Here is a 57,671-nt window from a genome sequence, read left to right on the forward strand (position 1 = left end):
TTCAACGGCCAAATTTATAGTAGCAATCGGAGTTTTAAACTCATGCGTCATATTATTGATAAAGTCCGATTTAATCTCTGAAATCTGCTTCTGTTTTATCAACTGATAGATGGCACTGGAATAGGCTACCACGATGACCAAGGTAAACGTCAAGGACAAAATTGCCATTCCAAGAATGGACTGTATAAGGAACCTTTTCTTTTTGGGAAAGGTCAGCAAGAGAGAAAAATTGGTATTCCCTTCACTATCCTTAAATAAAGGGGCCTTGTAAAGTGTGGTCTCCGTGAACTTGAATTTTTTGGATTTCACTTTGGTCGGCAGGCCTTTGCTATAGACCCCGTATTCGTAGTCTATATCTATGCCCCTATTTTTCAGTTCCCTCCCAAGAAAAAGTTCTATTTCCTGTTTCGATACGCGTTTATGGATGGACCTTGATTTGGCCTGTTCCCGAAATACATCATCCAATGCAGCTTTATCAATAGAGGAGAGTCCACCGATTTTCTCGAGCTTTTGTACCGGTGTCAAGGAATATTGCCTGCCGTCCAGACCAAAATCTTCTTTGTATATCTCTGTTGTTCTGGTGCTGGTAATATTTCTAAATGTTGTGGTGTCCAAGCCTATATCAAAGAACGTAGATGCCATATTGTAATCCTCCTCCAAAATACCATGGGTATAAAACCGTATTTCATTGGAATTGATATCACGATCAAAAAAGAAAAAATTCTTAAGATGGGTAGCCTTTGGCTTTCCAATACTATCCTTAAGCTTGTAAAACTCGTTAAGATAATCCTGTACCTCCCGCTTTTCAATATTCTCTACAACCCTACTCAAAATTTGGTTGATTGTGTTTGAAAATTGTTCTTCCTTGTCCGCGACCGACTTATTTATCCAATAACTCTGAACAAAGATGATTCCTATTAGGGAAAGGCTCATTAAGACTACCAAAAGACCAAATAACCTCTTATTCATTTATAAACAAAATTAGAAATTTAACATTTAGCGAATTGCACGTTTAACCTAACCTTAACAAAAATGTTAAAATTTCGCGCTTAAGCCCTTATTTTAAGTAATTTATGGTGAATTCGGAAAACTTCCCTTTCCGTTTCTTCCAGTCCAATGTTTTCAATTATGAAGTCTGAAAGCTTCTCTTTTTCACTATCTGGCAATTGATTATCTATACGAGACATTACCGCTTCGGCCGTGGCCCCGTCCCTATCAACAACCCTTTGTATTCTGATATCCTTTGGTGAGGTGACTAAGATTATTTTATCATAAAATTTGTCGGCCCCATTTTCGAATATAATGGCAGCTTCTTGTATTACATAGGGTGCATTCTGGCGTTTGCACCAACTTTTAAAATGACGTCTCACCGCAGGATGGACAATATTATTGAGACCCTGCAATAATTTCTTGTCCTTGAACACAATTTTGGCGATATACTCCTTATTTGGCTTCCCTTCCAAATAACTCTCCTTGCCCAGTAATGCTTCAATTTCGTTTTTAATCTTTTTTGAACTGGCCATTAGGTTCTTGGCCTCAGCATCCGAATTATAAATGGGCACCCCCAATTTTTGGAACATGGATCCCACGGTGGATTTACCACTGCCAATACCCCCTGTCAAGCCTACGATTATCATTGTCTCTTGAGTATAAATTCCACTTTATTCTCCCTTAGCTGCACCACATTCACACTATCTGGCTTTTTGGTCAATTTCAGGTCCAAAACATTTTCATTTTTATCCCTTAGACTGGAATAGTCGGCAGTAACCACAAAATCTGACTCCGCCAATTCCTTAATGGCACTTAAACGCCCCCTGCACAAAACCGAAACAATTTCTGGAAAAGTTCTTATCCCCACCCCTTCAGGCACATTGACAACCTCTACCGGAACCTTAAAAACCTTTTCCGAAAATTTAAATATTTTGGCAGATAGGGTTACGTTATGATGGGAGTATTTGGTATTCTTTAGATTAGGCGGAAGATTTAATTTTAATTTCTCCGAAATATCATTGGTCGTATGTGGCAGCACCAAGGTTTGGGTAGCAATTCCTGTCAAAGTATCAATCTCCGATTTAGGCCCCATTACGGTTATGGAATCGGGCAACAAAGTATAATTGTTATCCATTAGATAATTCTGTTCCAGATCAATAGTCACTTTAGGAAGTACCGGTAACTTTTTTTTGTATAGCCTTTGAAAATTAAAAAACAATGTATCCCTATCCATGTCCTCAACCCTTATAAATTTAGAAAGTTGATTTTCTATTTGACTTCTATAGGTTGATGGGGAAACAAAATATTTGGGACCTTTTTTTTCCAATTGGGATAGGTCAACCACTACAGTTTTGTTTTTGAAACCGAACATCAAAAATTGAAACCCACTGGCCCTAAGCCTAACCTTAATGTTTCTTTTGGAAACGCTATTTAGCAATAAGCTGTCCGGGGTACTACCATAATAAATATCAAAGGTGGCATTATTGGTATATTGTTCTCCCAAATTACTAATAAACCAAGCGAGGCCTGAACATAATAGAAAGACCAGAAAAAGTTTGACCTTTCTTTTATTGAGCCCTTTTTTAATTATATCTATCAATTTATTACAGAGTTTTAAAGAAAAGCTTAGGAAATAACTCCTCCGGTTTCTTATTGCTTAACGCTATTAGAATCGAATTTTTAAAAAATCCGAAACCGTATCCTACAAACTGGATGACCACAGCTATCAATGAAAGCGCAGCCACCTTAAAATTTTTATTGACTACCAAAGAATGCACAAAAAGTAAACCAAAATATAAGGCGTAAATAGATATTGGCCATAAGATCCCTAAAAACAATAAGACAATAGCCCCAACAAATCCGAAAGAGAACAAAGTTGGGAACCAATAAGTGATTTTGGCACTGTGCGGATGCCAATGATTTAAAATGGGCCTTACCATTCCAAATTTCTTGACCTGGGTATAAAATTTATTCCAATCTATTCGCCGCTTATGATAAACAAAGGCATCTTCTATCAATTTGGTTTCAAATCCCGCTTCCCATATTCTAAAGGTAAGGTCCGGATCTTCTCCTGGGTGTATATTCCCATATCCATGGGTTTTTTCAAACGCTGCTTTAGATATTCCCATATTAAAGCTCCTTGGTTGAAATTTACCTACCGCCCTTTTATTTCCCCTTATTCCTCCTGTGGTAAACACAGAGGTCATGGCATAATTAATAGCCTTCTGTACATTCGTAAAGGATGAATGTGCTGCATCGGGGCCCCCATAACAATCCACATAATTGTTTGTCAAGGATTGCTCCACCACCGATAAATATTGGCTCGGAATTATACAATCGGAATCCAGCACTATAAAATAATTGCCGCGGGCGCGATTCATTCCATAATTTCGGGAATCACCAGGACCGGAGTTTGTCTTCTTTAAATAGGTAATGGACAATTTATCTTTGTACTTATCCACAATATCCTCCGAACTTTCGGACGAACCATCTTCTACGACAACCACCTCAAAAGATTTATCGTAGTCCTGCAATGAAAGGCTTTCCAGCAATTCATTGATCTCATTGGGTCTGTTGTAAACCGGCACTATAAAAGAAAAGAATAAATCCATTGAGATTTGGTATAAATTAAAGACTTGAAACAAACTTATGGGCCTGCCTTCAGCCTTACTGGAACTGTATTAAGCTATTTTGAATATTATGTAACCAAAGTATTGAGCCATTAATAAATGGTTATCCAAAAAGACATCCTACCGAAATACTTAGCGTACTATTCGGAAAATCTATCAATTACTTCCTGACTAACACCCGTATTGGAAAAACCACCGTCGTGGAACAAATTCTGCATGGTAACCTTTTTGGTCAAATCAGAGAACAAGGTTACGGTATAGTCTGCGCAATCCTGGGCAGTTGCATTTCCCAAAGGAGACATCTTATCGGCATAGGAAATGAAACTGTTAAACCCTTTAACTCCCTGTCCCGCAGTTGTGGCCGTAGGGGATTGGGATATGGTATTAACCCTAACCTTCTTCTCCTTGCCAAAAAAGTATCCAAAACTACGGGCAACCGATTCCAGATAGGCCTTATTGTCGGCCATATCATTGTAGTCTGGAAAGGTTCGCTGAGCGGCCATATACGTCAAAGCTACGATGCTGCCCCATTCGTTCATAGCATCGGCCTTGTAAAGGCTCTGCATTACTTTGTGAAAAGAAAGGGCGGATACATCCCAGCCTTTGGTGGTAAAATCATATTTCTCATCCGTATAGGCCCTACCTTTACGTACGTTGACAGACATCCCTATGGCGTGCAGTACAAAATCTATCTTCCCTCCTAGAATCTCCATTGATTGTGTCACCAAATTATCCAAGTCCTCTTCGCTTGTGGCATCGGCAGGAACAATCTTGGAACCGGTCTCTTTTGCAAGTTCGTCTATCTGTCCCATGCGCATAGCTATGGGGGCATTGGTAAGAACAAAAGTTCCTCCTTCCGCATGTATGGTTTCAGCAGTTTTCCAAGCTATGGAATTAACATCGAGTGCGCCAAAAATAATTCCCTTCTTTCCTTTTAGTAAATTAAACGACATAGTCTATTTTCTTTGTGAATTTTTGATCGTCAAAGATATTAAAAATTAGTGGGTAGACCGCAGAAAGAACAAGCTAGTAAAACTGGAAATCCTATTATTGGGACATCATATTATAAGTGCTCCAGGCACAAAGGATTGATGCACTTATGGATTAAAATGTCTACAAACAACACAAATTGGAAATCTAGATTCCATATCCATTAAGCCAATAGTTAATCCAGTAACTGCCTGGCATGCGCCAAAGCCGAATCGGACAAGGTTTTCCCTCCCAACATTTCTGCCAGCTCTACAACCCTTTCTTCCGAAGATAGCCTTTTCATTTTGGTATTGGTCCCCATTAGTTCTTCCTCCTTGTACACCTTAAAATGATGAACCCCTTTGGCCGCCACCTGTGGTAAATGGGTAATGGAAAATATCTGCATAGTATTGCTCATATCTTTCATAATATCCCCCATTTTATTGGAAATCTCCCCGGATACTCCTGTATCTATCTCATCGAACATCATGGTAGGCAGTTGTTCGTATCTGGCCAAAATTGCCTTAATGGTCAACATAATCCTAGAGAGTTCACCGCCAGAGGCCACCTTCTTAAGATCACCATAGGCAGACCCCTTGTTCGCAGAAAACAAAAAGCTAAGATCGTCCTTTCCAGTGGGCTTAAACTCTTTGGATGGCGAAATATCGATTTTAAAGGTTGCACTTGCCATCCCTAAGTCGATCAAAGTTTCCTCCAGTTGCTCTTTAAGCTTGGGAATAACCAACTTTCTTCTCTTGCTTATATTGGAGGCTTCGGTGTTCAGCGCAGTTTCCAATTGATGTAATTCTTTCTTTTTACGGTCTATATCGGCACCAACATTCTCGGTTGCACTTACCTTCTCATCCAAGGCATTCCTTATTTCCAACAATTCCGGAATAGTTTGGACCTTATGTTTCTTTAGAAGATCATAAAGCAATTGAAGTTTGGCATTTACCTGCTCCAACAGTTGCGGATCCGCCTCTACCTTATCATTTAGAATATTGAGTTCGGTGGAAATATCATCCAACTCAATAAACACGGACTTTATACGCTCATTTATATCCGAATATTGGTGACCAAAACTGGCCAATTTATTGGATACCTGTTTCAGCTCCGCAAGTAGGTTTACCAGCCCAATCTGCTCGTCATTTAAGAGCTGCTGCCCATGGGACAATTGCTCCAGAATAATTTCCACATTGTTAAGCTGTTCGTACTGTTCCTCCAATTCTTCCAATATCCCCTCTTTTAAGGGAGCTGAAATTAATTCCTGCAACAAAAAACTGTTATACTCGTGTTCCTTGGTAGCGCTATTCTGAAAATCTACAAGTTTTTGTAGTTCCTTTTGTGTGGATTGATATAAAAATAATTTTGAAGAATAGGCTGATATCACCTGTCCATTATCGGCCAGGGCATCTATTACCTTCAGTTGAAAGTCATTATCTGCAAGTCGTAATGTTTGATGCTGTGAATGCACATCTATCAATTGATCTCCCAATTGGGACAAAATATCCAAGGTAACCGGGGAGTCATTGATAAAGGCCCGGGATTTACCGCTGGGCAAAATCTCCCTTCTAATAATAGTCTTTGCCTCGTAATCCAGGTCGTTTTCCAAGAAAAATGATTCCAAACCGTATTTGGAAATTTCAAATTCTGCCTCTACGATGCATTTGTCCTCCTTCTCCCTTAAGGAGGAAAGGTCCGCTCTTTTACCCAATACCAAGGACAACCCACCTAATAAAATGGATTTACCGGCACCCGTTTCACCTGTTATTACCGTAAAACCATTGGTAAACTTAACGTTTAAATGGTCTATTAATGCGTAATTCTTTATGGAAAGATTTGTTAGCAAAGTTTATTATCTAAGATTGCCGTAAAGATAATTTATATTGCTTTGGAAAAAAATGTGTGGTAAAAAATTTCTATTTACAAAATCCAGATGTGGGACCAGATTACATTGTACTTAGGAATCCGATCAAAATTTTATTTCACTCCAAGTGGACGAATAAAGCGGGGCTATTTTGTTCAAGGTTTGTTTAAGCTGCACTATATCCACCTTGGGACCATCGGAAAATACGTTTTGAATTTCTTCGGACTTGGCATCAAAAAAAGTTTGAATCAAAAAAGCATTGGGATGCCTACCGCCCAAGGTCTCCAGTAAACGCATGGTGCCGGCAACTACTTGCTTTCCTGTGCTATTATTATCCGCCAGGACATCCAATCCTTTTCTATGGTAATTGTACATTGCAATTCTGTACTCTCTGTAGGAATTGGACAAAAGGTTGTCCACCAACTCGAACCTACTTCTCTGCCCAGATGTCTGCGTCCATCCTGAATAACCAGCACTTTGGGCCAAAGTCACGACTTGTTGCGCCTTTTTATAAAAATCGCTACCCCCTTCCAAAGAAAAAGTGTCCGCATCCAAACCAAGAATAATGTAGGTATAGTAAGATATTACCCCTACCAAATTGGAAGTTATATTGTTTTCATTTAAGATCAACGGCTGAAACTCTATATAATCAAAACTAAGCTGATTATCCTTGTAATTGAAAATAGGGCTCTCATAGGAGGTGTTAAAAACAGGCCTTGACGATTGAATCTGAATGTTCCCTTTAAATCTACTGGATTCATACTCCGTAATGGTTATGAACATCTGGGCGTTCACCCTTTCATTTTCTATGTAGACCCGATTGGACCACCTGTTCTTATTTACAAAATCATTTAAGGAACGCTCTAGGGTCTTGAAAATTTGTTGATTCGTCTGCCCTACCTGGTCCGAATTTATAGTAACCACACAATTCAATTCCTGAGCTCCCAAGCCTATAGAAGTTATAAAACAAATTAGGGCTAAAAATAGATTACGCATGGATCCTGTTCTTTATTTCATTTAAAATATCCAAAGCCACCTCTGCCTTGGCTTTTAACTCAAACGTTTTAATATCCAAATTCTTATCTATGAACGATATTTTATTGGTCAATTTTCCAAAACCTGCACCACTATCGTTCAATGAATTTAAGACAATGGCATCCAAGTTTTTCCGTTTTAATTTTCCTATGGCGTTTTCAACCTCATTTTCAGTTTCCAGCGCAAAACCAACCAGAAACTGCTCCTTCTTCATTTCTCCCAAGTAAAAAAGGATGTCCTTGTTCTTAACCAATGTAATGGTAAATTCCTCGGACGTTTTCTTTATTTTCTGATCTGCCACTAATTTAGGTCTGTAATCGGCTACCGCCGCGGCGCATATAACGATATCCATATCCGGGTACAAAGACACAGTTGCCTTATACATTTCATCGGCCGAAGTTACTTTAACAACTTCTATATGGGAATGTTGCGCGGTTAAATGGGACGGCCCGGATACCAAATATACCTTTGCCCCGAGCTTGGCGGCATTTTTTGCCAACTCGTAGCCCATTAGGCCCGATGAGTGATTTCCGATAAACCTAACCGGATCAATGGCCTCATAGGTGGGGCCAGCCGTTATCAACACTTTCTTGCCACTGAGCGGTAGCCCTTTGCCAAGGTGATCCTTGAGAAAATCGACAATATCCTCGGGTTCGGCCATGCGTCCCTCCCCTATTAATCCGCTGGCCAACTCACCTGAAGTGGCCGGAATCATAATATTCCCAAAGGACAATAGCTTTTTAAAGGTCGCTGTAGTGGAAGGATGTTTATACATATCCAAGTCCATTGCCGGAGCAAAGTAAACAGGACATTTTGCCGACAAATAAGTGGCCATCAACAAATTATCGCAGGTACCATTGGCCATTTTGGACAAGGTATTGGCCGTGGCCGGAGCAATAAGAACCATATCTGCCCAAAGTCCCAATTCTACATGATTGTTCCAGGAAACAGTACCGTCCTCCTCATCTACAAATGAAGATAGCACGGCATTCTTGGACAAGGTAGCCAAGGTTAAGGGGGTAACAAAAGAGCTGGCGCTTTCCGTTAAAACAACTTTAACGTTAGCGCCAGCTTTAATAAGTAAACGAACTAAAAAGGTGGTTTTATAAGCAGCTATACCCCCAGTAATGCCTAAAAGTATATTCTTACCGCCCAACATCCTTTAAGCGTCTTTCTCTGTATTCCTGTGATAAATTTTATCATCCAACCACTCTTTTACAGCCAATGCATGTGGCTTGGGCAATTTTTCGTAGAATTTAGAAACCTCGATCTGTTCCTTATTTTCGAAAACTTCCTCCAAACTATCACTGTAGGTGGCAAACTCTTCCAACTTCTCCAGAAGCTCCTTTTTAATTTCAGAATTAATCTGAACAGCTCTTTTGGCAGCTATGGAAATAGCCTCATAGATATTCCCTGTCTTGGCATCGAAATCATTTTTATTGATCGTCACCGTGGAAACAGGAGCCTTCGAGTTTTTTAAATCGTTCATATTCATATCAAATCGTATTTTATTTGGAATAAATTTCTAATTCTTTTTCAACTTTTTCCAAGGTCTTATTGGCATCCTTAAGATACTTGGACTCAGGAAAATATTTTTTGAAGGTCATATAAGCCGCCTTGGCATCATTCAATCGATCCTTTTTAAGATAATCGAAACTGTTGAGTGCTAAATTGGTTGACGCATCAAACTTATAATAAAGGGCATCTTCGCGATAAACGGAACCCGGGTTGTCCGAAATAAAGTTGTCAAAAGCTGTAACTGCGGGAGTTAAAAAGGTATAATCAAATTCCCCAATAGTGTTGAACTGCTTTGCTATCTCATAGGATTTGCGCTCCTTCTTTGTAGTTAATTCCCTTGCCATGATGTTGGCCTCCACCAAAAATTCGGATTCCGGATAGGTATTAATAAAGTTTTGCAACTTTATCAAGGCCTTGTCGGTATCTGTCTGATCTAAAGAATATTTTGGGGAAAGCATATAATAACTTTTAGCACCATAAAACCCCGCTTCAACAGCCTTATCACTTTTAGGATAGGATTTCAGGAACCTTTCAAACTGGTAACCTGCCATATTGTAGTCCTTGGTCTGGAAATAAGAATCCGCAAGAAAATACATAACACGTTCTCCTTGTGGCTTACCTATATACTTTGGAGCAATCTGTTCCAACAAACGGTTCGCCCTTTTAAAATCACCGGCATCATAAAATTTTTCCGCCAAATCGTATTTGGCCTTAACATCTTCATTTTTAAGTACCTTTTGGTACTCACTACAAGAGCTAAGGATGGCAACCAATAATAAAAAGGAAAATAGACGCTTCATTTTTAAAAACATTTTGCAAAATTAAGGATTCTAAACGGATATAAAAAACATTTTTATCGCGCTAAAATAGCCCGCCCCTTTACCAACTACAACATTTTTATGCAAGTTTTAACTTTGTTGGTAAAAAATCCTATAACAGCTAGTTGTATTTTTCTAAACAACCGTCTTCAGCAAAGTGTTCAAAAAGCTCTTAATGGTCTTTTTTAGGGTTGCAGTGGCTTCTACCAAAGGCAACCTTACAACTGCAGTTCCAAGGCCAACAGCTTCCAATACAGCCTTGATACCCGCAGGATTACCTTCTTTGAAAATTAAATCCATACCGTCCTGCATAGCATACTGCAATGCAAAGGCTTCTTTGACCCTACCTTCCAAACCAAAACGTATCATTTGGGAAAATTCTGAAGGAAGGCCCTGTCCCAAAACAGATATTACCCCGGAACCACCGGCCAATATTGTGGAAAGCGCGGTAAAATCATCCCCAGAAATTACCATAAAATCAGCAGGTTTATCCTTAATAGTCCGCATTATTTGAACCATATCACCACATGCCTCCTTAATACCTACGATATTGTTGAAATCATTGGCCAACCTCAAAACCGTTTCGGGAAGCATATTACTCCCTGTCCTACCTGGTACATTATACAATATAATAGGTTTGGGCGAGGCCAAGGATATAGCTTTAAAATGCTGATATATCCCTTCTTGTGTTGGCCTATTGTAATAAGGTGAGACCGATAAAATAGCTACGAAATCTTTTAGATCAGTTTCTTGAAGTTCTTCTACAACGGCCGCCGTGTTGTTGCTACCTACCCCCAAAACCAATGGAAGCCTCCCCTCATTGGCATCCACAATAGTATCTATAACAAGTTGTTTTTCTTTTTTGGACAACACAACGGACTCCCCGGTAGTTCCCAATACAACCAAATAATCTATTCCACCATCCACACAATAGTTTACGATTTTTGCCAAAGCTATCGTATCTATAGAAAAATCCTCCTTAAAAGGAGTCACCAGGGCAACACCCGTTCCAACTAACTGTTCCATTATTTAATCTCATTTAAAACCCTTAAATATTTCCGCAACTCCTTTTTAAAAGTTTGGAAATCCTTAATGGGAGTATTCAATATCAAATCGTTCAAATTCTTATCCACACTACCAAAACCTACTTTTAACCTGGCTTTGGTCTTTAACGTCATTAATTGTAATAACAATTTTTCATCCGTGTAATAATTAACCAAAAGGTCATATTCCCTGTTTAAAAACTCCAAGGCATAGCTATTTTCAATATTCGCTTTCCAACCCAAATCCTTATCAGAAAAAACCGGGGTTGAATAAGGGGAATTTTTGTCATAATATTTCTTGTACCCAATTATTTTCACAGAATTGGGCCTTAAGGAAAATTCATCCACGAACTCATAAAATGCATTGGCATTCTCAAACTCGTCCAAATCAACAATACAACCTACAGAACTTATGCCCTTATCCCGATTAATAGTTTCAGGCGGGGTGATCAAGCCCCGTTGTAAAAACTTTTTACCGGCCCTAAATTTAATTTTTTCCTTAAGCGTTTTTAAAAACATGTATTTTTACATTTTCAAGATTGTAAATGTAAATAATATCACCTCAATAATTATACGAAGGTAAGAAGTATATGGATTTAAAAAACAAACATTTTGTTATAATTGCAACAACATTACTTTTGCTGGGTTGCAAGGAATCCGTTCCCAAGCTAAGAAACATTGAGGGACAAAGGATTCAGATCAATTATTCTTCCAGCCCAAAAGATTCAATAGAAAACGTCATCGCCCCATATCGGAAGAGGATCAACCAGGTTTTGGACAGTGTTTTGGCCTATGCCCCAACAGCTATATCCAAAACAGATGGTACACTGAATTCTCCCGCCGGCAATTTAATGGCAGACATTGTAATGCAGGAAGTAAATCCTGTTTTTACCACCAGAACTGGGCAACAAATAGATTTTGTTCTTCTTAACTTTGGGAGTATCCGATCCGTAATTTCACAAGGAAACATTACCGAACGCACGGCCTATGAAGTTATGCCCTTTGAAAATTCGGTGGTTATAGCCGAATTGGACGGCAAGGCCATTAGGGCCATGGTAACATTCCTAATAAAGTCCAGTGTTGCCCACCCAATTTCGGGGATACAAATAATAGTGGATAAAAATAAAAGTTTGCAAGCCGTAAACATTCAAGGAAAACCCTTTGATGAAAACAAGACCTATTATGTTGCCACTTCGGACTATTTGATCACTGGTGGTGATAAAATGGATTTTTTAAAAGAGTATATTTCTTTGACGGATTCAGATTATCTAATAAGAAATACCCTGATAGATTATTTTAAAAAAATAGACACCCTTACGGCAGCTACGGATGACCGGTTTATGCAAATCAAATAATTATGGAACGTAGAAAATTTATATCCGGATCAGCTGCTTCTGCCGCTTTTATAAGTATGGGAGGGTTATCCATGAATTCTTGCCGAAATTCTGCAAAGAAACACATTACTATTCTACACACCAACGATGTACACAGCCATATAGATCCCTTTCCTATCAACCATTCGGCCTACCCCAATTTGGGCGGTTTGGCAAGAAGGGCAACTTTGGTGGATCAAATCCGAAAAGAAAACCCTAATACCCTATTATTTGATGCTGGCGACATTTTTCAGGGTACGCCCTACTTCAATTTCTATGGGGGAGAATTGGAATTTAAACTAATGAGCATGTTGAAATATGATGCTGCCACCATTGGCAATCACGATTTTGACAATGGCCTAAACGGCCTTTATGCCCAACTGCCCTACGCCAGCTTCGATTTCTTATCGGCCAATTACGACTTCAGTAATACCCTTATGGATGGTCATGTGCAACCATATAAAACTTATATGGTTGATGGAATAAAGATTGGAGTTTTTGGATTGGGAATAGAGCTGGCCGGGTTGGTCACCAAAAAATTGTACCAAGAGACCGTCTATCTAGATCCCATAGAAATTGCACAAGACTTGGGCCGCACCTTAAAGGAGGAGGAGAAATGTGATTTAATTATTTGTCTTTCCCATTTAGGATATCAATATCAAAACCCTCAAAAGCCCGATGATCTAAAATTAGCGGCCAGAACGGAGAACATTGATTTGATTATTGGCGGACATACACATACATTTTTGGATAGGCCCACCATAACCAACAATCGAAAAAACGAACAAATATTAGTAAACCAGGTAGGCTGCTTCGGCATTAATTTAGGCCGAATAGACTATTATTTTGACGATGCCAAGGAAAACGTTTCCCAGGGAGTGTCCATTAAGGTATAACCGCATATTATGATTAAGGAAAAAGGGAAATCTATAGTTTCAAAAAAAATTATCAAAATTCTGGGAGATGATTTTCTGGAACACACAGACGCTATAGCGGTTGAAGAACCCTTACAAATTAGTATCAGTGTTTTAAAAGGGGATTCCCCCATTACCAATAAAAATATCTCCATTACTATGAGAACGCCAGGTCATGATAAGGACCTGGCCATTGGATTTCTGTTTACCGAGGGTATCATCCAAGCTTCCAATCAAATAAAAAAGGTCACCCATGATGAAAATAGTATAAATGTCCATCTAATTAATTCCGAAAACATAGATCTTGGTAAACTGGAGCGACATTTCTACACCAGCAGTAGTTGCGGTGTTTGTGGCAAAGCAAGTATTGAAGCCATAAAAACAATCTGTCGCCTACCTCCATCCGCAGCGGATTTTCAGATCGAAAAAAATCTTATTAAATCCTTTCCCGGCATTCTTAAGCAAGAGCAGAATATTTTTAACAATACCGGAGGGATACACGCAGCGGCACTATTTAGTTTTAAAGGCGAACTAATTGCCATGCGCGAGGATGTGGGGAGGCATAACGCTTTGGACAAAATTATTGGCCATTTACTTACCCAGAATCAATTGCCCTTGGACTATCATTTATTGTTTCTGAGCGGTCGTGCCAGCTTCGAATTGATCCAAAAAGCGGCAATGGCAGGGATTCACTTTATTATGGCCGTGGGAGCCCCGTCCAGTTTGGCCGTAGAAATGGCCGTGGAGCACGATATTACCTTAATAGGTTTTCTGAATGAAACCCGATACAACATCTACACTGGCTCTAAACGTATTAAAATTTAGGAATCTAAACTTTGAGACTGATAGTCGAATACCTAACTTTATAGAATAAGGTTTAAAAAATAATATGAATGAAAATTAGGATACAAGGAAATTCGGTTCGTTATAGACTAACCCGATCGGAGGTTGCAACATTGAAGCAAGACGGCTACTATAAGGAACAGACCGCTTTTAATGGCAAGAATTTCACCTACGCCGTTGCCGCCAAGGAAAACATCAGTAACCTTCAAGCGGAGTTTCAAGGAGACACCATTACCCTATTTTTACCTAAGAATGAAAGTATAAAATGGCCGGATAACGAGCGGGTAGGCTATGAAAACAAGATGGTTTTAAACGACGGCCAGGTACTGAATCTATTACTGGAAAAAGATTTTGTTTGTTTGGATGAGCGCACGGAGGACCAATCCGACAATTACCCAAACCCTGCGGCAACAACCAAAAAATAATGGCAAACAACCCTGAAAAATCAAATCCTAGTCCTACTGCCCCGGCGAAATTAACCGGTCTAAAAACTACAAACCCAAAAAAGGTGGCTGCGGGTATTCCTGCGGTTATCTCCTCTGCAAAACATGTATTTAGGGAAATGGGACTCGGTCGGGGATTAAAAGCACTTGCGAACCTCAACCAAAAGGGCGGAATTGATTGTCCGGGCTGTGCATGGCCAGATCCGGATGATGAGCGAAGCACAATAGCCGAATATTGCGAAAACGGTGCCAAGGCCATAGCCGAGGAGGCCACTACCAAAAAACTGGACACTACCTTTTTCCAAGAAAACAGTGTTTCCCAACTTTCCATGCTTTCAGATTACGAAATAGGAAAAAAAGGAAGGTTGGCACAGCCCATGTATTTGCCCGAAAATTCCGATCATTATCAAGAAATAAGCTGGGAAGGGGCTTTCTCCAAAATAGCACAACACCTAAACGGATTAAAAAGCCCTGATGAGGCCATATTTTATACCTCGGGAAGAACAAGCAACGAGGCCGCTTTCCTCTATCAACTTTTTGTCAGGGAATACGGCACCAACAATATGCCTGACTGCAGTAATATGTGCCATGAAAGTAGTGGCGTTGCCCTTACAGACACCTTGGGCATTGGCAAAGGTTCTGTAAAATTGGAAGATTTTTATGAGACAGAGGTCATTCTTATCTTAGGGCAAAACCCAGGTACCAATCACCCAAGAATGCTGAGCGCCCTTAAAAAGGCCAAAGAAAATGGAGCTACTATAATCTCAATAAATCCGATCATAGAAACCGGACTATTGAATTTCAGCAATCCCCAGGAAATAAAAGGGGCCCTAGGAATAAAATCGAAATTAACGGACCTATACCTGCAGGTAAAAATAAATGGGGACATGGCGCTCCTTCAAGCACTGGTAAAACTATTGCTGCTTGAGGAGGACAAAGATCCAGGGGTTGTTTTTGATTTGGATTTTATAAAAGAAAAAACCCAAGGTTTTGAAGATTACTTAACCCACATAAGAACACTGGACCTAAACAATTTAATAGATGAATGTGGAATCCCTTTGCAGACCCTGCAGAGCGTGGCCAATATTCTCTGCAACAACAATAGGATTATTGCTTGCTGGGCCATGGGGCTTACCCAGCATAAGAATTCTGTAAATACCATAAAAGAGGTCGTAAACCTTTTATTATTAAAGGGAAGTATAGGAAAACCTGGGGCCGGCACCTGTCCCGTACGTGGTCACAGCAATGTACAGGGAGACCGAACTATGGGCATTTATGAAAAGCCCTCAGCATCATTTTTGGACCGGTTGCAGCAAGTATTCCACTTTAACCCGCCACGCAAACATGGATTTGATACCGTAGAAAGCATCACAGCCATGCATTCCGGCAAGGCCCGGGTATTTTTTGCCATGGGCGGTAATTTCCTATCGGCTACTCCAGATACCCTGTTTACGGCCGAAGCGCTTCAAAAATGTGACCTGACCGTTCAAGTTTCTACAAAACTAAATCGGAGTCATCTAATCCACGGCAAAGAAGCCTTGATCCTACCTTGTTTGGGAAGAACGGACAAAGACTTAATCAAGGGCGAATTGCAGTTTGTAAGTGTTGAAAATTCCATGGGGGTCGTGCATAGCTCCCAAGGAAGTCTAAAACCCATATCATCCCAGATGCTAAGCGAACCTGCCATTGTTTGCCAATTGGCAATGGCTACCCTAAAAAATTCCAAAGTGGATTGGGAAAAATATCTGCAACATTACGACCATATCAGGGACAGCATTGAAGAGTGTATTCCTGGATTTGAGAACTACAACCAAAAGGTAAGGCAGCCTTCCGGCTTTTATTTACCCAACGGGGCAAGGGACAATTCCTATAATACCGCAAGCGGTAAGGCCAATTTTAGTATATCCAATAGTGAGGCCATTGTATTGGCCGAAGGTGAGCTCTTAATGATGACCATAAGGAGCCATGACCAGTTTAATACCACTATATATGGACTGAATGATCGCTATAGGGGCATAATTAATGAACGAAGGGTTATTCTGATGCACCCCAAGGATATTGAAAGATATCAACTCAAGGAAAGGGATCTGGTAGATCTATATAATTTTCACAACAATACGGAAAGGGTTGCTCACAAGTTCATTGTTTTGAGTTATAATATCCCTGAAAAATGCTGTGCTACCTATTTTCCGGAGGCCAATGTTCTAGTACCTTTAAACAGTACTGCCGATAAGAGCAATACCCCTACATCCAAATCGGTGATCATTAAACTTAAAAAACACACATCCTAGAATTTGCCATTAACAATTTAGAGATATTACCAGTAGTGTTTGTTTTTAAAAAAAAACTATGACATTATTTTCAAAAACCCTAACTTACCAGACACTAAAAAATCTAATATTTATCTTAAAACCAATTCCAATGTACAAAGCTGCATATATTTCAGTTCTTTTATTACTATTAACTATAAACACCTATGGCCAAGCCAACCAGAGGGAATATTACCAACTAAAGACCTACCTCTTGGATAGTGAGGAACAGGAAAATACAACTGACCAATACCTTAGCAAGGCCTTGCTGCCTGCACTTAAAAAACTTAATATCAAAAATGTGGGAGTCTTTAAACCTAGAACAATCGATTCCCTAAATCCTAGAAGCATAAAAGTATTGATCCCAATGAAAGGTCTTGGCGATTTGGAAACCATAGATACCAAACTTCAAAAGGATAAAGTTTATATGGCAGCGGCCAAAGACTTTTTGGATGCCCCATATAAAAACCCGCCTTATAGCAGGGTGGAATCAGTTATTTTAAAAGCCTTTGTGGATATGCCCAAGATGAAGGCGTCTCCCTTAACTGGGCCTCGAAAAGACCGTATATACGAATTAAGAAGTTATGAATCTGCAACAGAGGCCAAATACATAAACAAGGTTGAGATGTTCAACAAAGGCGGGGAAGTAAGCCTTTTTGACAATTTAGGATTTAATGCCGTATTCTATGGCGAGGTATTGTCCGGTGCAACAATGCCGAACCTCATGTACATGACCACATTTGAAAATCAGGCCAGCAGGGATGCCCATTGGAAATCCTTTTCCGACTCGCCAGTTTGGAACAAACTAAAATCGGATCCCAATTACCAAAACAACGTTTCCAAAAACGTTACCCGTTTCTTCTACCCAACTGAATATTCCGATTATTGATCGTAAGCCAGGGTCTTTTTCCTTTTTTGGCAAATAACCCTTGGAACAACGAACATTAATTGAAAAAAAAGCGGTCATGATAAATTTTCATGACCGCTTTTTTTTTGTAATTACTACCGGGCTTTAACTCCAAACAAGCAAAATTACAGATCAGGAACAATTGTTGTGTTCACGCAAAGATTGTTGTCAATCTATAAAGGAAGAATTGTTTTCTTTTTTTATTATTGGTTCTAATTATTTGGAGGAATCGAATAAAACTTAGGTTCTAATTATTCTTTCATTTTCTTTGCTTGTCCAAAGAAAACGAAACAAAAGAAAAGACCCTTCTTCACTATGTGGTCCCTAAAATCACGGGATTTTAAGGACCGATGCCATGGCCTAAATTATTTCCAAGGCTTCAATAATTCTTTACGGCCATGTCATCTCCACCACGGAAGAAGACCGACCAAACAAAAGGCTTTGAAGGCAATGTTCAACGGAACCTAATTAGGCACTATGATTTATCGGTATTATGTAGGTTGACGGAACAAAGAAACGGCCTATTTTCAATTTCGTGTTAAATCAAGTGGTTTCCACATTGGCTTGGGTTAGCCGTCCATAGAGCATTTCACCCAAGTGAAAGCGGCCTGGACGGTGCGGCCGTGGAAAGTGCGTAGATTTAAAGAAATTAAAAATCAGCCTAGCGTTTTTTGGTTCGTTTTTTGGGCGATGCAAAAAATGAACAAACACCAACTCCAGAATAGCTAATTCTATTCTTATCCAATTCACACACAACTTTTGGGATTGATCCAACATTACTGCTATTGGGTTAAAAAATACTCCACCAATTGTTGTTGTTCCTCCTCCAAATCTATAACAGGGAATTTTTTACCGGCCATTCTATACCAGTATCCGGCATTGAACTTATCTCCTTCTTTTCGGTGCAGATAGGCATGGATCCAGCTGCCATTGGTATTATGAAGGTCCTGTGCAATATCATGGGAAGATTCCCAATCCCCATTGGCATCAAACCACATGGCCCTTAAAGCTTCAGGCCAAGAAGATGGTGCCGATTGTTGGGACAGGCTTGCATTAAACTCTTCAAAACTTTTGGGAACGGACATCACTCTTAATTTATATGGACAATTAGGCTACGGTATTCGACAGGGTACCTATTGAATCGATAGTAATATTAACAACATCCCCATGATCCAAGGTAAAGGAATCCGGAGGCACCACTCCTGTTCCCGTCATTAAAAGACTTCCAAAAGGAAATGACATTTCACGATACAGATAGTGAACAAGATCAGTAAGTTTTCGTTTCATTTGGCCTACCTCTGTCTCTCCCTGGAACACTCTATTTCCTTTACGAACAATTTCAATTTTGATCTTGGCAGCCATGGAAATAGGTTCCTTGCTCAACCAAATACACGGTCCTACAGCAGCTGCCCCATCATAACTCTTGGCCTGGGGAAGATATAATGGGTTTTCCCCTTCAATATCCCTAGAACTCATGTCATTACCAATGGTATAGCCTATTATTTTTGCATTTGGGGTTATCACCAGGGTCAATTCAGGTTCCGGGACATTCCATTTGGAATCTTTTCTGATCCTGACATCCTTTTTATGCCCTACTGCCCTACTAGCCGTACTTTTAAAAAACAATTCTGGCCTTTCCGCATTATAAACACGATCGTAAAAATCGCCTCCCCCGGCATCCTTGGATTCTTCAATACGGGCCTCCCTACTCTTGTAGTAGGTTACTCCGGAAGCCCAAATTTCTTGGCGTCCCACAGGTGGCATTAAACCGTCTTTCAGTATGGCCGTACTATTTTCAATAGGATCAAGCCGGGAGATCAAACTTAAAGTATTGTCGTAAATGTCATCATCGATAATAAATGAATCCCATTCCTTATCGGTAAGATAAAATTTATTGTCATTTTCGATCAAAACTCCTTGGTTGGTCTTATAAATTTTCATTATTTAAAAATTAGATGATTAAACTGATAATGGTTAATACGATCATTGCCGAAAAGCCCAAAATGGCCGTTCCCAGACTGTGTGTCCTGTATCCTTGATTTACTTTCATATCGCTTAGTTGGGTAACGACCCAAAAAAAACTATCGTTGGCATGTGATACCAGAGAGGCACCGGCGCCAATTGCAATGACCGCCAAAGCTTTGGAAACCTCGGTATCAAAACCCATTGCAGGCATTAAAGGGGCAATAATGGAAGCTGTTGTAATTATGGCTACCGTTGAGGAGCCCTGTGCCGTCTTGATACCTGCAGCAATAAGAAAAGGAAGCCATATCCCTAAATTTCCGTTGGAAACATTGTTCTCCAGTAAGGAACTAATGTCCGAAGTCTGTAGAACTTTTCCAAATGCCCCACCGGCCCCGGTTATTAATATAATAATAGCTGCCGAAGTAAGAGCCTCCCCTATCCAACCCGAGGTGCTCAACATTTCCTTATCCAATTTCTTGGGCAAGGTAAAAGACAATATCATTCCTATCAATAGGGCCACCACTGGGTTGCCCACAAATCCTATAGCGTACTTAAAAGTACCGTCACCAAAAGGCATAGTAGGGTATTCGGCAAAAGACCTCAACACAATAAGAATAATGGGAACAACTATAGGAATAAAGGATTTAAAGACCGATGGTGCGTTTTCCAGCTGGGAATTGATCTGCTCCTCTGTTAGTTTTGGTGCTGGATCAATAAAAATTTTGGAACCTATTTTTTTTGCAAATAAAATACAGACCAAGAGGGCCGGTATACTGGTCATTAGGCCGAAGAGGATAACCTGACCCAAATCGGCACCTAAGATTCCTGCAGCAGCAATGGGTCCGGGAGTTGGGGGTACCATGGTGTGGGAAGCCATTAAACCAAGTGACAAGGCCACTGCCGTTCCTGCCAAGGACAATTTTGCTTTTTTGGTAAGTGCCCTATTTAATGGGGAGACGATAATAAAACCGCTATCGGCGAATACAGGTATGGATACAAAATAACCAATAAAACCCATCGCCATATGAACGCGCTTGGGACCAATAATCTTCAGGACAAGGTTTGCCAAGGTATAGGCCCCACCCGATTTTTCTAGAAAAGTCCCTATAATCAATCCTGCGATAATGATAATACCAATGCCCCCAATGGTGCTTCCAAAGCCATCATTAATGGTTTTTATAAGCTCATCCAATGGGAGTCCCGAAAAAATACCGAATAACAAACTGGCGGCAAGCAACGCCAAAAATGGATGAAGCTTAAAACGGGTCGAGGCTACAATTATAAATACAATGCAGAGCAGAAGTAGTAGTATGGTATACATAATTACAATTTAGTATAAATATCCTTTACCCTCATACACCCTTATTTTTTTTGCTTCCAACTCTATTCATTTTCTATTCCCGTAGACTTGACAATTATAACATATTCAAGAAATCTGTCTCCGAAATTATGGGGACGCCCAGACTTTCGGCCTTGGTCCTTTTGCTTGGCCCCATTTTGTCCCCAGCCACAAGATAAGAAGTTTTTGAAGATATACTAGAGCCTACCTTTCCGCCGTTGTCCTCGATCAATTTTTTAAGTTCATCCCTACTCAGGTTTTCAAACACCCCGGATACCACAAAAGTCTGCCCCTTTAAAAGATCGGTCTGATTCTCCAGTTTATCGGCCGAGACTTCAAATTGTACCCCGTACTGCCTTAATCTGGAAATAATTTCAAGATTGATTCCATTCCGAAAAAATGATACCACACTTTCCGCGATCCGTTGGCCAATTTCATCGACCGTCATTAATTCCTCTACAGTAGCCACCATGAGGGAATCTATATTTTTATAGGCCCTTGCCAGTTTTTTGGCCACGGTTTCCCCAACAAACCTGATTCCCAAGGCAAAAAGCACCCTTTCAAACGGTATTTTTACCGATTCGGCAACTCCTTTCACCAGATTTTCGGCCGACTTTTCAGCCATTCTTTCCAAAGGTATCAATTGCTCTTTGGTAAGTAAGTAAAGGTCCGCGTAATTCTCTATAAGACCCTCCTTAAAGAGAAGTTCAACAGTTTCCCCGCCAAGCCCCTCAATATCCATCGCCTTGCGCGAAATATAATGTTGTATACGGCCGGTAATCTGGGGAGGACATCCGTACTCGTTGGGGCAATAATGTTTGGCATCTCCCTCGGTACGCTCCAAGGGGGAATTGCACTCCGGACAATGATCTATATATTGGGTAGGCTGGGAATGGATAGGTCTTTTAGTAAAATCTACCCCCACTATTTTCGGGATTATTTCCCCTCCTTTTTCAACAAAGACAGTATCACCTTCCCTAATATCGAGCTTTTCTATTTGGTCGGCATTGTGTAAGGATGCCCTTTTTACGGTAGTACCCGCCAAAAGTACCGGCTCCAAATTGGCAACGGGGGTTATGGCCCCGGTACGCCCAACTTGATAAGTAATTTCATTTAACACGGTAGAGACCTGCTCAGCCTTGAATTTGTAAGCCATGGCCCAGCGTGGTGACTTGGAAGTGTATCCCAATTCCTCCTGATGTTGAATACTATTCACTTTAATAACCACCCCGTCCGTCTCATAGGGCAATTCGTGCCTATGTTTGTCCCAGTGATCTATAAACTCCAGCACCTCCTCCGTGGTTTTACATAATTTGGCCGCTTTTGGAACCTTGAACCCCCAATCCCTAGCTTTCTCCAGCATTTGGGATTGGGATTCCAATTTTAAATTTACCCCAACAATACTGTACAACAGGCAATCCAATGGTCGTTCTGCGACCAGGGCACTGTCCTGCAACTTTAAACTGCCAGATGCGGTGTTTCTTGGATTCATATAGGGATCCTCTCCATTCTCTATCCTTTCTTGGTTCATTTTGGCAAAGCCTTCAAAAGGCAAAACGATTTCCCCGCGAATATCAAATTTAGGTGGGTAATCCCCTTTTAATTGAAGGGGCACCGATCTAATGGTCTTTATATTACTGGTAACATCATCCCCCTGAAATCCATCACCACGGGTCACCCCCTTTACCAACTGGCCATTTTCGTAGGTTAAACTTATGGAAGCACCATCATATTTTAGTTCACAGGTAAATTCAACCGGGGCATCGCCCAATATTTTTTGAATTCGTTTTTCCCAATCTTCCAGATCCTCTTTCGAGTACGAATTGTCCAAGGAATACATACGATGCTCGTGGACCACCGTTTCAAAATTCTTGGTAATTGTTCCCCCAACCCTTAAGGTTGGGGAACTGGCATCATAAAATTCTGGATATTTTGCCTCAAGAGCCTGTAGCTCCTTTAGTTTCATATCAAACTCAAAGTCAGAAATAGTAGCATTGTCCAATACATAATAATTATAGTTATGCTCCCTAAGCTCTGTTCTAAGGCTTTCTATTTTTTGTTTGATTTCCATTTATAGTTGATCCTTTTTAATCCATATTGGCAATGGCAAGGGTTGGTAATTTTTCATTTTATCCAAAAGTCCGTCAATAGAATTATCTACCAACAACATATCGTAATATTCCTGCTTTAAAAATCCTTTATTTACCATGGTACGCAGCATAGCGAGCAATTCATCATAAAACCCATTGATATTTAAAAGACCAATTGGTTTTTGATGTAGCCCAAGTTGGGCCCAGGTAATCATTTCAAACAACTCCTCCAAGGTACCATACCCCCCTGGAAGAGTAATAATGCCGTCGGAGAGTTCATGCATCCTTAATTTCCTTTGATGCATATTTTCGGTAATAATAAGTTTGGTAAGTCCGGTATGAAATACTTCCTTTAATTTTAAAAAATCGGGGATAACACCTATAACCTCGCCCTTGTGGTCCAGGGCTCCCTGGGCTACCCTGCCCATGATACCTATTTTTGCGGCACCATAGACCAATGTAATACCCTCTTTTGCAAAAACAGCCCCTAACTCATAGGCACATTCCACTATTTCTGGATCATTGCCCTCACTGCTTCCACAAAATACAACTATGCTTTCCATGTTTATCGAACTTTCCGCTTGGGAAATTAGTAATATATATCTTTTTTTTAATTCCTTCGGCCTTAAGGGACCATGGCCATGGCTGTTATTTCAACTTAATCATTTAGGGTCGAGCTGTCCTTTTAACATTCTGTCATTTCCGAACATATCTTTTCTCAGTTCAATTTCCGAAAAATTTTCCGCTTCCAGAAGTTGTTTCATTTCTTCGCCAAGATATTGATTTATCTCAAAAAACAGGACCCCACCTTTCTTTAAGTGGCTTAAAGCAAGGCGTGTTATTTTTTTGTAGAAAATCAAAGGATCCCCATCGGAAACAAAGAGAGCCAAACCGGGCTCGTGCTCCACGACATTATTTTTCATTTCCAATTTTTCCAATTCCCTGACATAGGGAGGATTGGAAACTATTACATCAAATTTATCTTTAAAGCCCTCAAGAGACAAAATATCCGCTTCCAGAAAGACTATATCCACACCATTATCCATGGCGTTCTCTCTGGCTATCTGCAATGCCTTTTTTGAAATATCCAGGGCATACACTTTGGCGTTAGGCAAGTTTTTGGCCAGGGAGATGGCAATACAACCGCTTCCAGTGCCAATATCCAGTATTTTCACTTCTTCCCGAGGATCCCCTTTTTGAACCTCATTTATTATCCAATAAACCAATTCCTCAGTTTCGGGCCTGGGTATCAAAACGTTTTCATCTACACGAAACTCCAGTTCGCAAAAATGGGCCTTCCCTAAAATATGTTGAATGGGTCGTTCTTGTTTCAATTGGCTTAAAGCAAAAAACAAAGGATCCTCATTTTCTTTGGACACCACAAGATTGGGTTGCATGGCCAAAATAAATCTCTCCAAACCCAAATAATGATCTATTACCAAGTAAAAAAAGCTATCCACCTCTTCTTTTGGGAAAAGCGGATCCAGCTCTAAATGGTAAATGTTTTTGATTTCTTTTAATAACATTCTCAATTTTTGGCAAACATTGTAAACATCATGTACCTAAAAAGGATCCAAAATGATTACAACAGTATCTATAAACTTTTAAGCATCCAAACCGGACATGAGTAATGACCGGTATTGCCCATTGGCTCTTTGATATAATGAAACCCGGACTTTAAATATAATTTTTGGGCGTCTTCCATATAGGGCATGGTTTCCAAATAACAGTGTTCATAGCCATATTCGGTAGCTCTATCCAAACATCTATTTATCATTTTAATTCCCAATCCCCTTCCCCTGGCCTCTTCTAGAAAATACATTTTCTGTAATTCACATACGTTGCCCTCATAATTCTCCAACTGGGCAATTCCGGCACATCCAATAATCCTACCGTTTTCCTCGGCCACAAAATAGTCGGCCCGTGGTACGTCATAATTTTCAAACATTTGATCCAATGCTTTATCGGCATAGGCCGTACCCACTTTAGGAACGCCAAGGTCCTCCAAAACTTTTCTTATTACCCTGGCAACATTCTCATTGTCTTTGGGTTGAATTTCCCTTATGGTAGTGACTAACATATGATTACCAATAATCTACTTATATTGTTCTATTTTTACGAAGTGAAGATACACGAAAAATATATTTCAAGATGTATACAGCTCGCCAAAAATGGCCTGGGAACTACCTTTCCCAATCCCATGGTGGGCAGTGTTATTGTGTATGGAGACAAAATTATAGGAGAGGGCTACACCAGTCCCTATGGTGGCTCCCACGCCGAGGTGAATGCCATAAATTCCGTAAAGGACAAGGCGCTTTTAAGTAAAGCCACCCTATATGTTACCCTGGAACCATGTTCCCATTATGGAAAAACGCCTCCATGTGCAGACCTTATTGTTAAGCATCAAATTCCGAATGTTGTTATAGGCCTTTTGGATCCACATGACAAAGTTGCCGGCAAAGGCATTGAAAAATTAAAAGCTGCAGGCTGCAATGTCACTGTGGGTGTACTGGAAAAAGAATGCACGGAACACCATAAACGGTTCCTAACCTCCCATACCAAAAAAAGACCTTATATTATTTTGAAATGGGCAGAAACGGCCGATGGCTTCATAGCTCCCGCCCAAGATAAAAGAAGTGACAATCCCGAACCTTACTGGATCAGCAATCCTTACTCCCAACAACTGGTCCACCTATGGCGCAGTCAGGAACAGGCCATTTTGGTTGGCACCAACACAGTATTGGTAGATAACCCCAAGTTAAACGTTCGTCATTGGAAAGGCCGGAATCCGATTAGAATTGTTTTGGACAGGGATTTGAAAATCAACAATAAACATCATGTTCTGGATGGAAGCGTAAAAACCATCATTATAACCGCCCAATGTCCCAAAATTCCACATCAGGGAATTTTATATGAGGCTATCGATTTTGAAAATAATTTGGCAACCCAAATTTGTACCATCCTACATAAGCATGAAATTATAAGTGTTATCATTGAAGGAGGGGCACAAACACTACAAAGCTTTATAGACTCCGATTTATGGGACGAGGCTAGAATTTTTAAGGGCAAGAGTCAATTTGGGGAAGGCTTGGAATCTCCTAGGATTCAAGGTGTTCTTCAAAGTGAAACGCAAATAGAATCTGACATATTAACACTCTTAAAACATGATTAAAAACATCATATTCGATTTTGGGGACATCTTCATCAACCTGGACAAACAGGTAGTTTTTAGAGCACTTCAAGATAATGGTATCCAAAAATTTTTACCTAAATACCACACTATTAATGAAGACTTCGAAGTAGGCAAAATTAGTCCTCAGGAATTTGTGGAGAGACTGCAACCTGATTTCCCACACCTTGGCCCCCAAGCGATAACCGATATTTGGAATTCCATGTTGTTGGATTTTCCAGAATATCGCCTAAACTTTTTGGAGAACTTGGCAAAGGAGAACAGTTATAGGCTTTTCCTTTTAAGCAACACCAATGCCTTGCATATTCCTCACGTAATCAAGATCATGGGCAATGAAAGTTTTGGGCGATTTAAAAGTTCGTTTGAGCAGTTTTATTTATCACATGAAATCCAATTGAGAAAACCGAACCACGAAATATTTCAATATGTTCTGGAGCAAAATAGATTGGAACCCAAGGATACACTCTTTATAGACGACACCAAGGAAAATACGGATGCAGCCAGGGAATTGGGCATAAAGACATGGAATCTAATTGTAGGCAAGGAAGATGTGGTTAATTTAAAGGAACGACTATAACATGTTGGATCTAGCCTTAAGTATACTGTTTTCCAGCTTAATTTTTGTGGTTTTCAAACTGTATGATACCTTTAGGATCCAAACTCTTTACGCCATCATAATCAACTATATAGTAGCCTCCGCGGTAGGAATGTTTTTCTACGAAAAAAAAATAGAGTTGCTGGAAATACCTGCAAAACCATGGTTTCTGGGAACTTTGGTTTTGGGAATATTGTTCATACTTGTATTTAACCTCATGGCCGCCACCTCGCAAAAAAGTGGTGTCTCGGTGGCTTCGGTCGCTACTAAAATGTCCTTGGTAATTCCGGTCATATTTGGGCTGTTTGTCTACAATGAAAAACTGGGGGCTTTGAAATCCGTAGGTATACTATTGGCCCTGGCTGCCGTATACTTTGCCTCTATCAAGGAAAAGGATGTCCCCTTAAAGAAGAATATCATTCTATTGCCCACCTTGGTTTTTATTGGTTCCGGGGTAATAGATACCAGTATTAAGTATTTGGAGGAGACCTTGGTCCCCAAGGAGGAGTTTCCTTTATTCTCTGCGGTGGTTTTTGGTTCTGCCGCAACTACAGGGCTGATTTTTATTACGATCAAAGCCTTTAAAAAATGGTTGGCTCCCAATTTAACGACCATTCTCGGCGGAATTACCTTGGGCATTCTAAATTATTTTTCGATATTTTATCTGTTGCGCGCACTACAGCACGAAAATCTAAATAGTGCCTCTGTTTTCACCATAAACAATGTGGCCATAGTTATGTTCTCTACCTTGTTGGGGGTAGTTCTCTTTAAAGAACGCATCAGCATAAAAAATTGGATGGGAATTACACTAGCGATTATCAGTATTCTTCTAGTAGCTTTTTTTTAATAGAACCATATGGATTTGGACGTTTACAAAACCTTAAACACACCTTCGGAGGAAATTTTGTTCAAAGAACGGAAAAGCAAGTTTTTTGGTTACGCCTACCCGATACTGCATGAGGACGAGGTAAAACCCATTATTGAAGAACTCAGAAAACAACATCATACCGCCAACCATGTATGCTATGCCTGGCAGTTGGGAGTTGAAGATGTTAATTACAGGGCCAATGACGATGGTGAACCCAATAATTCCGCAGGAATGCCCATATACGGCCAAATACAGTCTTTTGGAGTAACCAATGTCCTAGTTGCCGTGGCCCGTGTCTTTGGAGGTACAAAACTAGGGGTAGGAGGATTGATATCCGCTTATAGGACAGCGGCACAAATGGCACTGGATTCGGCGGATATAATAGAAAAAACACTTCAGCAACGATATTTGCTTTGTTTTGAATATTCGGAAATGGACAAGGTTATGCGCACCTTAAAGCAGCATCAAATGGAAATTGTTAGCCAGAAAATGGAAATGGATTGCAAAATCGAGATTTCGGTTAGAAAAAACGACGCCCTTCTTACCGAAAATGTTTTTACAGCAATGTATCCCGTAAAAATTAAAAAATTAGATGTCTAGGTTATCCAGAATATAATCTGGACATTTTATGGGCTTATTGGTTTTCATATCCATAAATGCCAGAACCGTGTTGGCTTCTATTAACAATTCTTTGGCCTCATTTCGTATTTCATAGTCAAATTCTATTCTTACCATAGGCCGCTTACGGATATAGGTGGTAACTGTTAAAAGATCGTCATATACTGCCGATTTCTTAAATAAAATGCTTAAAGAAATTACAGGCAACATTATTCCGTTTTCCTCCATCTTTTTGTAGGAAATGCCCATGGACCTTAGCCACTCAACCCGTCCCATCTCCAGATATTGCGCGTAATTCCCGTGATAAACTACTCCCATTTGATCTGTTTCGCCATACCTGACCCTAAAAGAAAATTCATTAAAATCCATGTTATTCCGTGTAAAACCTTTATATTTAAAAGTGTGAAAATAATGTGGTACAACATGAGAAAAAAAAAGAGAAAATTCAACCACTTTGGATTTTTTTTTTAGAATATTTGTTCACATATTTGCCCACTTGATAGTCCCATTTAACCTGGCAGAATATCATCCGTAATTTACACTAACCAAAAAAAGAAAACATTAAAAATGAGTGTTACTGCAACGTCCGTATGGAACCATTGTTTGGACTTTATAAAAGACAATATCCAACCGCAGGCATTCAAAACTTGGTTCGAGCCAATTAAACCTGTTAAGCTTTCCGATAATGCCCTGAGCATTCAAGTTCCCAGTAAATTTTTTTATGAATGGCTGGAAGAGCACTATGTTAAACTATTAAAAGTAGCCCTTACCAAAGAATTGGGTGAGACCGCTAAATTGGTGTACATCATTAAAATGGAAAACACCTATGGCAATCGGGAACCTTTTACAGAAAAAATACCTAGTTCCAATAGATCCCATGTAGAGCCTCAGGAATTGGACGTGGCCATAAAATCCAAAAATCCGGAATTAAAAAATCCATTTGTAATACCTGGGATCAGAAACATAAAGATTGAATCCCAATTAAACCCAAGTTATAATTTTGATAATTTCTTGGAAGGCGACTCCAACCGATTGGCTAGATCGGCAGGAATGGCCGTTGCCAACAAACCTGGGGGAACTTCCTTTAATCCATTATTAGTGTTTGGCGGTGTAGGTTTGGGAAAAACACATTTGGCCCATGCCATAGGCGTGGAAATCAAGGATAAATATCCAGAAAGGACCGTATTATATATCTCTGCTGAGAAATTTACCCAACAATATATTGAATCGGTAAAGAAAAATACTAGAAACGATTTTATTCATTTCTATCAGTTGATAGATGTGCTCATCATTGATGACGTGCAATTTTTATCGGGAAAATCGGGAACTCAGGATGTGTTCTTCCATATTTTCAATCATTTGCACCAAAACGGCAAACAGGTTATCCTAACTTCGGACAAAGCCCCTGTTGATATGCAGGACATTGAACAGCGTTTGCTTTCCCGATTTAAATGGGGATTATCTGCCGAGCTCCAAACACCTGACTACGAAACAAGGATATCGATTTTAAAAAATAAATTGTATCGGGATGGTGTAGAAATGCCAGACGACATTATAGACTACGTTGCCAAGCACATAAAAACCAATATCAGGGAATTGGAAGGAGCAATTATTTCCTTGATTGCCCAATCTTCCTTCAACAAGAAAGAAGTTACTCTGGAATTGGCCCAATTGGTAGTGGAGAAATTCGTTAAAAACACCAAGAGGGAGGTATCCATTGATTATATCCAAAAGGTAGTTTCCGACTATTTCGAAATGGATGTGGCCACTCTACAGTCAAAAACAAGAAAAAGACATATTGTACAGGCCAGACAATTGGCAATGTTCTTTGCGAAAAAATTCACCAAAGCCTCATTGGCAAGTATTGGGTCACAAATTGGAAAAAGAGACCACGCTACAGTGCTACACGCCTGTAAGACCGTAGACAATCTTGCAGAGACCGACAAGCAGTTCCGAAAATATATAGACGATCTAACCAAGAAGTTTTCTTAAAACCTCCATTGCCATGAGAACCAAAGTCCTTATGGTCTGTTTGGGGAATATATGTAGGTCACCATTGGCCGAGGGTATTTTAAAAAGCAAATTGGACAAGGAAACCATACATGTGGATTCTGCGGGTACCGCCAGTTACCATATTGGAAAAAAACCCGATAGCAGATCCATATCAATAGCTAAAAAATATGGAATAGACATTAGTCAGCAGCGATGCAGGCAATTCACCGCCAAAGATTTTGACGAATATGATCTGATTTACGCTATGGATAGAAGTAATTACGAAAACATTGTTGCCCTGGCCGAAAATGAAAACGCGATTGCCAAAGTTAATTTATTACTTCATAGATCAAACGTTACCAGCAAAGAAGTTCCAGACCCCTATTATGGAGGGGAAGATGAATTTGAAGAAGTATTTCAATTAATTGATGCGGCATGCAACCTTATTGCACAGGACATAATTCATAAATAACCTAATCCCTATGGACCAAACAATGGGCAATATTGGAAAATTATATTTAATCCCAACCACCCTGGGCGATAACGAGCCCTTGGAAGTTCTGCCCATATCCATCAAAAGGACCATTGAACAAATTGATCATTACATAGTTGAAAATGAAAAAACGGCTAGGCACTTTATAAAAAAGATCAGTTCCAAAAAATCGCAGCCAAGTCTACATATCAATGTACTTAACAAATTTACGGAACCAGAAATACTTCCCACTTTTTTGGACCCTTGTTTTGAAGGTTATAATGTAGGCATTATATCGGAAGCTGGTTGCCCGGGAATTGCCGATCCCGGTGCCGATATCGTGAGTATTGCCCATCAAAAAGGAGTACAGGTAGTACCGCTGGTAGGCCCCTCCTCTATTTTATTGGCCTTAATGGCCAGTGGTCTAAACGGTCAAAGTTTTGCTTTCAATGGCTATTTGCCTATTGAAGCCGGGGAAAGAAAAAAGAGCATCAAGAGATTTGAAAAACTATCCAGAGATTTTGATCAATCCCAAATTTTTATTGAAACACCCTACAGAAACGATAAACTTTTGGCCGAATTAATAAAAACACTTTCTCCTCAAACCTTGGTTTGCATTGCCTGCGACATAACATTGCCCACAGAGTTCATCGCTACAAAAAAAGTGATGGATTGGCAGAGAATGTCTGTTGACCTTCACAAGAGACCCACTATTTTTATTATTCACGCATAAAAAAACCCTAACATTTTGCTAGGGTCTTTCCATTTTCATAATTACAAATTCTTTATATTCTAGGATTTTTCTTGGGGGTTACATGGGAAATATCGTATCCGGAAAATTTCTTGATATAGTAGGAAACAGATGACCCAAAGTCATCATCTACATTTAATTCACCATTAGATCTTAAATACTTTTTTACATTCCCTGCTCCTGCCAAATGTGCAGCTGCCAGTATACCCGATTCCGTAATCTCCTGACCATTAATTACCAAACCAACAAAACGTTTAATATCCCTTCTCAGAATCCACTTATTTCTGGAAAGATTGGTATGAAATACCCTCTCCTGCAATATTGGATCGTTAAGAAACAATGTAGCGTTGTAAACGCCTAGCAACTCTAGGGTACCTATACCAAATTGATATTTTCCTAGATAACCTAAGGCATTGGTGGTAAAATAATTTCCTTGAGATTCCTTAAAGGCTAAAGCCTCTTTAAACCCGTTGTAGGATGTTCCTAAAAAAGGTGGCGCAGCCATATTCGTTTTTAAAACAGTTCTGTGTTTGGGAAACAAAACTTCGGTAGGTCCATCTACTCTAAAAGCCTCGGGAAGCACCATTTTAACTGGCCTAAACCCATAACTTACAAGAATAAAAATCATGATAACGGGGAACAAATAACTTGTCCACTTTCTCATACATTTGTTTTCTTAAGACTTATAACCAAAAAGGGTTTGCTTAAATTTCACTTTACAAAGATATGCCCGATTTTTAAAAACAGACCTATTTTAACGCAACTTTGTATAAAATGTTATGATTATTGGATAAATAACACAGAAATAAGGATCAGTGGTTCAGCGGTTTATCTTTTGACTGTTTATCCACCGGACATACTGCTCCTTATTTCGGTTATGCTGCGTCAATGTCTTTGCAAACTTGTGATAACCAAAATCTTCCACATTCGCCACAAAATAATAATAGTCATGTTTTTCCGGATTTAAAACAGCATCTATGGCCGAAATATCGGGCATGGCAATTGGTCCTGGAGGCAAACCTCCGTATTTATAGGTATTATAGGGCGAATCCAGTTCCAGATCTTTATACAACACTCTTTTTATAATGGTATCAAAATTCCCCGTATGCAATTTAATGGCATAAATCACTGTTGGATCGGCCTGTAGCAACATCCCCGTAGCCAATCGGTTTAGATATACACCTGCCACCCTAGGCCGCTCATCTACTTTTGCCGTCTCTTTATGTACAATGGATGCCAAGGTAATGACCTGTGAGGAGTTTAGTCCCAGGGATTTCGATTTGGCTATACGTTCTTCGTTCCAAAACCTTTTGTATTCCTTCAACATCCTTTCCCTAAATCCCTCCGCAGAAGTATTCCAGAAAAACTCATAGCTGTTTGGAATATACATGGAAAGTGCCGTTTTATCATTAAACCCATTTGCTTTTAGAAAATCCAGCTCCCCAAAGGCACTCAATAAAGCTGTACTATCCGCCTCGATCTGAAGCGATATCCTACCCGCCAGATCCGCCAGATTCTCCTGGTTGTTAAAAGCAACTTTTACGGGAATATTGCCACTTCTCAGCGAGTTGACAATATCGTTATTGCTCATCCCCTTTTTTATGGCATATTTTCCTGCTTTTATATTGGTGCTGTAGCCTTTTTTATCCGCTGCGGATTCAAAAGTTTTCAGATCCTTCAAAAGGGGTTCCATAATAGACTTAACTTCTTGGAAGTCCGAATTTGAAGGTATAAATACATAGGCAACTTCATTGCCAAATTGCGTATTGGGCACAAAGAAGGCCCTATAAACCATAAAGGCGAATGCACCTCCCACCAACATTCCGGCAATGACGATAACCAATAAAATTCTCTTTATATACATTAGCTATTTATCTTTTGAAACAAGATTTCATTTTTATAAACTCCATTGGAGTAAATCCAATCTTTTTTAACTCCAACTTTCTCAAACCCCAGTTTTGAAAACAAATGTATGCTAGGAGCGTTTTCCTCCATTACATTCACATAAACCTGTCTCATTCCCAATACCAAAAAGGCATAATTGGTTAATATCTCTATGGCTTCAGCACCAACCCCTTTGTTTCTATCCCCCTTCCGGCTAACAATAATACCCATTCCCACTCTCAAATTCTTGGGGTCAAAATCAAATAAATCAATTAAACCCATTACAGTGCCTTCCAAATTGCAAATACACAATCGCAATTGTTTTACCTCATATATATCTTTATGGGCATTTTCCAGGTAAAGTTGTAACACGTGTTTGGAATAGGGTGCAGTGGTGCCGCTTATTTCCCATATCTCGGGATTGTTCTCCAAATCATATAGGAAATCCAAATCTTTGGGCTCCAAGGCCCTTAGGTAAATCTGTTCCCCTTTAAGACTCAACATTTATCTCCCCTTTAAAAACGAGTTGTGCCGGACCTGTCAACCATATATTATCGTATCCATTTGCATTGCTTTTAAATTTCACCTGTAGATTGCCCCCAGGGGTAATGATCTTTACGGAATCCTTATTGGTCTTCCCGGAATGATGCATGGCCAACGCAACGGCAGTTACCCCGGTTCCACAGGAAAAGGTCTCATCTTCCACTCCCCGCTCATAGGTCCTTACATTAAAGGTATCCTCCGTGGCCTGATCTACAAAGTTGATATTGCTTCCTTGTTCACCGTACAAACCATAACGAAGCTTTGCACCTTCCTTGCGGACATCAAAATCCTTAAGTCCGTCTACCAACTGAACATGGTGCGGGGAACCTGTATTGAGAAATAATGAATTGGACTTTTCCTTTATTTCCTTTACATTCTGCATCTCCAAACTAACAATACCATTTGCAATAATCGCATTATGAAGTCCGTCTACCGCCATAAATGATGTATTTTGGTCCACAACCCCCAAATAATGGGCAAAGGCCACAATACACCTGCCTCCATTACCGCACATAGTACCCTGTCTGCCATCAGAATTATAATAGACCATTTTAAAATCAGTGTCCTCGTCATTTTCCAGTAAAATGAGTCCATCGGCACCAATGCCAAATCTTCTATCACATAAAAAAGAGACCAAGCCAACATTTTCCTTTGGAAAAAACTCTTTGCGGTTATCGATCATGACAAAGTCATTTCCAGTTCCTTGGTATTTAAAGAAATTCAGTTGCATATTGTAATTTATAAAGCAAAGATATAATTTTATTAAGGTTTATTTATCAGTTAAAAACTCGTTAAAGCCAAATAATTGCTATAGAATTGTGTTAATTTTACTTTAGCAAATTAAAAAAATGTTTTTATGAAGAAATTTGGAAGTTTATTATTGGTCTCTGTTTTTGCAGGTGCTATTACACTAGGTGCTTACAAACTTTTTTTAGAGAAACCAAATTATGCAGTAATACAGGAGGACAGTGGAGCAAAGATGATTTCATCCAGTTTCACCCCTACTTCCGCAAAGGGTGCGGGCATCAATGAAGTAGATTTTACTATGGCTGCCCAGAACACCGTTAATGCCGTTGTACACGTTAAAAATGTTACCGTGAGCAAGGGTCCATCCAGCATCATGGAATATTTCTACGGTTATAGCGGCAGTCAGACCCCTCAAGTCGGTACTGGTTCCGGGGTAATCATCTCACAGGATGGCTATATTGTTACCAATAACCATGTAATCTCCAATGCCGATCAACTGCAGGTTACTCTAAATAATAATAAAACCTACGATGCCGAATTGATCGGTACCGACCCTAATTCTGATATTGCCCTGATAAAAATAGATGTCGACAGGCAACTGCCTTATCTGGCTTTTGGGGACTCGGACAACACCAAGGTGGGAGAATGGGTCTTGGCCGTAGGAAACCCTTTTAATCTAACCTCCACGGTTACAGCCGGGATAGTTAGTGCCAAAGCCAGGGCCTTGGCCAGTTTGGATCAGTCGTTCATTCAGACAGATGCAGCCGTAAACCCTGGAAACAGTGGTGGAGCTTTGGTAAACACCAATGGCGACCTTATTGGTATCAATACTGCCATTACATCACAAACAGGTTCCTATGTAGGATATTCCTTTGCAGTGCCCAGCAATATTGCGAAAAAAGTAGTGGAGGACATTATGGAATATGGCAATGTTCAGAAAGGGATTTTAGGTATCAACACGGTTCCCATGAACAGTCCATATGCTGTTGAAAACGGAATAAATGAAATTGATGGGGTTTATATAGCGGGCGTTGAGGAGGATTCAGGTGCTTTTGACGCAGAATTGAAAGAAGGGGACATTATAAAAAATATAGACAATGTTGAGATTCACAAATTCGCAGATCTTATAGGCTATATATCTTCCAAAAGACCTGGAGACGAGCTTTTGGTAACCGTTTTACGTGGTGATGAGCGGATGGAAGTACCAGTAATGCTTAAGGAACGGCAAACGATCATTATTCCTGTTCTGGGCTTTGAGGTTAAAAACTTGACCGAAGATGAGAAGAAGGCCTTTAAAACCAAGAAAGGGGTTAAAATTATAGGAGTGCCCGAAACCTATAGAAATTACGGATTTGAAGGTAAAGTTTTATTATCCTTTGGAGATGAAGAAATCAACAATATTCAGGATGCGAAAACCAAGTTTGGCCGAATTTCTAGATACGACAGGGCAAGTATTACCATGTTGAATAAAAAAGGAGAAAAAGAACGACTGATAATTCAATAAAAAACAAAACATGAAAAAAGCGCTACCTTCGTAGCGCTTTTTTTTGTGCTATATTCTTTTACGAAAACGTTTGAAATATATAATTTTGCCCTAAATCCAACAAATCAAGATCAACCTATGAGCGCTATTAAACTTTATGAAAAGGAATTGGCTTTTCAGGCCGACAGAAGAAAGGCTACCACCGAGTTCATTAAAATTGCAAGTGATTTATGGTATGACAAATTCATAGAAATTGTTCTTTTCAAAAATCAGGTGATAGATAAGAACGTTAGTGACATTATAAACCTACATGAGTATGCATGTGAATTTGTTCAAAAACCGATATCAATTTTTGATTCGGTCGAAATATTGCGAACAATAAACGATATACAATTACCTCCTTCAAAATTGGACATAGGTAAACTTACCTATGAATATCATTCCGATGACAATAATTACAACAATGTAAAGGCCTTTGTTTTGGATAAGCTAAAAAGTGCCAATTCCAGGAACGAGATAACCCCCAAAGACGTGGTGTTATATGGTTTTGGACGAATTGGCAGATTATTGGCCCGGGAATTAATGGCAAAAACCGGCAAAGGAAATCAGTTGAGATTAAGGGCAATAGTTACCCGAGGCACCATAACACCGGAAATTTTGGAAAAGAGAGCCAATTTATTGCGGACAGATTCCGTTCACGGGCAATTTATGGGAACAGTGGATATCGACTTTAAGAACAAAGCCATGTACATTAATGGTACCACCGTGCATATTATCGAGGCAGATAATCCGGAGGACATTGACTATACCCAATTCGGGATCGCCAACGCGTTGATAATAGACAACACAGGGGCCTTCCGGGACAAAGAAGCCTTAAGTAGGCACCTAAGGTCCGTAGGCAGCAGCCAGGTGCTACTGACAGCGCCAGGCAAAGAGATCCCCAATATAGTTCATGGCGTAAATCATATGGAATTTGATCCGGACACCATAAAGATATTTTCTGCTGCTTCTTGCACTACCAACGCCATAACTCCTATCCTGAAAGTGGTAGATGATTCTTTGGGAATAAAAAAAGGACATATAGAAACCATTCACGCCTATACCAATGATCAAAATTTGGTAGATAATATGCACGGAAAATATAGGCGTGGCAGGGCCGCAGCCCTAAATATGGTCATAACGGAAACGGGGGCCGGAAAAGCAGTGGCCAAAGCCCTACCGCAATTAATAGGCAAGTTGACCTCCAACGCCATTAGGGTACCGGTACCCAATGGCTCCTTAGCAATATTGAATTTGGAGATCAACAACAAAACCTCAAAAGCGGCCCTGAACACCATTATTAAGAAATATGCCCTGGAAGGCGATTTGGTAGAACAGATAAAGTATTCCTTGAGCAATGAATTGGTATCAACGGACATTGTTGGAACTTCTGCGCCTGCAATTTATGACAGTACTGCAACCATAGTATCGGACGATGGGAAGAATCTTGTACTATATATTTGGTATGATAATGAATTTGGATATTCCCATCAAGTAATCCGCCTTGCCAAATACATTGCAAAGGTTCGCAGATACACCTATTATTAAAATTTAATCAATATATAATAATATAGAAAATTGTGGGTTATTCTATTTAGTTAAGTCACTTGATGTCCTTTTTTTAATAATTGGGATTATTAAAGTATTTTAGCCCTCTCTAAATCATTATTAACAATAAGAATTACATAAATGAAAATTTCGAAATTACTCTTTATCGTAATGGCTCTATTGTCATTTAACCTACACTTTGCACAGGAATCCGAGGAAGACGATAAACTTTCCTTGGACCAAGGCCCTATTAGTTCACAGTTCGAGTATATCTCCCAAAAATCAGGGAATTACAGGGCCGATGGGGTAAGATACGAAGTGGTAAAGGAGTTTAACTTGGGAAAACTGAGACAAAATGTGTTGGATTCCATTAATGCATTCAACAAAAAGGTGAATGAGCTCAATGGCACCATTGCAGGACATGTGGAAACAATTGAATCGCTTAACAAAAAACTGGAAGAGACTACCAATAACCTTTCCGAAGTGACCGAAGAGAAGGATAGCATGTCTTTCCTAGGTATTCTGGTGGCCAAAAGCACCTACAATTTTATTCTCTGGACCATAATAGCGGTACTTTTGCTGTTTTTATTATTTTTTATCTATAAATTCAGAAATAGCAATATTCTTACCCAGGAAGCCAAATCTACGCTTGCGGAAGTGGAAACCGAGTATGAGGACCATAGAAGAAGGGCATTGGAAAGGGAACAAAAAATTAGTAGACAGCTCCAGGACGAGATCAACAAGCATAAAAAATCCAAATAATATTAAGAAAAACTATTGGATTTTTTGCGAATACTATTTAAGAAGCTCCTTTTTAGGGGCTTTTTTTACTTCTTGGGTTAATTGTGTTTGGCAAAAATAAAATAGCACAAAGGATTGCGTCTATTTTTACTACTTTTGAGCCCGCCCTGAAAAAAACATTAATCGTCATTGATTTTACCCATGCGAATAGATATAATTACCGTAGTGCCCGACATACTCAAAAGTCCCTTTGAAGCTTCCATTTTAAAACGAGCTATAGATAAAGGGATTGTGGAAGTCCACTTACATAACCTAAGGGATTACACGGACAAAAGTTACAATCAGGTGGATGATTATCAGTTTGGGGGCGGTGCAGGAATGGTCCTGATGATAGAGCCTATAGACAAGTGCATTTCAACCCTAAAAAGTCAACGAGAGTATGACGAAGTCATTTATATGACCCCTGACGGAAAGACTTTGAATCAAAAAATGGCCAATGGCCTATCCTTACTTAATAATGTAATTATTCTATGTGGCCACTACAAAGGAGTGGACCAACGCGTCCGGGACCTATTTGTTACCAAGGAAATATCTATAGGCGATTATGTCCTGTCCGGGGGAGAATTGGGAGCTGCCGTCTTATGCGATACCGTGATTAGATTAATCCCGGGAGTATTGAACAACGAAACCTCTGCGCTTACGGACACCTTTCAGGACAACTTGCTTGCCCCTCCCGTATATACCAGGCCAGCAGAATACAAAGGCCATAAGGTACCTGATATTCTGTTGAGCGGAAATTTTCCAGAGATAGAAACCTGGCGGGAAGATGAGGCTTATAAAAGAACCGAGGCGCTTCGTCCGGACCTGCTTAACGACTAGGCTTGGTGTAATTTTTTTTGGATCCATCTATGGGAAAGTTTTAATGTTACTTCCATGTGCTGAATTCCCAAACATTTCAAATAAAGGCAAAGCTTGAATTAGGATGATTTTTTTTGAAGGATATTAATGATAAAAAACGCCTAATCGCTTGTAAGTTATAAATATTAGATTAATTTTGCACTCCATTAAATCAACCTCTGACGATAATCGTGAAAGTTGGTTTAAGTAAATAATAATTTAAAACGATGGAAGAGTTATTAAAATTTGTAGAAAACGAATTTATTCCTAAAAAAGATTTTCCAAACTTTTCAGCTGGGGACACTATTACTGTGTACTATGAAATTAAGGAAGGTGAAAAAACAAGAACACAGTTTTTTAAGGGTGTTGTTATTCAAAGAAGAGGAACTGGAGCTACGGAAACATTTACAATCCGTAAAATGTCAGGTACTGTAGGTGTAGAGCGTATTTTTCCAATAAATATGCCTGCTTTACAAAAGATAGAAGTCAATAAAAAAGGTAAGGTTAGAAGATCACGTATTTTCTACTTCAGAGGTCTTACCGGTAAAAAAGCTAGAATTAAAGAGGTTCGCTCTTAATACGCTTTTCGAATTTATAAAAAAGCATCCTTACCGTCCTAAGGATGCTTTTTCATTTATAAACATTTGTTAAAAACAAAAGTTCATAATATGTTGATAATAAAATTGTTACAAAACTTGTTTATTAAATAAAAATTTCCTATTTTTAAATTGTGGCTGGTAATTCGTTACACGGATTAATGAATGTCACATAAAGTTTACGTTCTTTATCTCATTGTTATTTGTCCTTCTATAGTGTTTTACATTATAGATTGCATACTAGCTATTGACTTGCTTATGTAGGTTGGTAGATATGTGAATATTGTGATATTGTTAATGCAACATCTAGGTTGTGCATTAAGAATACCAAATATTTAAACATTGAGGAGAAACATCTTTATCACTTGGTTGTATGATTGAGGATAAAATGTTTCAAACGTTGAAATAGCGACGCAAATGCAATCAATGGTTGCCGTTTTGTTAAAAAAACAGAACAACAAGTTTGTAAACTATTTCTAGAAAGCCATATCAAGGTAGTTATACAATGATATGGCTTTTATTTTTGCAATAATATCACCTTCAATTTATAGAATTTTACCTCCCCTACTTTCCTAGTGCACATTTAGTCAATTTTATACTCCCTCCCTGTTTATTTGGCATTTTTAAAATTGTATATTTGCTCCGCTTAAACTTAAAAACTTAAATTATAATGCCAAAAATTTTATATACCAAAACAGACGAAGCCCCTGCATTAGCAACACAATCATTTCTACCAATTATTAAGGCATTTACAAAAACAGCCGGAATAGATGTCCAACTTAAGGATATTTCCCTGGCAGGTAGAATTATTGCTGTATTTCCGGATTATTTAGAAAAGGAACAGCAGATTTCTGACGATTTGGTAGAATTGGGAAATTTGGCCAAAATGCCCGAGACCAATATCATTAAGCTTCCTAATGTAAGTGCATCTGCTCCTCAATTAAACGAAGCCATTGCAGAATTGCAGAGCAAGGGGTATAATATTCCGAACTATCCGGACAACCCTAAAAATGATGTTGAGAAAGATGTTAAATCCAGGTATGACAAAATAAAGGGTAGCGCCGTGAATCCGGTTTTACGGGAAGGCAACTCGGATCGTAGAGCTCCAAGGGCGGTTAAGAATTATGCCAAGAAGCATCCTCATTCAATGGGTGCCTGGAGCGCAGATTCCAAAACGCATGTGGCTACAATGACGCAGGGCGATTTTAAGGCCAACGAAAAATCTATTACCATAAAGTCACCTACCGCTGTGAAAATAGAACTCACACAAACAGATGGAACCAAGACTGTACTTAAGGAAAATATTAAACTTCAGGAAGGAGAAATAATAGATGCTACTGTACTGAGCAAAAATGCACTAATCAAATTCTTACAAGAGCAGGTCCAAGACGCAAAAGAGAAGGGTGTTTTGTTTTCCGTACACTTAAAAGCGACCATGATGAAAGTTTCCGACCCGGTTATTTTTGGTCATGTAGTTAAGGTATTCTTTGCCGATGTTTTTAAAAAGCACAGCGCTACATTTAAGAAAATTGATTTCAATGCCAATGATGGCCTTGAAATTTTACTTAAAAAAATAAAGAGTCTTCCCGATGCCGAAAGAAAACAAATAGAATCCGATATCGAGAACACCATGAATCAAGGTCCTGCCTTGGCCATGGTAAATTCCGACAAGGGGATTACCAACTTACATGTACCAAGTGATATCATTATTGATGCCTCCATGCCGGCCATGATTCGTAATTCAGGCAAAATGTGGGATGCCAATGGAAAAGCCCAGGATACCAAGGCCGTAATCCCAGATAGTAGCTATGCCGGAATTTATACCGAGACTATCAACTTCTGTAAAAAACATGGTGCCTTTGACCCAACAACCATGGGGACAGTACCCAATATAGGATTAATGGCCCAAAAAGCAGAGGAATACGGATCCCATGACAAAACGTTCGAAATTAAAGCCAATGGTAAGGTTTCCGTAGTGGATACCAATTCTGGCAATGTTCTAATTGAGCACAATGTAGAGGAAGGGGATATTTGGAGAATGTGCCAGGCAAAGGATGCACCTATCCAAGACTGGGTTAAACTTGCCGTAACCAGAGCTAGGGCTACCGATATCCCCGCCATTTTTTGGCTGGATGAGAAAAGGGCGCATGATATGGAATTGATCAAAAAAGTAAATACCTATTTGGCCGACCATGATACTTCTGGATTGGACATTAGGATAATGTCTCCAGAAAAAGCTACGGTATTTACCCTGCAAAGACTTAAAGAAGGAAAGGATACCATATCCGTATCCGGTAACGTACTTAGAGATTATTTAACGGATCTTTTCCCTATTTTGGAAGTTGGGACCAGTGCAAAAATGTTATCCATTGTACCCCTAATGAACGGTGGCGGACTTTTTGAAACCGGTGCTGGTGGTTCAGCCCCCAAACACGTAGAACAGTTTTTATCCGAAGGCCACTTAAGATGGGACTCATTGGGTGAATTCTTGGCCCTTGGAGTATCTTTGGAGTTTTTTGGTGAAAAGAATAACAATAGTCAAGCTATAGTCCTAGCCGATGCTTTGGACAAGGCTACCGAACAATTTTTGGAAAACGACAATTCTCCATCTAGAAAAGTTGGCGAGCTGGACAATAGAGGAAGCCATTTTTACCTGGCACTGTATTGGGCCAACGCTTTGGCCGAACAAAATAAGGATCAGGAACTTAAAACCGTTTTCACACCAATTGCCGAAAAGCTTTCCAAAAGCAAGGATGAAATTCTGAAGCAGTTGAACGATGCTCAAGGTGCCCCGATCAATATTGGAGGTTATTATTTGCCAGACGCAAATCTGATAAGTAAAGCCATGAGACCAAGCACTACTTTCAATACCATTTTGGAATCTATATAAACGAATTTTTTCCATATTTAAAAAGACCTTTTCAACTTATGAAAAGGTCTTTTTACTTTAAGAGATTGCAAACTTTTTTTTCCTCAAGGAAAATATCGATACATTTAAGTAAAAAATGCTATAAATGGGAAAAATTACATGTTTGCCTTTTTATTTACTGATACTATTTTCCATAAGTCTATTTTCTCAGGAACGGTTTACCCTGAGCGGTACAATAACCGAAATAGCAAGTAACGAGACTCTCATAGGTGTAACAGTTGCCGTGCCATCATTAAGTACAGGTGTTGTTACCAATGAATACGGATTCTATTCCATTACGCTGCCTAAGGGGATCTATGAGCTTCAAATAAGCTCCTTGGGGTACCAAGATATTATACAAACTATTGATTTGTCCTTCGATCAAAAAATAAACTTTCAATTGCTTGAAGATGCAGAACAATTGGAGGAGGTAGTGGTTACGGAAGACATTGAAAGATTAAATATCCGAAAACCTCAGATGAGCGTTAACTCCCTATCTGTGGAAACCATAAAAAAAATACCGGTAATTCTAGGGGAGGCAGATATTATTAAATCCATACTCCTTTTACCTGGAGTTAGCAACGCTGGCGAAGGGGCATCAGGATTCAATGTACGGGGAGGTGCTGTAGACCAAAACCTTATTCTCCTGGATGAAGCTACCATTTTTAATTCCTCCCATCTTTTTGGGTTTTTCTCTGTTTTTAACCCAGATGCCATAAAGGACGTAAAATTATTCAAGGGTGGTATACCCTCCCGTTACGGAGGCAGGGTCTCCTCTGTTCTGGAAATTTTTCAAAAAGAAGGAAATAGCAAAGAATTTAAGGTTAATGGTGGTATTGGTGCCGTTGCCAGCAGGCTTTTGGCAGAGGGCCCCATCATAAAGGACAAAGCTGCTTTCCTAATTGGTGGCAGGGCGTCCTATGCACATTTGTTCCTACCGCTTTTCGACATAGACAATACAGCCTATTTCTATGATCTAAATACCAAGTTAAACTTTAAATTAAATGAAAGCAATAACATTTTTATCTCTGGTTATTTTGGAAGGGATGTTTTTTCCATAAGTGAAAGCTTTGTAAACACTTACGGCAATGCGGTTCTTAATTTCCGATGGAACCATTTGTTTTCGGATAAATTATTCTCCAATTTATCTTTGATATATTCTGACTACTATTATGGTTTAAAATTGGATTTCGTAGGCTTTAAATGGAATTCCGGAATTCAAAACTTTAATCTGAAATACGATTTTAAGCATTATTTGAGCAATAATTTTCAGGTTAACTATGGCATCAACAACATATATTATCGCTTTAACCCTGGCAAGATAGAACCCAGTGATTCGGAATCGGGAATAATTGAAAATCAGTTGATCCAAAAATACGCCAATGAATTCGCGGTTTATGTGGATATTGAACAAAACATAACGGAAAAATTAAGTTTACAATATGGGTTACGCCTAAGTAATTTCATACGTTTGGGACAAGATGAATTAAATGTATACGAAAATGACCATCCGGTAAGTTTTGATCCCGATCTACAGATATACAAGGAGGCGGACCCAATAGACGTTATAAACCCTAAACGCAGCGAACAACTCGCAACCTATACAAATTTAGAGCCTCGTATTGCCTTGGCCTATTCACTTGACCCTAATAATTCCATAAAGGCAAGCTACACCAGGTTGTCACAATATCTCCACCTACTTTCAAATACAAGCTCCCCTACTCCGCTAGACGTTTGGACCCCAAGTGGTCCCTTTGTAAAACCACAACTATTGGATCAGTATGCATTGGGATATTTTAAAAATTTAAAGGATGGAGATTATTCCTTGGAAACCGAAGTTTTTTATAAGGATATCCAAAATAGAATAGATTATATAGACGGGGCCAATTTAATTGCCAATGATGCCATAGAGCAGGTAATTCTAAATGGAGAAGCCAGGGCTTACGGATTTGAACTGCTCTTGAGAAAAAACCGGGATAGATTTGAAGGTTGGCTGGCCTATACCCTGTCCAAATCGGAACAGAGGACCCCAGGAAGAAATGCTTCGGAAACAGGTATTAATTCTGGTAGTTGGTACAATACACCCTATGATAAGACGCACGACGTTTCTCTCTATGTAAATTATGAATTAAATGAAAAGTGGAGCTTTAACAGCAATTTTGTGTTCCAGACAGGGCAACCTACCAATTATCCCATTGGTCAATTCGAATTTCAAAATTTAGCAGTACCTTATTATGGCCTTAGAAACAAACAGCGCCTGCCAGCCTATCACAGAATTGATTTTTCGGCCACACTTACCCCCCGAAAAAATAAGGGCAGAAAACTAAAGGCAGAATGGGTATTTAGCATATATAACCTATACAACAGAAGAAATGCTGCCTCCATCGGTTTCAGCCGAAATGGGGATACAGGAGTAAATGAAGCGGTCCGAACCTCTATTTTTGGCTTGGTACCAGCCGCGACCTATAACATCAAATTCTAAAGAAATGAAGAAAATTATAATTTTAATCTCGTGCTTTATAACCTTTGGGTGTCAGGATGTAATTGAAGTAGACCTTCCTACAGAAGAACCTAGATTGGTTATCGATGCCTTGATCAGGTTGGAGGATATGGACAGCCCATCGGTATTGGTTCAAATACGGGCCAGTCTAACAAGTTCATTCTTTGAAGAGGTACCGCCGGCCCAACTACAGGAAATTACCATCACAAATACGGAATCAGGGGCTATTTTAAATTTGGAAGAATCCATTCCGGATACCGGTATTTATGAAAATGAATGGGATTTGCAGGAATTGACCCAAGGAGAGTTGGAACTCAATATTGAATATAGTGGCCAAACCTATTTGGCCAAAACCAAATTTGTGCCTACCGTTCCCTTGGACTCCTTGGAACAGGGAACTACGACTTTGTTTGGAGATGATGAAACGGAAGTAATTCTTACCTTCACGGATAACGGGGAACGGGATGATTATTATTTGTTCGATTTTGATTTTGGGGAGTATCTGGTGAGCGAAGATGAATTTTATCAGGGAAAGCGATTCCAGTTTTCATTTTTTTACGATAGTAAATTGGAAGATGACAGATTGGTAACCATTAGTATTTTAGGTATAGATCAGGATCTTTTTAATTATATGAACCAATTGATCCAACAAAGTGGAGAGGATACCGGACCCTTTAGCACTCCTGCCACTACGGTTAGGGGAAATATTGTTAATGTTACTGGTTCCACTAATAATGATAGTATTGATCATGACAGTTTTGCTCTGGGTTATTTCGCCGTATGTCAGGCATTTTCAGATACCCTTTTGATAAAAAAATAATCTATAATATTAATACCATCCCCAAGATTACACCTATGAGAACTAATAAAGCCCTATTGTTAAAAGGCCTAAAATATATTGCATATACCATTGCCCTAATGTTTACGGCGCCTATTGTAATATATCAGGCCTTTAAAAATGAAAGCCACCCACTATACTGGCCGGTCTTGATAATTGGCCTTATATTGGCCATTGCGGCCATTGCCATGGGCTTTTACAGTATTAAGTTGATTATGGATGCCTTGTTCAACAAGGCCAACAAACAAGATTAAATTTTAGTCCAGGTTATCTTTAGGTCGAAGTCGGCCCAATGAAGTTAGATCCCAATATTTTGCATTGAATAAAAATAAACATACTTTTCCCTAGAAAAAAAATTCAACTTCATCTTTAAGTTATCAAATTATGTTAGGAGGCGATTGAGCTGGTCTTGATTGGAAAAATAGTTATTTTCGTATTTAAAATTTAATTCAATGACCTTATTTGTAGATATGGACGAGGTGTTTGCCGATGCATATAATGCACATATAACACTGTACAATGCTGAATTTAACGAAAACCTTACGGAAATGGACTGCATGGGTCGCGAGGTTTGGCAATCTGTTCCCGAGGAGCGGCAACCTAGTGTAAGGAACCATGCTAGGACAGAGGGCTTCTTTCGCACTCTTGAACCTATTAAGGATAGTCAAAAAGTATTGAAGGAACTATCCCGGAAATACGATCTTTATGTAGCCTCGGCGGCTATGGAATATCCAAATTCATTGCGGGAGAAAAGCGATTGGTTGGACGAGCATTTTCCTTTTATACATTGGAGAAATAGAATTCTCTGTGGCAGTAAGCATATTCTCTATGGCGATATTTTGATCGATGATCGCAGCTACAACCTGGAGCATTTCCAGGGAAGGAAAATATTGTTCACCTCACCTCACAATATACACACCACGGGATATGAACGTGCCGACAATTGGTTGGAAGTTGGTAATTTATTGTTGTAAGTTCTTAATGTACCAATTGTTCAATATAGAAATTGGTCAATGTATCAATTGTTTAATTTGAAGATGTAGCTGCAATGTAATAATTGTTCAATGTAGCAATGTATCATTTGGATAATTTGAAGATGAGACAATTTGATGATTTGAAAATGTGGAAATTCCATTAATACGGAAATGTAGCAATTGTTCAATGTACCAATATAACAATTGGCCTGTTGCGAAGGGCCTACTGCGCAAAGACTCGTGGTCTTGTACGCTGCTGCGCAAAGTCTCCCGACTTTGAGCTCTCTTCCCTTGCAGGGGCGTGCCCATGCTGGGTTTAGGGCAAAAAAAAGCACCTACCGTAAAACGGTAAGTGCTTTCAAAAAAAGGCGGCGGCCTATTAGTGACTGCCCGATACTGCAAGCTTGGCGAAGCAGGAACGGCTGCAGGAACCAATCACGCCATCGGCGTGCCTATTTGGATATATTGCAAAAAAAAATCCCCCCATCGTAAGATGAAGGGACTTCAAAAAAAGGCGGCGGCCTACTCTCCCACTTGGTGTAGCAGTACCATCGGCGCAGACGGGCTTAACTTCCCTGTTCGGAATGGTAAGGGGTGGGCCCCGTCGCCATGGCCACCTAAAACTGTCAGTGTTTTTCCATAACCCTTGGGCCATGGTCTGCCCGAACTGCATTGCAGGGCGGGCCACCTAAAAACTTCTATACTTTAATGTCCGGTACCCTACAGCGGGTGCTGAGCGTAGCCGAAGCATGACATAATAATGGGACAGGGCGGCCTTTTCGGTCGCACTTATGTAAGGTAATCTACAAGAGACGTGTTGTTAAAAAAAGGTTTGTTGCGCCCCGCGGTTTCCCGCGGGACGGCGTTTGCGCAAGCCAACGGGCAATTAGTACCACTCGGCTACGGACATTGCTGCCCTTCCACCTATGGCCTATCGACGTGGTCATCTCCCACGGCCCTTTAAAGAAATCTCATCTTGTGGCGGGTTTCGCGCTTATATGCTTTCAGCGCTTATCCCATCCCGACATAGCTACCCAGCAATGCCCCTGGCGGGACAACTGGTGCACCAGCGGTCGGTCCAACCCGGTCCTCTCGTACTAGGGTCAGGTCCACTCAAATTTCTAACGCCCGCAGTAGATAGAGACCGAACTGTCTCACGACGTTCTGAACCCAGCTCGCGTGCCACTTTAATGGGCGAACAGCCCAACCCTTGGGACCTTCTCCAGCCCCAGGATGTGACGAGCCGACATCGAGGTGCCAAACCCCCCCGTCGATATGAGCTCTTGGGGGAGATCAGCCTGTTATCCCCGGCGTACCTTTTATCCTTTGAGCGATGGCCCTTCCATGCGGAACCACCGGATCACTATGCTCTACTTTCGTACCTGGTCGACCTGTATGTCTCTCAGTCAAGCGCCCTTGTGCCATTGCACTCTGCACACGATTGCCAACCGTATTGAGGGCACCTTTAGAAGCCTCCGTTACTCTTTTGGAGGCGACCACCCCAGTCAAACTACCCACCACGCACTGTCCTCCCATTAGGGAGTTAGGCCCCGGACAAACAAAGGCTGGTATTTCAACAATGACTCCACCACACCTGGCGATGCAGCTTCAAAGTCTCCCAGCTATCCTACACATTGGTTGCCCAAGGTCAATACGAAGCTATAGTAAAGGTGCACGGGGTCTTTTCGTCCCACTGCGGGTAACCGGCATCTTCACCGATACTACAATTTCACCGAGCTCATGGCCGAGACAGTGTCCAGATCGTTGCACCATTCGTGCAGGTCGGAACTTACCCGACAAGGAATTTCGCTACCTTAGGACCGTTATAGTTACGGCCGCCGTTTACTGGGGCTTCAATTCAATGCTTCTCCTTGCGAATGACATCTCCTCTTAACCTTCCAGCACCGGGCAGGTGTCAGGCCCTATACTTCATCTCTCGATTTTGCAGAGCCCTGTGTTTTTGATAAACAGTCGCCTGGACCTCTTCACTGCGGCCACGCTAGAAGCGTGGCGACCCTTCTCCCGAAGTTACGGGTCTATTTTGCCTAGTTCCTTAGCCATGAATCTCTCGAGCGCCTTAGAATACTCATCCCAACCACCTGTGTCGGTTTGCGGTACGGGCTGCTTCACTTGGTTTTCTCGGAGGATGTTAAGCTGGATTATCACCTTGGCCGGAGCCTCAGTGTACTATCGGGGCGTCACCGCTCCCTTCAACGTACTATTCCGTCAGTACGCACCAACGCCACATCCCCGTCACTTTTAATGTGAGCAGGTACAGAAATATTAATCTGTTGTCCATCCACTGCCCCTTTCGGGTTCGTGTTAGGTCCCGACTGACCCCCAGCTGATTAGCATAGCTGGGGAAACCTTGGTCTTTCGGCGTGCGGGTTTCTCGCCCGCATTATCGTTACTTATGCCTACATTTTCGTTTGTAGCTCCTCCAGCAACCCTTACAGATCGCCTTCAGCGGCACTACAATGCTCCCCTACCCCTCTGTACCGAGTACAGAAGTCACAGCTTCGGTGATATGCTTATGCCCGATTATTATCCATGCGGAACCGCTCGACCAGTGAGCTGTTACGCACTCTTTAAATGAATGGCTGCTTCCAAGCCAACATCCTGGCTGTCAGTGCAGTTCCACCGCGTTATATCAACTTAGCATATACTTTGGGACCTTAGCTGGTGATCTGGGTTCTTTCCCTCTCGGACATGGACCTTAGCACCCATGCCCTCACTGCGCACAATCATTTCATAGCATTCGGAGTTTGTCAGGAATTGGTAGGCGGTGAAGCCCCCGCATCCAATCAGTAGCTCTACCTCTATAAAACTATGTACACGCTGCACCTAAATGCATTTCGGGGAGTACGAGCTATTTCCGAGTTTGATTGGCCTTTCACCCCTACCCACAGGTCATCCCAAGACTTTTCAACGTCAACGGGTTCGGTCCTCCACTGTGTGTTACCACAGCTTCAACCTGCCCATGGGTAGATCACACGGTTTCGCGTCTACTACTACTGACTATGGCGCCCTGTTCAGACTCGCTTTCGCTACGGATCCGCACCTGAAGTGCTTAACCTTGCCAGTAAAAGTAACTCGTAGGCTCATTATGCAAAAGGCACGCCGTCATCCCGCCGAGGCGGGACTCCGACCGCTTGTAGGCGTATGGTTTCAGGATCTTTTTCACTCCCTTGTTCAGGGTTCTTTTCACCTTTCCCTCACGGTACTGGTTCACTATCGGTCTCTCAGGAGTATTTAGTCTTGGCGGATGGTCCCGCCGGATTCACACAGGGTTTCACGTGCCCCGCGCTACTCAGGATACCACTATGGATAACGTCCTTTGCCTGTACCGGGCTATCACCGTCTACGGCCCCTCTTTCCAAAGGGTTCCAGTTCATCGCGCATCCAATATCGTGGTCCTACAACCCCACAAATGCCGAAACAGTTATGGTTTGGACTAATCCGCTTTCGCTCGCCACTACTCACGGAATCACTTTTGTTTTCTCCTCCTCCGGCTACTTAGATGTTTCAGTTCACCGGGTTTGCCTCCCTTACGGGATACCATACCTTCAATATGGTGGGTTGCCCCATTCGGATACCTGCGGATCATATCGTATGTGCCGATCCCCGCAGCTTTTCGCAGCTTATCGCGTCCTTCTTCGCCTCTGAGAGCCTAGGCATTCCCCATACGCCCTTATCCAGCTTGTCGCCAGACCTTTATGTTATTCGCGGGCCCATATTCCGCGGCAGCGTCCTAAGGGCCCTCTCTCGTATTCTTGTACTTTACTTTACTTTCGTGTTTCTTTTTCAGCGTACGCAAAGACCTGAATCTTTTGCGCACCCTGTCCCAATATGTCAATGAACGTTTATCAGTCCGCAGTAACGGTATCCAGACAGCAGTACAAAACTGCTTACTGTAAACCGATTTCTGTTTACTGTTTTGTGGAGAATATCGGAGTCGAACCGATGACCTCCTGCGTGCAAGGCAGGCGCTCTAGCCAGCTGAGCTAATCCCCCGTTTTCTTAAGTGATCAGTCAACAGTTACCAGTCAACAAATACTTACAACGGTTACCCAACCCCTAGAATTTCCAATACTTCAATCTTAATGAACGTTTCAAAACTTTAAACTTTTAAACTTAAAACCTTGAACTTGCAGCATCGCTGCATCGTAGTCTCAGGCAGACTCGAACTGCCGACCTCTACATTATCAGTGTAGCGCTCTAACCAGCTGAGCTATGAGACTGTTCAAATCCCTAATAGCCTTTCTGTGGACAACCGCCCCGATAATTCCTTATAAGGGCGCCGCGCTCCCCGTCCGAACGTGCCTTTCGGCGCGGGCGGGTAACCAGCTGAGCTATGAGACTCACTATAGTTTTTTATGTTGTAAAAACAGAAATCGAAAAAACGGGCCCTTGAAAAAGCCGACATGGGCAAATTCTCTAGAAAGGAGGTGTTCCAGCCGCACCTTCCGGTACGGCTACCTTGTTACGACTTAGCCCTAGTTACCGATCTTGCCCTAGGCCGCTCCTTGCGGTGACGGACTTCAGGCACTCCCGGCTTCCATGGCTTGACGGGCGGTGTGTACAAGGCCCGGGAACGTATTCACCGGATCATGGCTGATATCCGATTACTAGCGATTCCAGCTTCACGGGGTCGAGTTGCAGACCCCGATCCGAACTGTGACCGGTTTTATAGATTCGCTCCTGGTTGCCCAGTGGCTGCTCTCTGTACCGGCCATTGTAGCACGTGTGTGGCCCAGGACGTAAGGGCCGTGATGATTTGACGTCATCCCCACCTTCCTCGCGGTTTGCACCGGCAGTCCCGTTAGAGTCCCCATCTTTACATGCTGGCAACTAACGGCAGGGGTTGCGCTCGTTATAGGACTTAACCTGACACCTCACGGCACGAGCTGACGACAACCATGCAGCACCTTGTGATCTGCCCGAAGGAGGCTCTATCTCTAAAGCTGTCAGACCACATTTAAGCCCTGGTAAGGTTCCTCGCGTATCATCGAATTAAACCACATGCTCCACCGCTTGTGCGGGCCCCCGTCAATTCCTTTGAGTTTCATCCTTGCGGACGTACTCCCCAGGTGGGATACTTATCACTTTCGCTTGGCCGCCCAGATTTGCATCCGGACAGCTAGTATCCATCGTTTACGGCGTGGACTACCAGGGTATCTAATCCTGTTCGCTCCCCACGCTTTCGTCCATCAGCGTCAGTATATGGTTAGTAACCTGCCTTCGCAATCGGTATTCTATGTAATATCTATGCATTTCACCGCTACACTACATATTCTAGTTACTTCACCATAACTCAAGACCACCAGTATCAAGGGCAATTCTACGGTTGAGCCGCAGACTTTCACCCCTGACTTAATGGCCCGCCTACGGACCCTTTAAACCCAATGATTCCGGATAACGCTCGGATCCTCCGTATTACCGCGGCTGCTGGCACGGAGTTAGCCGATCCTTATTCTTACGGTACCGTCAGAGGGGCACACGTGCCCCTTGTTCTTCCCGTACAAAAGCAGTTTACAATCCATAGGACCGTCTTCCTGCACGCGGCATGGCTGGATCAGGCTCCCGCCCATTGTCCAATATTCCTCACTGCTGCCTCCCGTAGGAGTCTGGTCCGTGTCTCAGTACCAGTGTGGGGGATCCCCCTCTCAGGGCCCCTACCCATCGCTGCCTTGGTAAGCCGTTACCTTACCAACTAACTAATGGGACGCATAGTCATCCTGTACCGTAGCCTTTAATGTACAAGCGATGCCGCTAATACATACCATGGGGCATTAATCCAAATTTCTCTGGGCTATTCCCCAGTACAGGGCAGATTCTATACGCGTTGCGCACCCGTGCGCCGGTCGCCGGCGGATAAGCAAGCTTATCCCCGCTGCCCCTCGACTTGCATGTGTTAGGCCTGCCGCTAGCGTTCATCCTGAGCCAGGATCAAACTCTTCATCGTTGATTCTTATATAACTTCGATCAACCCATAAAGGCATTTTTCCCGGCCCGTTATTTCGATTTCTTTTTCTGTGCCGCCTCCCCGTTTCCAAGAAGGCGGCACGCTGTCTTTACAATATATCAATGAACTTGTTTCTCTATTCTCGTTCGCCCTGTTTCCCAAAGCGGCTGCAAATGTACAGCCTTTTTTTTATCCGCCAAGCTTTTTTGAAAAAAAATTATTTTTTCCTTTTGCCGGACGATATCGGATACAGAACCTATATGAACGCAGTGCTCCGAACACCCTTTCCGCCAATTCCCGAATTGCTTCGTTAGCGGGGTGCAAATCTACCACCCTTTTTTAAATCCACAAGGATTTTTACAAACTTTTTTTGCCTTTTTTAAAGGCCCCCGCACAACACCCTGTCAACAAGCATCTTGCGCACGGAAATTTCCCCGAAAAAGGGAAATCAATTTAATGCTTTTTCCCATAACGGCAAAATATCGGAACGTTAAAATTGACGCCACCCCGCGATAGGCCTGCCCGCAGGTAGGCAGGGGCGCAGCGGCATCCCCGTAGCAAAGCAAGGGATACAGCACAGCACACGGCCCGACAAAAGGAGGGAACGCCCAAACAATAGTCCTACAAACTTGTATTTACTTTTAAAATAAGGGATAGCCAATCTTATTCCTTGGACCTGTTCTGATCTTTCCAAATATTGGTAAGGGTGGCGTAATCATATTCCAAAACAGAAGGCTGTCTTTCCAAACTGAAATCAGCGAAGGCCCGTTGCAGAATATCCTCTATAAGGTAATCCTCGTGAACCAGATCCGGATGGAATTCTTCCTTAATACTTATGCTGAACATTTTGGCAGTAGTATTGTACCAAAAGGCACGCCAGCCACTCCGTAACTCTTTCACCAAATCGAAAGCCGTGATCCCGGTTTGCCTATAGATCAACTTCACCAAAATCTGACCTTCCGTACGCGTCAGTTTCTTTAGTTCCTCGGAGAATTCGTCTTCAATGAATTTTTGAACCTTGCGCGTAAACCTCCTTTTATGGGAATTCTTTTTTATGTGTTCCAAACTATCATTAAGTTCTACCAACCTCTCGGCAGCCAATTTGGCATAGGGATACACCTTCATGGTTTTTCTCCTTAGAATATAATACCTTAACTTATCATTATAGGAGGAGAATTTAAGTCTACCAAATACATAAACCTCATTTAGAGCAATGGAACTCTGAAGGACAGAGTCTCCCTCCATTATTATATATTGCTGAGCCAAGGAATCCAAAGTTTCTTCTGCAACCTGCCCAAAGCCCATAAATCCAACTACACCAAAAAGTATTACTAATAATCTTTTTCCCATTGCCACCATAAAATACAAAAGCCTTGCCAAAATTAACGATAAAGAAAGAATGATATTATTAATTAAAAGTGAATATTGTTAAGTTTGCATTCAAAATATACGTAAATGAGCGCTAAAAAGATTCTTAACAAAAAATCCATGGATTTTTTAGAAAAGTATTTAAATAACCCTTCCCCCACCGGATATGAGTGGGAAGGCCAGAAATTATGGATGGATTACATAAAACCCTATGTGGATACTTTTATCACCGACACCTATGGTACCGCAGTAGGGGTTATAAATCCTGACGCAAAATACAAAGTGGTCATTGAAGGGCATTCCGATGAAATATCCTGGTATGTAAATTACATTACCGATAACGGTTTGATCTATGTGATCCGCAACGGAGGAAGCGATCACCAGATTGCACCTTCAAAATGGGTAGACATCCACACTAAAAATGGAATCGTAAAAGGAGTCTTTGGATGGCCGGCCATACACACTAGGGACAGCTCTAAGGAAGAATCCCCTAAACTGGACAACATTTTTATAGACATAGGCGCCAAGGACAAGGCCGAAGTGGAGAAAATTGGGGTACACGTAGGATGTGTCATTACCTATCCGGATACCTTCCAAATTCTGAACAAAGACAAATTTGTTTGTCGCGCTATTGACAACAGAGTGGGCGGTTTTATGATCGCCGAGGTGGCCAGGCTGCTCAAGGAGAATAAAAAGGCACTTCCGTTCGGACTTTATATCACCAATTCCGTTCAGGAAGAAATTGGACTTAAAGGAGCGGAAATGATCACCCAACGAATAAAGCCCAATGTTGCCATTATCACCGATGTATGTCACGACACCACCACTCCTATGATCGAGAAAAAGAAACAAGGTCATACTGAAATTGGCGCAGGCCCGGTAATCTCCTATGCCCCAGCGGTACAGAACAAACTTAGGGAACGAATCATTGAAACTGCTGAAGCCTCCAAAATCCCATTTCAGCGAATGGCCGCTTCAAGATATACCGGTACGGATACCGATGCCTTTGCCTATAGTAATGGTGGTGTAGCCTCGGCTCTGATATCATTGCCCCTAAGGTATATGCACACTACTGTAGAAACAGTGCATAAAGATGACGTGGAAAATGTAATTCGTTTGATCTACGAAACACTATTGAACATAAAAGAAGGCGAAACTTTTAGTTATTTTGAATAACACCCATCAAATCCTCCCTCTTGGGGAGGATTTTTTTATATAGATAATAATTAAGTTAAACTTTGATATATGGACGAATTGATAGACATGCTGGATGCCGATGGTAATTATACAGGTAAATCCATAATGAAGTCGGAGGCACATAGAAAAGGGGTTTTCCACCCTAGTATCCATGTTTGGCTATATACCAAAAACGGAGAAATACTTATTCAGCAACGCGCCATAAACAAAGATACCCATCCAGGACTTTGGGATGTATCCGTTGCCGGACATATAGGTGCCGGCGAGGATGTAACGGAGTCGGCCATTCGGGAGGTAGAAGAAGAGATAGGACTCGAAATCACAAATGAGGACTTGAACAAAATAGGAGTATTCAAATACTCTCACCAACATCATAAAGATTTATTGGACTGTGAATTTCACCATACATTTTTATGTGAATTGAAAGTCCCTTTGTCAAAGCTTGAAATGCAGAAAAGCGAAGTGGCCGATCTAAACTTGGTTTCAGTAGCCGCCTTCAAAAAGGAGCTGGAAAGCGAAATACTTTCCAAGAAATATGTGCCTTACGATATGGATTATTACAACACCGTGTTGAATGCCATTAAAAAAAGACTATAGACCTTTGTAAAAGAGTTCAGGGGTATCCAAGCTATACGTTTTTTGCCCCCCTTTTACCATATCCTTTACCACAAATGAATTGCCGGCCAATTCCTGCTCCCCTATCAACACCACATAAGGAACATTCCTATTATTGGCATATTTCATTTGTTTCTGCATCTTGGCACTGGACGGATAAAGATCACATTTTATACCTGCCCGCCTTAATTGATTAACAAGTTTCAAAGAAGTTAGTGCCTCCTTAATCCCGAAATTAACACAGAGTACTTGTAAGGATTGGTCAATAGCTTCAGGGAACAGACCCAACTCTTCCAGCACTAAATAAATACGGTCCAGACCAAAAGAGATTCCTACTCCGCTTACGTCCTTAAGTCCAAATATGCCGGTTAGGTCATCGTAACGACCGCCTCCACCGATAGACCCCATGCTTACCCCTTCCGGAGCAGCCACCTCAAATATGGCCCCGGTATAGTAATTAAGTCCCCTGGCCAAAGTAACATCTATCTTTAGATTTGCGGATTGCAACCCTAGTTCTTCCAAGGTTTCAATTATAAATCTTAACTCCCCTACTCCTTTGCTTCCTTCCTCGGAATCCTTCAGCAAGTTGTCCAAAACCGAAAGCTGTTCTAGATTAGTGCCTTTTAGTGCGAACAAGGGGGCTGCTTTATTGATTGCAACCTCAGAGATATTCTTCTCACGCATTTCCTTGGAAACTCCTTCAATCCCTATTTTATCCAGCTTATCCAGGGCCACGGTGAAGTCGATCAATTTATCCCGTTCCCCAATTACCTCGGCGATCCCGGCCAATATCTTTCTATTATTGAGCTTAATGGTCACCCCGTCCAACTTCAAATCTGTAAAAACAGCATCGTACAATTGCACCAATTCCACTTCCTGTAATAGTGAATCTGACCCTACCACATCGGCATCGCACTGAAAAAATTCACGAAAACGACCTTTTTGGGGTCTATCTGCACGCCATACCGGTTGGATCTGATACCTTTTAAAAGGGAAATCGATTTCATTTTGATGCATTACCACATAACGCGCGAAAGGCACGGTAAGATCATAACGCAAGGCTTTTTCTGAAATCTTCGAAGTCAAGGCACTAGAATCTTTAGTGGAATACAACTCATCATTCACCTTATTTAAAAAATCCCCAGAATTTAAGATTTTAAAGATAAGTCGATCTCCTTCATCACCATATTTTCCCATTAAGGTTTCCGAATTTTCAAAGGACGGGGTTTCAATAGGTTGAAAACCGTAGGTCTGAAAATGTTTCTTTACCACATCAAAAATATAGTTGC

The 57,671-nt window shown here is 40.9% G+C and carries 51 protein-coding genes, 2 tRNA genes and 3 rRNA genes (2 of these 56 running past the window's edge); 25 read left to right on the top strand and 31 right to left on the bottom strand.

The window, feature by feature from the left end; translation table 11 throughout:
• From U735_RS0114485 to U735_RS0114540, 12 genes are all read right to left on the bottom strand, one after another.
• On the bottom strand, nucleotides 1–969 hold the 5' portion of the coding sequence (locus tag U735_RS0114485) for a sensor histidine kinase (RefSeq protein ID WP_031444513.1). 606 nt of this gene lie to the left of the window's left edge; the window shows 969 of its 1,575 coding nt (coding positions 1–969); its start codon is at nucleotides 967–969; the stop codon falls past the left edge of the window.
• Nucleotides 970–1,049: 80 nt separating this feature from the next.
• Nucleotides 1,050–1,637: a dephospho-CoA kinase gene (gene coaE, locus U735_RS0114490; RefSeq protein WP_031444514.1), complete on the bottom strand. Its 588-nt coding sequence runs from the start codon at nucleotides 1,635–1,637 to the stop codon at nucleotides 1,050–1,052.
• Complete coding sequence (locus tag U735_RS0114495; protein WP_031444515.1) at nucleotides 1,634–2,590, bottom strand: YbbR-like domain-containing protein; 957 nt, start codon at nucleotides 2,588–2,590, stop codon at nucleotides 1,634–1,636. Before U735_RS0114495 ends, coaE begins: the two co-directional genes overlap by 4 nt.
• Before the next feature lie 4 nt (nucleotides 2,591–2,594).
• Nucleotides 2,595–3,602 (bottom strand): glycosyltransferase, encoded by a 1,008-nt coding sequence (locus U735_RS0114500; protein WP_031444516.1) that lies wholly within the window; start codon nucleotides 3,600–3,602, stop codon nucleotides 2,595–2,597.
• 158 nt (nucleotides 3,603–3,760) lie between these two features.
• Nucleotides 3,761–4,573, bottom strand: a complete 813-nt coding sequence (locus tag U735_RS0114505; RefSeq protein ID WP_031444517.1) for an enoyl-ACP reductase FabI — start codon at nucleotides 4,571–4,573, stop codon at nucleotides 3,761–3,763.
• Between the two features lie 212 nt (nucleotides 4,574–4,785).
• Entirely contained in the window at nucleotides 4,786–6,438 is a 1,653-nt protein-coding gene (gene recN, locus U735_RS0114510) for a DNA repair protein RecN (protein ID WP_031444518.1), read from the bottom strand.
• Nucleotides 6,439–6,561: 123 nt separating this feature from the next.
• A complete protein-coding gene (porD, locus tag U735_RS0114515; RefSeq protein ID WP_031444519.1) occupies nucleotides 6,562–7,452 on the bottom strand; it encodes a type IX secretion system protein PorD in 891 nt (296 codons plus the stop codon).
• Entirely contained in the window at nucleotides 7,445–8,650 is a 1,206-nt protein-coding gene (gene coaBC, locus U735_RS0114520; RefSeq protein WP_031444520.1) for a bifunctional phosphopantothenoylcysteine decarboxylase/phosphopantothenate--cysteine ligase CoaBC, read from the bottom strand. Before coaBC ends, porD begins: the two co-directional genes overlap by 8 nt.
• A 3-nt stretch (nucleotides 8,651–8,653) precedes the next feature.
• Nucleotides 8,654–8,986 carry a DNA-directed RNA polymerase subunit omega gene (locus U735_RS0114525; RefSeq protein WP_031444521.1) on the bottom strand — a complete coding sequence of 111 codons (333 nt, stop codon included), beginning with the start codon at nucleotides 8,984–8,986 and terminating at the stop codon, nucleotides 8,654–8,656.
• Nucleotides 8,987–8,999: 13 nt separating this feature from the next.
• Complete coding sequence (locus U735_RS0114530; RefSeq protein ID WP_371514379.1) at nucleotides 9,000–9,809, bottom strand: outer membrane protein assembly factor BamD; 810 nt, start codon at nucleotides 9,807–9,809, stop codon at nucleotides 9,000–9,002.
• 153 nt (nucleotides 9,810–9,962) lie between these two features.
• A complete protein-coding gene (dapA, locus tag U735_RS0114535) occupies nucleotides 9,963–10,853 on the bottom strand; it encodes a 4-hydroxy-tetrahydrodipicolinate synthase (protein ID WP_031444523.1) in 891 nt (296 codons plus the stop codon).
• Nucleotides 10,853–11,389 (bottom strand): DUF6913 domain-containing protein, encoded by a 537-nt coding sequence (locus U735_RS0114540; RefSeq protein ID WP_031444524.1) that lies wholly within the window; start codon nucleotides 11,387–11,389, stop codon nucleotides 10,853–10,855. The genes dapA and U735_RS0114540 overlap by 1 nt, the downstream gene beginning before the upstream one ends.
• A 71-nt stretch (nucleotides 11,390–11,460) precedes the next feature.
• Here U735_RS0114540 and U735_RS0114545 point away from each other — a divergent pair, with 71 nt between their 5' ends.
• The 6 genes from U735_RS0114545 to U735_RS0114570 all read left to right on the top strand — a co-directional run bounded on the left by U735_RS0114545 (nucleotide 11,461) and on the right by U735_RS0114570 (nucleotide 17,641).
• Complete coding sequence (locus tag U735_RS0114545; protein WP_031444525.1) at nucleotides 11,461–12,225, top strand: 5'-nucleotidase C-terminal domain-containing protein; 765 nt, start codon at nucleotides 11,461–11,463, stop codon at nucleotides 12,223–12,225.
• Nucleotides 12,226–12,227: 2 nt separating this feature from the next.
• Nucleotides 12,228–13,139 (top strand): bifunctional metallophosphatase/5'-nucleotidase, encoded by a 912-nt coding sequence (locus U735_RS0114550; RefSeq protein ID WP_031444526.1) that lies wholly within the window; start codon nucleotides 12,228–12,230, stop codon nucleotides 13,137–13,139.
• Nucleotides 13,140–13,148: 9 nt separating this feature from the next.
• Nucleotides 13,149–13,982, top strand: a complete 834-nt coding sequence (fdhD, locus tag U735_RS0114555; protein WP_031444527.1) for a formate dehydrogenase accessory sulfurtransferase FdhD — start codon at nucleotides 13,149–13,151, stop codon at nucleotides 13,980–13,982.
• Between the two features lie 68 nt (nucleotides 13,983–14,050).
• Nucleotides 14,051–14,425 (top strand): DUF7009 family protein, encoded by a 375-nt coding sequence (locus tag U735_RS0114560; protein WP_031444528.1) that lies wholly within the window; start codon nucleotides 14,051–14,053, stop codon nucleotides 14,423–14,425.
• Nucleotides 14,425–16,734: an FdhF/YdeP family oxidoreductase gene (locus tag U735_RS0114565; RefSeq protein WP_031444529.1), complete on the top strand. Its 2,310-nt coding sequence runs from the start codon at nucleotides 14,425–14,427 to the stop codon at nucleotides 16,732–16,734. The genes U735_RS0114560 and U735_RS0114565 overlap by 1 nt, the downstream gene beginning before the upstream one ends.
• 130 nt (nucleotides 16,735–16,864) lie before the next feature.
• Nucleotides 16,865–17,641 carry an NIPSNAP family protein gene (locus U735_RS0114570; protein WP_031444530.1) on the top strand — a complete coding sequence of 259 codons (777 nt, stop codon included), beginning with the start codon at nucleotides 16,865–16,867 and terminating at the stop codon, nucleotides 17,639–17,641.
• A gap of 800 nt (nucleotides 17,642–18,441) precedes the next feature.
• Here the strand turns inward: U735_RS0114570 and U735_RS0114580 are convergent.
• From U735_RS0114580 to U735_RS0114610, 7 genes are all read right to left on the bottom strand, one after another.
• Complete coding sequence (locus U735_RS0114580) at nucleotides 18,442–18,744, bottom strand: hypothetical protein (RefSeq protein WP_031444532.1); 303 nt, start codon at nucleotides 18,742–18,744, stop codon at nucleotides 18,442–18,444.
• Nucleotides 18,745–18,766: 22 nt separating this feature from the next.
• Nucleotides 18,767–19,600, bottom strand: coding sequence for a fumarylacetoacetate hydrolase family protein (locus U735_RS0114585; RefSeq protein ID WP_031444533.1), 834 nt, complete (start codon nucleotides 19,598–19,600; stop codon nucleotides 18,767–18,769).
• Between the two features lie 10 nt (nucleotides 19,601–19,610).
• On the bottom strand, nucleotides 19,611–20,945 hold the full coding sequence (locus tag U735_RS0114590; RefSeq protein WP_031444534.1) for a GntP family permease: 1,335 nt from the start codon (nucleotides 20,943–20,945) through the stop codon (nucleotides 19,611–19,613).
• A 94-nt stretch (nucleotides 20,946–21,039) separates the two neighbouring features.
• Complete coding sequence (ligA, locus tag U735_RS0114595; RefSeq protein ID WP_031444535.1) at nucleotides 21,040–23,034, bottom strand: NAD-dependent DNA ligase LigA; 1,995 nt, start codon at nucleotides 23,032–23,034, stop codon at nucleotides 21,040–21,042.
• A complete protein-coding gene (locus U735_RS0114600; RefSeq protein ID WP_031444536.1) occupies nucleotides 23,035–23,616 on the bottom strand; it encodes an LOG family protein in 582 nt (193 codons plus the stop codon).
• A 99-nt stretch (nucleotides 23,617–23,715) separates the two neighbouring features.
• Nucleotides 23,716–24,579, bottom strand: a complete 864-nt coding sequence (gene prmC / locus U735_RS0114605; protein ID WP_031444537.1) for a peptide chain release factor N(5)-glutamine methyltransferase — start codon at nucleotides 24,577–24,579, stop codon at nucleotides 23,716–23,718.
• A gap of 68 nt (nucleotides 24,580–24,647) precedes the next feature.
• Entirely contained in the window at nucleotides 24,648–25,133 is a 486-nt protein-coding gene (locus U735_RS0114610) for a GNAT family N-acetyltransferase (RefSeq protein WP_031444538.1), read from the bottom strand.
• A 42-nt stretch (nucleotides 25,134–25,175) separates the two neighbouring features.
• Between U735_RS0114610 and ribD the strand changes: the two genes are divergently transcribed.
• The 4 genes from ribD to U735_RS0114630 are packed head-to-tail and all read left to right on the top strand — an operon-like array spanning nucleotide 25,176 to nucleotide 28,306.
• Nucleotides 25,176–26,225 (top strand): bifunctional diaminohydroxyphosphoribosylaminopyrimidine deaminase/5-amino-6-(5-phosphoribosylamino)uracil reductase RibD, encoded by a 1,050-nt coding sequence (gene ribD, locus U735_RS0114615; RefSeq protein ID WP_031444539.1) that lies wholly within the window; start codon nucleotides 25,176–25,178, stop codon nucleotides 26,223–26,225.
• Nucleotides 26,218–26,820, top strand: a complete 603-nt coding sequence (locus tag U735_RS0114620; protein ID WP_031444540.1) for an HAD family hydrolase — start codon at nucleotides 26,218–26,220, stop codon at nucleotides 26,818–26,820. Before ribD ends, U735_RS0114620 begins: the two co-directional genes overlap by 8 nt.
• A gap of 1 nt (nucleotide 26,821) precedes the next feature.
• Entirely contained in the window at nucleotides 26,822–27,685 is an 864-nt protein-coding gene (locus tag U735_RS0114625) for a DMT family transporter (protein WP_031444541.1), read from the top strand.
• Nucleotides 27,686–27,694: 9 nt separating this feature from the next.
• Nucleotides 27,695–28,306, top strand: a complete 612-nt coding sequence (locus tag U735_RS0114630) for an IMPACT family protein (RefSeq protein ID WP_031444542.1) — start codon at nucleotides 27,695–27,697, stop codon at nucleotides 28,304–28,306.
• On the opposite strand, the gene U735_RS0114635 is transcribed toward U735_RS0114630, so the two are convergent.
• Nucleotides 28,295–28,693 (bottom strand): acyl-CoA thioesterase, encoded by a 399-nt coding sequence (locus U735_RS0114635; RefSeq protein WP_031444543.1) that lies wholly within the window; start codon nucleotides 28,691–28,693, stop codon nucleotides 28,295–28,297. The genes U735_RS0114630 and U735_RS0114635 overlap by 12 nt on opposite strands.
• A gap of 198 nt (nucleotides 28,694–28,891) precedes the next feature.
• Between U735_RS0114635 and dnaA the strand changes: the two genes are divergently transcribed.
• The 3 genes from dnaA to U735_RS0114650 are packed head-to-tail and all read left to right on the top strand — an operon-like array spanning nucleotide 28,892 to nucleotide 31,521.
• On the top strand, nucleotides 28,892–30,316 hold the full coding sequence (dnaA, locus tag U735_RS0114640; RefSeq protein WP_031444544.1) for a chromosomal replication initiator protein DnaA: 1,425 nt from the start codon (nucleotides 28,892–28,894) through the stop codon (nucleotides 30,314–30,316).
• Between the two features lie 13 nt (nucleotides 30,317–30,329).
• A complete protein-coding gene (locus tag U735_RS0114645) occupies nucleotides 30,330–30,788 on the top strand; it encodes a low molecular weight protein-tyrosine-phosphatase (RefSeq protein ID WP_031444545.1) in 459 nt (152 codons plus the stop codon).
• Between the two features lie 10 nt (nucleotides 30,789–30,798).
• Nucleotides 30,799–31,521, top strand: coding sequence for an SAM-dependent methyltransferase (locus U735_RS0114650; protein WP_031444546.1), 723 nt, complete (start codon nucleotides 30,799–30,801; stop codon nucleotides 31,519–31,521).
• A 52-nt stretch (nucleotides 31,522–31,573) separates the two neighbouring features.
• On the opposite strand, the gene U735_RS0114655 is transcribed toward U735_RS0114650, so the two are convergent.
• The 4 genes from U735_RS0114655 to dapF form a co-directional block, all read right to left on the bottom strand.
• Nucleotides 31,574–32,203, bottom strand: coding sequence for a hypothetical protein (locus tag U735_RS0114655; RefSeq protein ID WP_031444547.1), 630 nt, complete (start codon nucleotides 32,201–32,203; stop codon nucleotides 31,574–31,576).
• 156 nt (nucleotides 32,204–32,359) lie between these two features.
• Complete coding sequence (gene mltG, locus U735_RS0114660) at nucleotides 32,360–33,403, bottom strand: endolytic transglycosylase MltG (protein ID WP_031444548.1); 1,044 nt, start codon at nucleotides 33,401–33,403, stop codon at nucleotides 32,360–32,362.
• Nucleotides 33,403–33,927 (bottom strand): GNAT family N-acetyltransferase, encoded by a 525-nt coding sequence (locus U735_RS0114665; protein ID WP_031444549.1) that lies wholly within the window; start codon nucleotides 33,925–33,927, stop codon nucleotides 33,403–33,405. Before U735_RS0114665 ends, mltG begins: the two co-directional genes overlap by 1 nt.
• A complete protein-coding gene (dapF, locus tag U735_RS0114670) occupies nucleotides 33,914–34,696 on the bottom strand; it encodes a diaminopimelate epimerase (RefSeq protein WP_031444550.1) in 783 nt (260 codons plus the stop codon). Before dapF ends, U735_RS0114665 begins: the two co-directional genes overlap by 14 nt.
• 126 nt (nucleotides 34,697–34,822) lie before the next feature.
• Here dapF and U735_RS0114675 point away from each other — a divergent pair, with 126 nt between their 5' ends.
• The 10 genes from U735_RS0114675 to U735_RS0114720 all read left to right on the top strand — a co-directional run bounded on the left by U735_RS0114675 (nucleotide 34,823) and on the right by U735_RS0114720 (nucleotide 47,237).
• Entirely contained in the window at nucleotides 34,823–36,217 is a 1,395-nt protein-coding gene (locus U735_RS0114675; RefSeq protein ID WP_031444551.1) for a S1C family serine protease, read from the top strand.
• 117 nt (nucleotides 36,218–36,334) lie between these two features.
• Entirely contained in the window at nucleotides 36,335–37,783 is a 1,449-nt protein-coding gene (locus tag U735_RS0114680; protein ID WP_031444552.1) for a glyceraldehyde-3-phosphate dehydrogenase, read from the top strand.
• Nucleotides 37,784–37,924: 141 nt separating this feature from the next.
• The gene (locus tag U735_RS0114685; RefSeq protein ID WP_031444553.1) at nucleotides 37,925–38,545 is read left to right on the top strand and encodes a hypothetical protein; all 621 of its coding nucleotides are present in this window, start codon (nucleotides 37,925–37,927) and stop codon (nucleotides 38,543–38,545) included.
• A gap of 180 nt (nucleotides 38,546–38,725) precedes the next feature.
• The gene (gene trmD, locus U735_RS0114690; protein WP_031444554.1) at nucleotides 38,726–39,403 is read left to right on the top strand and encodes a tRNA (guanosine(37)-N1)-methyltransferase TrmD; all 678 of its coding nucleotides are present in this window, start codon (nucleotides 38,726–38,728) and stop codon (nucleotides 39,401–39,403) included.
• 245 nt (nucleotides 39,404–39,648) lie between these two features.
• On the top strand, nucleotides 39,649–39,999 hold the full coding sequence (gene rplS / locus U735_RS0114695) for a 50S ribosomal protein L19 (RefSeq protein WP_031444555.1): 351 nt from the start codon (nucleotides 39,649–39,651) through the stop codon (nucleotides 39,997–39,999).
• A 688-nt stretch (nucleotides 40,000–40,687) separates the two neighbouring features.
• Nucleotides 40,688–42,907: an NADP-dependent isocitrate dehydrogenase gene (locus tag U735_RS0114700; protein ID WP_031444556.1), complete on the top strand. Its 2,220-nt coding sequence runs from the start codon at nucleotides 40,688–40,690 to the stop codon at nucleotides 42,905–42,907.
• 124 nt (nucleotides 42,908–43,031) lie between these two features.
• A complete protein-coding gene (locus tag U735_RS0114705; protein WP_031444557.1) occupies nucleotides 43,032–45,407 on the top strand; it encodes a TonB-dependent receptor in 2,376 nt (791 codons plus the stop codon).
• Between the two features lie 4 nt (nucleotides 45,408–45,411).
• Nucleotides 45,412–46,245 (top strand): DUF4249 family protein, encoded by an 834-nt coding sequence (locus U735_RS0114710; protein WP_031444558.1) that lies wholly within the window; start codon nucleotides 45,412–45,414, stop codon nucleotides 46,243–46,245.
• Nucleotides 46,246–46,280: 35 nt separating this feature from the next.
• On the top strand, nucleotides 46,281–46,517 hold the full coding sequence (locus U735_RS0114715; protein WP_031444559.1) for a DUF6095 family protein: 237 nt from the start codon (nucleotides 46,281–46,283) through the stop codon (nucleotides 46,515–46,517).
• A 198-nt stretch (nucleotides 46,518–46,715) separates the two neighbouring features.
• Nucleotides 46,716–47,237, top strand: a complete 522-nt coding sequence (locus U735_RS0114720) for a 5' nucleotidase, NT5C type (protein ID WP_031444560.1) — start codon at nucleotides 46,716–46,718, stop codon at nucleotides 47,235–47,237.
• A gap of 509 nt (nucleotides 47,238–47,746) precedes the next feature.
• Here U735_RS0114720 and rrf read toward each other — a convergent pair.
• The 6 genes from rrf to U735_RS0114750 all read right to left on the bottom strand — a co-directional run bounded on the left by rrf (nucleotide 47,747) and on the right by U735_RS0114750 (nucleotide 54,552).
• Nucleotides 47,747–47,858 (bottom strand): 5S ribosomal RNA (rrf, locus tag U735_RS0114725).
• 245 nt (nucleotides 47,859–48,103) lie between these two features.
• Nucleotides 48,104–50,944: ribosomal RNA gene (locus tag U735_RS0114730) — 23S ribosomal RNA — on the bottom strand.
• A gap of 233 nt (nucleotides 50,945–51,177) precedes the next feature.
• Nucleotides 51,178–51,251, bottom strand: a tRNA-Ala gene (locus tag U735_RS0114735).
• 153 nt (nucleotides 51,252–51,404) lie between these two features.
• Nucleotides 51,405–51,478: transfer RNA gene (locus U735_RS0114740), tRNA-Ile, on the bottom strand.
• A gap of 200 nt (nucleotides 51,479–51,678) precedes the next feature.
• Nucleotides 51,679–53,202, bottom strand: a 16S ribosomal RNA gene (locus U735_RS0114745).
• The 16S, 23S and 5S rRNA genes sit together here with 2 tRNA genes alongside, the layout of an rRNA operon.
• Before the next feature lie 663 nt (nucleotides 53,203–53,865).
• The gene (locus U735_RS0114750) at nucleotides 53,866–54,552 is read right to left on the bottom strand and encodes a DUF4294 domain-containing protein (RefSeq protein ID WP_031444561.1); all 687 of its coding nucleotides are present in this window, start codon (nucleotides 54,550–54,552) and stop codon (nucleotides 53,866–53,868) included.
• Between the two features lie 105 nt (nucleotides 54,553–54,657).
• On the opposite strand from U735_RS0114750, the gene U735_RS0114755 reads away from it, so the two are divergent.
• Nucleotides 54,658–55,746, top strand: coding sequence for a M42 family metallopeptidase (locus U735_RS0114755; protein ID WP_031444562.1), 1,089 nt, complete (start codon nucleotides 54,658–54,660; stop codon nucleotides 55,744–55,746).
• 69 nt (nucleotides 55,747–55,815) lie between these two features.
• Complete coding sequence (locus tag U735_RS0114760) at nucleotides 55,816–56,364, top strand: NUDIX hydrolase (RefSeq protein ID WP_031444563.1); 549 nt, start codon at nucleotides 55,816–55,818, stop codon at nucleotides 56,362–56,364.
• On the opposite strand, the gene hisS is transcribed toward U735_RS0114760, so the two are convergent.
• Nucleotides 56,359–57,671 carry the 3' portion of a histidine--tRNA ligase gene (gene hisS / locus U735_RS0114765; protein WP_031444564.1) on the bottom strand. Its footprint extends 64 nt past the window's final position, so 1,313 of the gene's 1,377 nt are visible here — the last part of the coding sequence; the start codon falls outside the window, past its right edge; the stop codon is at nucleotides 56,359–56,361. The genes U735_RS0114760 and hisS overlap by 6 nt on opposite strands.

Origin of the sequence: Arenibacter algicola, from assembly GCF_000733925.1 — a bacterium.
GTDB lineage: Bacteria > Bacteroidota > Bacteroidia > Flavobacteriales > Flavobacteriaceae > Arenibacter > Arenibacter algicola.

Bases quoted from the DNA above. Each gene is read 5' to 3' on its own strand.
- coaE (WP_031444514.1), bottom strand. From the start codon at position 1,637: ATGATAATCGTAGGCTTGACAGGGGGTATTGGCAGTGGTAAATCCACC.
- U735_RS0114500 (WP_031444516.1), bottom strand. From the start codon at position 3,602: ATGGATTTATTCTTTTCTTTTATAGTGCCGGTTTACAACAGACCCAAT.
- U735_RS0114505 (WP_031444517.1), bottom strand. From the start codon at position 4,573: ATGTCGTTTAATTTACTAAAAGGAAAGAAGGGAATTATTTTTGGCGCA.
- porD (WP_031444519.1), bottom strand. From the start codon at position 7,452: ATGCGTAATCTATTTTTAGCCCTAATTTGTTTTATAACTTCTATAGGC.
- coaBC (WP_031444520.1), bottom strand. From the start codon at position 8,650: ATGTTGGGCGGTAAGAATATACTTTTAGGCATTACTGGGGGTATAGCT.
- U735_RS0114525 (WP_031444521.1), bottom strand. From the start codon at position 8,986: ATGAATATGAACGATTTAAAAAACTCGAAGGCTCCTGTTTCCACGGTG.
- U735_RS0114530 (WP_371514379.1), bottom strand. From the start codon at position 9,809: ATGAAGCGTCTATTTTCCTTTTTATTATTGGTTGCCATCCTTAGCTCT.
- dapA (WP_031444523.1), bottom strand. From the start codon at position 10,853: ATGGAACAGTTAGTTGGAACGGGTGTTGCCCTGGTGACTCCTTTTAAG.
- U735_RS0114540 (WP_031444524.1), bottom strand. From the start codon at position 11,389: ATGTTTTTAAAAACGCTTAAGGAAAAAATTAAATTTAGGGCCGGTAAA.
- U735_RS0114545 (WP_031444525.1), top strand. From the start codon at position 11,461: ATGGATTTAAAAAACAAACATTTTGTTATAATTGCAACAACATTACTT.
- U735_RS0114550 (WP_031444526.1), top strand. From the start codon at position 12,228: ATGGAACGTAGAAAATTTATATCCGGATCAGCTGCTTCTGCCGCTTTT.
- fdhD (WP_031444527.1), top strand. From the start codon at position 13,149: ATGATTAAGGAAAAAGGGAAATCTATAGTTTCAAAAAAAATTATCAAA.
- U735_RS0114560 (WP_031444528.1), top strand. From the start codon at position 14,051: ATGAAAATTAGGATACAAGGAAATTCGGTTCGTTATAGACTAACCCGA.
- U735_RS0114565 (WP_031444529.1), top strand. From the start codon at position 14,425: ATGGCAAACAACCCTGAAAAATCAAATCCTAGTCCTACTGCCCCGGCG.
- U735_RS0114570 (WP_031444530.1), top strand. From the start codon at position 16,865: ATGTACAAAGCTGCATATATTTCAGTTCTTTTATTACTATTAACTATA.
- U735_RS0114580 (WP_031444532.1), bottom strand. From the start codon at position 18,744: ATGTCCGTTCCCAAAAGTTTTGAAGAGTTTAATGCAAGCCTGTCCCAA.
- U735_RS0114585 (WP_031444533.1), bottom strand. From the start codon at position 19,600: ATGAAAATTTATAAGACCAACCAAGGAGTTTTGATCGAAAATGACAAT.
- U735_RS0114590 (WP_031444534.1), bottom strand. From the start codon at position 20,945: ATGTATACCATACTACTACTTCTGCTCTGCATTGTATTTATAATTGTA.
- ligA (WP_031444535.1), bottom strand. From the start codon at position 23,034: ATGGAAATCAAACAAAAAATAGAAAGCCTTAGAACAGAGCTTAGGGAG.
- U735_RS0114600 (WP_031444536.1), bottom strand. From the start codon at position 23,616: ATGGAAAGCATAGTTGTATTTTGTGGAAGCAGTGAGGGCAATGATCCA.
- prmC (WP_031444537.1), bottom strand. From the start codon at position 24,579: ATGTTATTAAAAGAAATCAAAAACATTTACCATTTAGAGCTGGATCCG.
- U735_RS0114610 (WP_031444538.1), bottom strand. From the start codon at position 25,133: ATGTTAGTCACTACCATAAGGGAAATTCAACCCAAAGACAATGAGAAT.
- U735_RS0114620 (WP_031444540.1), top strand. From the start codon at position 26,218: ATGATTAAAAACATCATATTCGATTTTGGGGACATCTTCATCAACCTG.
- U735_RS0114625 (WP_031444541.1), top strand. From the start codon at position 26,822: ATGTTGGATCTAGCCTTAAGTATACTGTTTTCCAGCTTAATTTTTGTG.
- U735_RS0114630 (WP_031444542.1), top strand. From the start codon at position 27,695: ATGGATTTGGACGTTTACAAAACCTTAAACACACCTTCGGAGGAAATT.
- U735_RS0114635 (WP_031444543.1), bottom strand. From the start codon at position 28,693: ATGGATTTTAATGAATTTTCTTTTAGGGTCAGGTATGGCGAAACAGAT.
- dnaA (WP_031444544.1), top strand. From the start codon at position 28,892: ATGAGTGTTACTGCAACGTCCGTATGGAACCATTGTTTGGACTTTATA.
- U735_RS0114645 (WP_031444545.1), top strand. From the start codon at position 30,330: ATGAGAACCAAAGTCCTTATGGTCTGTTTGGGGAATATATGTAGGTCA.
- U735_RS0114650 (WP_031444546.1), top strand. From the start codon at position 30,799: ATGGACCAAACAATGGGCAATATTGGAAAATTATATTTAATCCCAACC.
- U735_RS0114655 (WP_031444547.1), bottom strand. From the start codon at position 32,203: ATGAGAAAGTGGACAAGTTATTTGTTCCCCGTTATCATGATTTTTATT.
- mltG (WP_031444548.1), bottom strand. From the start codon at position 33,403: ATGTATATAAAGAGAATTTTATTGGTTATCGTCATTGCCGGAATGTTG.
- U735_RS0114665 (WP_031444549.1), bottom strand. From the start codon at position 33,927: ATGTTGAGTCTTAAAGGGGAACAGATTTACCTAAGGGCCTTGGAGCCC.
- dapF (WP_031444550.1), bottom strand. From the start codon at position 34,696: ATGCAACTGAATTTCTTTAAATACCAAGGAACTGGAAATGACTTTGTC.
- U735_RS0114675 (WP_031444551.1), top strand. From the start codon at position 34,823: ATGAAGAAATTTGGAAGTTTATTATTGGTCTCTGTTTTTGCAGGTGCT.
- U735_RS0114680 (WP_031444552.1), top strand. From the start codon at position 36,335: ATGAGCGCTATTAAACTTTATGAAAAGGAATTGGCTTTTCAGGCCGAC.
- U735_RS0114685 (WP_031444553.1), top strand. From the start codon at position 37,925: ATGAAAATTTCGAAATTACTCTTTATCGTAATGGCTCTATTGTCATTT.
- trmD (WP_031444554.1), top strand. From the start codon at position 38,726: ATGCGAATAGATATAATTACCGTAGTGCCCGACATACTCAAAAGTCCC.
- rplS (WP_031444555.1), top strand. From the start codon at position 39,649: ATGGAAGAGTTATTAAAATTTGTAGAAAACGAATTTATTCCTAAAAAA.
- U735_RS0114700 (WP_031444556.1), top strand. From the start codon at position 40,688: ATGCCAAAAATTTTATATACCAAAACAGACGAAGCCCCTGCATTAGCA.
- U735_RS0114705 (WP_031444557.1), top strand. From the start codon at position 43,032: ATGGGAAAAATTACATGTTTGCCTTTTTATTTACTGATACTATTTTCC.
- U735_RS0114710 (WP_031444558.1), top strand. From the start codon at position 45,412: ATGAAGAAAATTATAATTTTAATCTCGTGCTTTATAACCTTTGGGTGT.
- U735_RS0114715 (WP_031444559.1), top strand. From the start codon at position 46,281: ATGAGAACTAATAAAGCCCTATTGTTAAAAGGCCTAAAATATATTGCA.
- U735_RS0114720 (WP_031444560.1), top strand. From the start codon at position 46,716: ATGACCTTATTTGTAGATATGGACGAGGTGTTTGCCGATGCATATAAT.
- U735_RS0114750 (WP_031444561.1), bottom strand. From the start codon at position 54,552: ATGGGAAAAAGATTATTAGTAATACTTTTTGGTGTAGTTGGATTTATG.
- U735_RS0114755 (WP_031444562.1), top strand. From the start codon at position 54,658: ATGAGCGCTAAAAAGATTCTTAACAAAAAATCCATGGATTTTTTAGAA.
- U735_RS0114760 (WP_031444563.1), top strand. From the start codon at position 55,816: ATGGACGAATTGATAGACATGCTGGATGCCGATGGTAATTATACAGGT.